We start from the raw sequence: 57,671 nt of genomic DNA on the forward strand, positions 1-57,671 counted from the left end.
ATGATTGAATTGCCAATTTCTGCATCAACAATTTTGAATTTTCCGTTTTTAAATTTCTTGCATTCAATCGTCTGTCCAAATGTGACAGTTGAAAAGCAAATCAAAACTAATGCGATTAGGTTTTTCATATTCTTCTTAATGGTTTACAACAATTGTATATAATGCATAGTGGTATATATTCCGTAAAATCAGGGGGTAAAAGCACCATGGTTGATATACGCACTGTGTCAAAAATTTCTTCAATCTAGTGTATTCGTAATTTTGTTCAAATTTTTTGTTGGCATATAGGTGTATACCTCACTCGTTTGACTTGAGTGATACTCCATTCGTGTTTAGCCAAATATATGACACGGTGTAAAAGCTTTTATTAGTTTGTCTTAATATAATAAGATAAGTGTTGTTACAGCTGTTCTACCTTAGTGTTTAGTCTCGTATAATATGTTTTCACACTTGACAAGATACAAAGCGTTCGAATACTAACCGTAGATTAAACGTATAGTCTACGGTTAGTTTTTTCATAATGCTTCCGCACAAGAAAGTTTTGCTTTGTAATTAGTTGGTTGTCTATTGATGTTTTGAAATGATTTTACTTTTGCGGTGTGAGTTTATCCAAAGGCAAGAAGTATTAGCCTATAGGGTGCAGCGTGGATTGTTATTAGGGAAATGTAAATGGGGAGGTGTACTTACTTTTGTTTATGGTAGTCTAAACCTCATCGGATATAGTCAAAGTAAATAATAGGAGTTGTGATAGCAGGTTATTTACATGATGTATTTGAAATCCTTTTCAGCTTATAAATGCTTTGAATGTTTATCCATCACTCGCGTTCAAGAGGAGCTGTAGGAATGACAGAACTAAATTTTGGTGTCAAATTTATTTTGCTAAAAGAATAAACGGCTCTCTCCCAACCGATTTCTAGAAATGCAACAGTGGTTTGGGTGAGCGTTATTGAGATGTTAAGTGGGAAGGAAGGAGGACTTATACTTGTTGATCGGTATTTTGTTTTGTCAGCGAATCCAGATTAACCTAGCATACAAAATAGTAATGGGCAGCAATGTAAGGAGTTCAATATGGTTGTCTTGACTTTGTAATTTCGCAGTATAGCATATGCTTCAGCCATTAGGTTGATTGCATAACTGCTTGTGCTTATAAAATACTCTTTTGTAAGTACTTTTTGGTGCGATGCACTGCTAGAAACACAGGGGCTTATTTTCTTTTAAAAGATAAATCTGTGGTGTGATCGTACAAAAGGTAGAGAAAAGGGGCTGTAATTATGTTTTACCAAACGGGGGCTGAAAATGCTGTAAACTCCGGATTGCCATCCGGAGCTAATACTTTTTGATTCATTTGGTAACAGTGTTTTTGCAAAAGAATATAAAGAAGCAGCACCTATTAATTTGTTCATAGAAAAACTGTTCGCAAAAGATAGAAGTGTATCATACTTCTGTTTTTAATTGTTCTTCTGCTTAAATGTGTGTTATGTACTCCACCATTATTTTTGCAGGTATTGAGCAGGTACATGGTCAGTTAGCCAAACACCATTTTCTGACAAATAAAACGCAAACCTTTCCTGATACATTTGTCCTGAAAGCACAGTTAATACGACAGGTTTGCCGTGTCTTTGTCCAACATTGGTCGCCGTTTCAGTATCAGGACTCAGGTGTACATGGTGCCTGTCTCTTCGCTCAATCCCTGATTTTATAATGCTATCCACATTTGTTTGGGCAGTACCATGGTATAGTTTTTCTGGTGGTTGCTGTGGTGTATAGCCAAGCTCTACCTGAACGGAATGACCTTGGTTGGCTCTTATAAGTGCCTGGCTTTCATTAAAGGCAAACCGTTTTTTGTTGTTGGTTTGTACAACTTCATTCAGTATTTCAAGATCTATCGGGTGACCACTTGCATTCATTTTTTGAATCAATAACTCAACAGAAGTCCATCCATTGTTGTCAAGTTCTACACCAATAACCTCTGGTTTATGCCTGAGTACTAGGCTCAGGAACTTGCTGATTTTCTTTAGCTCTTTTTCTTTTTCCATTCTATAAAATTTACTCTCTGATTGAGTATCAGAAAGATCTTAAAATTATCATGTCAACTGTAACAGTTTCTTTTTTGCAAGAGAGAATAGTCCAAAAGATGCGACTGATACAGATAGGAATATTTTAGATTTTAAAAAATCTCAATACTCATTTAAGTGATTGATAAATAGTGTTGTATGTGCTTTTGTCAAATGAGGTGACAACTTACAAATTGTATAATTGTAACCTTGCAATATTTTTATGCGTAAAATAATTCAATTTTAAGTTATTATAACAATTAAAAACTGAAACTTAATTTTTACATCTAACTACTGATTGACTATGACCATTATTGGAGTGATTCTTTTATTGCTTGGCATCATTGCGTTTCTCGCCAAACCTTATCTCAGTGAAGAGGATGTGATGGTGGATAACAGGCTGGTAAAGAAAAAATCATCACCGTTCCTTTTGATGCTTAACCGTAAAACTGCCGCTGCATTGGCTACAGCAGGTTTGGCTTTGGTGATGTTACCTTCCATGTTTTTTTGGGCAGAACCTGGGTATCAATACTTTATGGTTTACCCAACAGGTAATGTGGATGCGGTAATGTCACAAGGTATTAAGTGGAGAGGTTTTGCCAGCATCACAGCTTGGCAGAAATACATTGATGTAAAGGTGGTTGATGATGGTGACCCTGTAGATGATATTGAGGGAATTATGAAACCAATTCCAATCAGGTTTATTGATCAGGTAACAGCCAATGTCAAGTTATCAAGCCGTTTCCAGATGCCATCGGATGAGGAGTCATTCAAGAACCTGGCGATGAAGTTCAGAAGCATGGATAACCTGGTACAGAACACGCTGATTCCTACAGTGAGGGAGCAGACGTATAATACAGGTTATATGTTCAGTGCCCAGAACTATATCTCTGGTGAGGCACAAAGCTTCCGTCAAACATTGGACGAGCAACTTAAGAATGGTGCCTATGCGGTAGAGAAAATTGAGCACAAGGATACCCTGTTCACGGATATTCAGGAAGAGGAGAGGTCGATCAAGGAAGTTCGTACCCGTTATACGGTTGTAATGGTGGAAGAAAATGGTCTCCCAAAGCGTATTCCTCATGAGATCACAGAAAACAAGATCATTGTTTCGCAGGTGATTGTGGATGATGTAGAACTGGAGCCAATTTTCAAGACTAGACTGGAAGCGCAACGTGACGAATCTGCTAAAAGACAGATTGAGCAGCAGAAAGTGGAAACGGCAAAGGCTGCCCAAACAAGGATTATTGCAGAGGGTGAACGTGACAAAGCTGCTGAAAGGGTGGCTCAGGAAAAAGAGCAGGTAAAACAGCTGATTTCCATTGAGACCAAACTGAAGCAGGAGCGTACCAACAAGGAACTGGCTGCAATTGCTCTGGAAACTGAGAGACTGAAGTCGCAGCAACGTAAAGTAGCGGCTGATGCACAGGCTTATGAAAATGCCAAGCTCGTAACAGCAGGTCTGACTCCTCAGGAAAAGGCTGAGTGGGATTACAGAAAGGCTGTTGGTGTGGCTGCTGAGCTGTCTAAAATCAAGTATCCTGAAACCATGATTATTAGTGGTGAGGACAAGAAGTCTGGTGGTTCTCCATTAGAAACACTGATTGGGGCGGCTATGGCAAAGCAGTTGCTGAATGAGAAGAAGGACAAATAAGCAGACCAGTATATGTATTGGAATTGAACTTTAATAACTAAACTACAAACAAAGGCAGGCTACGGATTGTGGCCTGTTTTTTTTATGTCAAACTCTAGATTTTTATTTGGGGTAATGGTTATTGAATCCATTTGGGGTTGGTTTATATCTTATCATTGCTTGGGCCTAACGGTATTATCTCTCTTACAGTAAGCACAGTTTCCAAACATTTCCTGACTTCTTTAGGGTATCGCTCCTACGGAGCTTGTCTCACAAGAAAAGACGCTCTACAAAGATTTCGCTCCGATGGAGCGGAGCTGTCCCTTTTATACATTACCATAATTTTGTCATTATAGGACTGGATATCAGTGATGGATTTTAGTCCATCGTCACACAAATCTCATCGTTTAGTATACCATACTTCAAGTAAGAGTTTGCAGAGAAATTTTCCATTTTAATTCAAGACTTGCTGAACTATTTGACAGTAAAACTGATAAAATGAGCAATCGATTGCATTTAATTGTCAAAAATACAGCTAATGACTTGCATTATTTCATTATATCTTTTTACATTGACCAAAAGAAAAATAGGATATCGGTGATAAGCCGGTATTTTTTTATCATATAAAAAGCAATCGATTGCATTGCGTGAAAGCTTTAAAAACCAATAATATGAAATACGAAAGCAGGTATGCTGTACATCCAGAAGATGCAGCATTATATGGTACAGAAAAGCTAAGAAACCATTTTCTGATTGAGAACTTATTTACAGCAGATCAGATATGTCTAACTCACACTCATGAGGATCGCTATATAGCAGGTGGTGCAATGCCTGTGCAAAATACATTGGAGCTGGAACCAGTAGAAGAATTGCGTTGTGCGTACTTTCTGGAACGCAGGGAGCTTGGGATTATCAATGTTGGGGGCGAAGGTGTTGTGACAGCTGATGGGCAGACTTATTTTCTCAACTATAAGGAAGCGCTGTATGTAGGTAAAGAAACCAAAAGCGTCACCTTCAAAAGTGTTGACCCTGACAATCCTGCTAACTTTTACTTGAATTCGGCACCAGCTCATCAGACGTTTCCAACCAAAAAAGTGACAAAGGAAAATGCTGAGATCGTAGAGTTGGGGTCATTGGAATCGTCCAATCACCGTGTGATCAACAAGCTTTTGGTAGATGGCGTCATACAGACTTGCCAATTGCAGATGGGGATGACGGAGTTAAAGGCAGGTAGTGTTTGGAACACGATGCCAGGACACGTACATGACCGCAGAATGGAAGTGTACTTCTATTTTGATGTGCCAGAAGATCAGGCTGTTTGCCATTTTATGGGCAGACCAGATGAGACACGTCATATCTGGATGCAAAACAAGCAGGCTGTTATTTCTCCACCTTGGTCTATGCACGCCGGTTCCGGAACTTCCAGTTATACTTTTATCTGGGGAATGGCAGGCGAAAACCTTGATTACAATGACATGGACAAGTTTGCCATTACTGATCTGAAATAATTGAAGACTACAAAAAATTAAAATTGCTACTATGATACTGGATGCTTTTAAGCTGGAGGGCAAGCGTGCACTTGTCACAGGCGGAACCCATGGGTTGGGTATGGCGATATCTACGGCATTGGCCGAAGCAGGTGCCCAACTGATTATCAATGATATCAATCAGGATGTATTGGATAATGCTGTTGCTGAATACAAGGAGAAGGGAATTGATGCGAAAGGTTACCTTTTTGATGTAACCAATGAGGAAGAGGTAAGTGTATTTGTGCTTAAAATTGAGGAAGAAGTTGGACCAATTGATATATTGGTCAACAATGCAGGCATTATCAATAGGGTTCCTGCATTGGAAATGAAAGTGGATGCATTCCGAAAGGTCATTGATGTTGACTTGGTGGGACCGTTTATCATGAGCAAGTATGTTGGTCAGCAGATGGTGAAAAGAGGAGAAGGGAAGATCATCAATATGTGCTCAATGATGAGTGAGCTAGGTAGAAACAGCGTGAGTGCCTATGCTTCTGCAAAAGGTGGCTTGAAAATGCTGACACGTAACCTGGCAACAGAATGGGCAAAGTACAATATTCAGGTAAATGCGATCGGCCCTGGTTATTTTGCGACTTCACAGACAGAGCCGATCAGGGTCAACGGTCATCCATTTAACGACTTCATTATCAATAGGACACCTGCCGGCAGATGGGGAGATCCTGGAGATTTGGCAGGGACTGCCGTATTCTTGGCTTCGAGGGCTTCCAACTTTGTAAATGGACAAGTAGTGTATGTGGATGGAGGCATCTTGGCAACGATCGGCAAGCCTTACGGAGAAGAATAACCAATACCATAAGTACTGAAACCAATTAGATTTTGCATGGCAAAGGATTATATGGAGCATAGTCTTCATATATCTTTTGTCTGGTTTCTGTGACTTCAACATTGCTATACAATAACACACAGTAAACAACACAACAACCCAACTTAACCAATGGAAAAACTAACTGATCATCAGATAGAAATAGAGGAGAAAAAGGGTGTGGGCAAATATCGCTACCGAATCCTTGCCCTTCTTTTCATGGCGACAACCATTAACTACATGGACCGCAGTATCATGGGGGTGTTAGGTCCAACCCTGATTGATAAGGTCTTTTTCTGGTCCGATATGGACTATGCATATATTAACATGGGCTTCAAGATTGCTTACGCTATAGGCATGGTAAGTATGGGGGCCATTATTGACCGTTTGGGAACCAAAATCGGTTATACGGTAGCCATTGCCATATGGAGTGTTTCGGGTATGCTGCACGCAGCAGTGAGACCAGCCTTCAGTATGTTGGGCTTTACATTGGCGCGTGTCGGACTAGGTTTGGGAGAGTCTGGTAACTTTCCTGCATGTATCAAGACAGTAGCGGAGTGGTTTCCTAAGCGTGAAAGAGCTTGGGCAACAGGGCTTTTCAATGCAGGTGCCAATGTAGGTGCTGTAATGGCACCATTGGTAATTCCTTTTATCGTAGCTGAAAATGGAGACGGTTGGCAGTTTGCCTTTCTGATTACGGGCGCTTTCTCTTTGCTTTGGATTGTACTTTGGAACAAGGTTTACCGCAAGCCGGAAGAGCATCCTTCTTTATCGAAAGAAGAATTGGCGTATATCCAAAGTGATCAGGATATGACTGCCGAGAAGGAAGCGGAAGAAAGCAAGCTGGCTTGGAAAGACCTACTGCCACTGAAAGAAACTTGGGCAGTGGCATTTGGAAAGTTTATGACAGACCCTGTTTGGTGGTTCTTCCTTTTCTGGGGAGGTAAGTTCTTGGCAGACCGTTTTGGGTTGGAACTGAAAGGTTTGGCACTGCCGATGATTATCATCTTTGGTGTGGCTGACTTGGGTAGTATTGCAGGCGGCTGGTTGTCATCTTCCCTTATCCAAAAAGGATACAGTGTAAATGCAGGACGAAAAATCACCATGCTGATTTGTGGCTTGTGTGTGTTGCCAGTAGCAATGGCACCACATGTTGAAAGTCAGTGGACTGCGGTAGCCTTGATAGCATTGGCAGCGGCAGCACATCAGGCATGGTCGGCGAATATCTTTACGGTAGCTTCTGATGTTTTCCCTAAAAAGGCAACGGCATCTATCGTTGGTATTGCGGGTATGGCAGGAGCTGTTGGTGGTTTCCTAGCAGACTGGGGAGTTGGACACGTTCTGGAATCAGCACGTGATGCAGCTGGCAACCTTCCGCAAGATGCTTATACCATCCCATTTGTGGTGGCTGCATTTGGTTACCTAATAGCGTTAGGTGTAATACAATTATTTATACCGAAGCTGGAAACACTGAAGAAACTGTAACCAAAATCAATAATTCATACCATAGCCGGTCAGGAGCTGTCAACCATTTGTCTGGCATGCTGTTGACCGGTATTTTTATAATAAATGCTGAATTATTATGAACCGAAAATTATACCTGCTGGGAATACTGCTGATAGGAATATGGAGTACAGTATTGGGTAAAGATAGAGAGGTGTTATGGAATAGTGGGTGGGAATATCTGGAGAATAATCTTCAACAAGTCAATCAGGTTCAAGGTAAAGAAGGATGGCATGAAGTCACGTTGCCGCATACTTGGAACGCTTTTGATGTAATGGATGCTACTCCCGGATATAGGAGGGATACAGGATGGTACCGTAAGGGTTTTGATGTGCCTAAAGATCTGAATCAAGGACGTTGGATCCTTTATTTTGAGGGCGTTAATATGACAGCTGAAGTCTATGTCAATGGGGCAAAAGCTGGAGGACATATTGGAGGCTATCTTGGTTTCGAAATCGATATTACGGACTTGCTTGAAAAAGGAAAACGGAATACTGTATTGGTAAAAGCTGATAATAGTTATGACCGATCCATTGTACCCTCCCAAAAGGCAGACTTCTTTTTGTATGGGGGAATTGTAAGGGATGTGTGGTTGAAAAAAGTCAATCCCATTTCGATTAAAGGATGCAAGGTGACAACTTCCAATGTGTCTGAAAAAGCTGCGAATACTAGCCTGAATATTGAATTGTATAATCCAACAGCTTACTCAGGAGCTGTAACATTGGAAGTGAGCTTGTCTGACAAGGATGGGAATGCTGTAGCTTCACTAGGTAAGAGATTGAAAATCAGCAATGAGGGACATGTTGGTTTAGCACTTCCAAAACTGAAACAGCCTCACCTTTGGGAGGTCAATGATCCATACCTGTATACGCTTCAGGTTAAGGTAAAGCGTCAAGGGGAAATACTGGATGTGATCAGTGAAAAAATTGGATACAGGTGGTTTGAGTTTAAGGAACATGGCGCTTTTTATTTAAATGGAAAAAGGTTGTTGCTAAGAGGAACTCACCGTCATGAAGAACATGCAGGAGTAGGCATGGCCATGAGTGATGCACAACACCGTAAGGATATGGAGCAGATCAAAGAAATGGGAGCCAATTTTGTTCGGCTGGCACATTATCCGCAGGATCCGGAAATTTATAGGGCTTGTGATGAATTGGGTTTGCTGGTTTGGGATGAAGTACCTTGGTGTCGAGGTGGTATAGGAGATGAAGCTTGGCAAAAACAGACCATGACAATGCTCGAAGAAATGATTGACCAGAACTATAATCATCCATCCATTGTGATTTGGTCTTTGGGTAATGAAGTGTATTGGTTGCCAGATTATGAAAACGGAAATGACCCTGAGAAAATCAATGTATTTCTAAAGCAGCTGCATGGTCGGGCAAAGGCACTGGATCCTAATCGATTGACCGCCATTCGTAAATATCCGCACGGCAGTGAGATTGTCGATGTATATTCACCTTCCATTTGGGCTGGTTGGTATTCAGGGGTTTACAAGACATATGCCAAGGCAATCACTGAATCTCAGCAGAAGTATGCCCGATTTGTTCATGCAGAATATGGCGCAGCCAGTCATACAGGTAGACATGATGAATCTCCCATTACAGGAGAGGGTTTAATCAAGACGGATGGTTGGAATGAACATGAGAATCAGGCAATTGTTACCAATATTGCCAAGGTGGGAGACTGGAGTGAAAACTATGCAGTTGACTTGTTTGATTGGCATTTACACGTCAGTGAAAACCAGCCTGATTTTACAGGAAATATCCAATGGGCATTCAAGGATTTTGGTACACCTTTACGTCCGGAAAATGCGATTCCTTATGTCAATCAGAAGGGGATTGTAGACCGTGAAGGCAATCCAAAAGATGTTTATTATGTATTCAAAAGCTATTGGAATACAGATGATCCGTTTTGCTATATAGAGTCAAAAACATGGACGGAAAGGATAGGGGAGAAGGGTGAAAAGAAAATGGTTTGTGTCTACAGCAATGCATCAGAAGTGGAGCTATTGCTGAATGGAAAGTCAATGGGAAGAAAGAAGAGAGACAATACTCAATTTCCTGCTCAGGGACTATCATGGGAAGTGACTTTTTCTGAAGGTAAAAATAAACTGGAAGCGAAAGGTTTTAGTAAAGGAGATCAAGTAGCATCAGATAAGCATCAGCTTCAGTACTTTACCTCCAAGTTTGGTGGTGTAGAAAGGATCAAGTTGGAAAAAATGCCCATGGAAAATGGGCACATCCGTATGGTGGCTACGGCTGTAGACAAAGAGGGAAGACGTTGCCTTGATTATGAGAAGAAGGTGTATTTTTCATTGAATGGTGGTGGGAAACTGGTCAAGGATTTTGGAGTGGCAGGGAAGTCTCAGGTTATTGAAATGGCAAATGGCAGGGCATGGATTGAGCTAATTCCTGAAGCAGGAAAAACGGCTGTAATAGAAGTAAGAAACCAGGATTTCAAAGGGACTTTTTTAACCTTTAAGACAACAAGTGAAATCGTAAAATAAAGTATTTGAAAAATATGAACCTATTTGATATAACAGGAAAAGTAATCGTCATCACTGGTGGAGGTGGCGCATTAGGAGGGGGGATTGCCAAGAGCTTGCTTCAGGCTGGAGCACGTGTGGTGATCTTAAGCAGAAGGCAATCAACAGTAGATAACGCTCTTGCTGAAATGAGCAGTTTTGGAGAACATGTCTTGGGAATTGCTTGTGATGTTTTGGACGAATCATCTCTGAAAAATGCCCGTGATCAGGTGAAGGCAAAATGGGAAAAAATAGATGTACTGATCAATGCGGCAGGAGGAAATATGCCAGGCGCTACAATCGGATTAGACCAGACGATCTTTGATCTTAAGTTGGATGATTTCAGGGCAGTGACGGACCTGAACCTGACAGGAACAGTATTGCCATCCATGGTTTTTGGGAAAGAAATGGCAGATTCTGGAAAAGGTGTAATCATTAACTTTTCATCGATGGCGGCACAGCAGGCTATCACAAGGGTAGTGGGTTATTCGGCAGCAAAGGCAAGTATTGACAACTTTACCAAATGGATGGCGGTAGAAATGGCTACAAAATTTGGAGAAGGTATAAGGGTCAATGCCGTGGCGCCAGGTTTCTTTATCGGTGAGCAAAACCGCAGACTTTTGACCAACGAGGATGGAACACTGACTGACAGAGGAAAAACCATCATTGCAAATACACCCATGAAAAGGTTCGGTGAAGCAGAAGAACTCTGTGGTACAGTACATTGGCTCTGTTCGGAAGCATCCAAATTTGTAACGGGTATTGTAGTGCCAGTTGATGGAGGATTCAGTGCATTCAGTGGTGTTTAGGTTCTTTCACTTAAAGGAAAAGTTATGGCTCTTGAAAAAACATGGCGTTGGTATGGTCCCGCTGACTCGGTTTCTTTGGCAGATATCCGTCAGGTTGGTGCTACAGGAATAGTGACTGCTTTGCACCATATTGCAAATGGAGAAATATGGACTACATCGGAAATTGAAAAGCGGAAGGTAGAAATTGAGCAAGCAGGACTCAAATGGTCAGTGGTGGAAAGTATACCAGTACATGAGGATATCAAATTGGGTAATCCTGAAAGGGATAAATACATCCAGCATTATTGTCAATCCTTAAAAAACCTTGCCCAATCTGGTATACGGACAGTGTGTTATAATTTTATGCCGGTATTGGATTGGACCCGAACCAATTTAGCTTTTGAATTACCGAATGGTGTCAAGGCACTTCGTTTTGATATGACGGATTTGATCGTCTTCGATGTGTTGATCCTGAAACGTCCGAATGCAGAAAAGGATTACAAAGCAGAGCAAGTAGCAAAGGCAGTACTTCGGTTTGAAAAGATGTCGGCTTCGGAAACAGAAACTTTGATAAATGCAATTATAGCAGGACTTCCAGGTGCTGAAGAAGGATATACGTTAGCGGCATTTCAACAAAGGTTGGATGACTATCATAAAATAGGTATTCAACAAATGCGTGAAAACCTTCAGTATTTTCTCGAAAGAATATTGCCGACAGCAGAATCGTGTGGTCTTAAAATGGTAATTCATCCTGATGACCCGCCGTTTCAAATTTTTGGGTTGCCTAGAATTATTAGTACAGCTCAAGACTTGAGATGGTTATTTGATGTGGTGCCGTCGTCAAGTAATGGACTGACATTCTGTACAGGTTCCTTCGGGGTGAGAGAAGATAATGATTTGGTAAGCATGGTAAAGGAGTTTGCTGAGCGTATACATTTTACACATCTGCGAAGTACTCAAAGAGAATCGGATGGTAGTTTTTATGAGGCAAACCATTTGGAAGGAAATGTACCAATGACTGAAATAATGATGCTATTGTTGGAAGAGCAATATAGGCGTAAATCGGAAGGTTTAAATTTTTCAGAAATGCCTATGCGCCCAGATCATGGTCACCAAATGTTAGATGACTTAAATAGGAAGATGAATCCGGGATATTCGTGTATTGGTAGAATGAAAGGTTTAGCAGAGCTGACAGGATTGGAAATGGCTTTGGAGGCTATATTAAAAAGAGAGTTAGCACTTCTATAATGTTTTAAACGGAAAGCTGCAATTCTGTGCAGCTTTTTTTTTATCCTTTTGTGTAGAATTTTTTTTAAAATACATATTTAACAATACAGAAAACAAAATAATGAATTTTTAAAAGAAAATTCTTAAAAAAGTTGACATGTATTATACTGTTTTTATTTAACAACATTGAAAGGATAATTTCCTTTTGTGTTAAACTATAATAATAGGATATGACATATATAAATACTTGAAGATATATAAATGTAAAATACATTATTCCGTTTCTCATATTGTTAAATTACATTTTTGAATGAAAAAATCAACCAAATATTTTTATAAATGATCCATTTTTACTAAACAAAGTTTTAGAACTTAACCTAATCAGATAACCCACCAAAATATGATCATCGACCATGAAACCAATCTTGTCTATTTTTCTCAAATGCTAAAAACAAATCCTTACTATGGAGAAACTTGCTCACAGATTTTGAGAATTCTAAAAAAGCATGGAATTGCCTATCAATTTCTTCACAAGACTAAAGACATTTGGACCCGAGACTATATGCCTGTTCAAATTTCAGATAATAGGTTCGTTCAATTCCAGTATATACTTGATTACCTCAAAAATAATCCCGAATTGAGATCTGAACCACAAGTGGTATGCAATGCCAATAAGATCAAGCCTATATATTCGAATATTGTCTTGGATGGTGGGAATATTATAAAATGGAAAGATAAAGTAATCGTAACAGATAAGGTATATCTGGATAACCCACAATACAAAAGTGCTCATCAACTTATAGATGGACTTGAAACAATATTAGAAGCTGAAGTAATTATTATTCCTAGAATTAAAGCTGAGTTTACTGGACATGCTGACGGACTTGTCCGTTTTCTTGACAGCCAGACAATTACAGGGAATGACTTAAGTTTTGAGTACAAATATTGGAGAGAAGGCATGGAAAAGGTGTTGAAACAATATCATATTGAGTATATCAATATGCCTACTTTTGAATATAAAGACAAAAAATATCCTGACACAGCCATTGGTTGTTATACAAATTATCTTGAAGTAAAAAATGTCATTATCTTTCCTGTATTCGAGACTAAACACAATAAAGACCAACAGGCTATAGACTTGATTACTGACATCTATCCTAATAAAATTATTGAACCAATCAACATCAACCCAGTTGCCAATCAAGGAGGATTGATGAATTGTATTTCATGGAATATCAGCATATAAAAAAAGGTCAGTAAACTTGAATTAATTCAAGTTTACTGACCTTTTTTACTTCTCATTTTCTTATTAATAAACAACATGAACGGCAGGTTGCAGTTCCAATGTTTTTATATCCAACCTTAAGTAATAATAATCCATATCATTCCTATCATACTTGCCATCTCCATTCTGATCTCTCAGCATCTTGATCAATGCAAAACCCTGATCTTCAAATATATTAATCTTTACTGCATGTTCGTTTGAACTGGTCAATGCCTTCAAGTTTTTTCCTTTTCTATCCGACACATACAAGACTGATGGAACTTTAGTATGTGAAACTCTTCTATCATTTATATCAATGTCTTTTACAAAGTAAAAAAGCCATTGACTTGTTGAAAAAAGATGCTGATTGACTTCACTTCTCCTTGAGAAGTACTGATTATCATGTTTTTGTGGAAATTCATCAATAAAAACGTCTTTCTTAAACAGTGGTTCACTTACGTTTTCATTAAAGTCATAGAAAAGAATATTCGCATAGTAACCTGAAGCGAATAGTGGTACTTTCGTTGCATTTTCACTGTACCTAACAGTGATCATCACAGTCGATGTACTATCTGTAAGTATCGGATCATCTAAGGTGAATCCATCCTTCAGTTTATACTGACCAAAAAGAGAAGTTGAAAGTAGTATAAAAAGCGGCAGCAATAATTTCTCTTTCATTTGAATTAAAAAATAGGTTTAAATATTTGTTTTGTCTGAGCCAAGATACTTGAATAAGCTTTTTGTGTCTAATTATTTTTGTTAAAAAACAAAAAGCAGAATGTATACATTCTGCTTTCTATAAATTATTGAATCAGTACTTTTTGCTGAAAAACTTCGCTGCCATCATCCACCCACAACAAGTAAATTCCTTTAGTCAGTTCCTCAGTTGGAATACTTATACTTTCCGTTTCAGTCTCTATTTTTTTGCTGAATACCTGTTTACCTTCCAAAGTCAATAAAGCAACAGTTCTTCTCACGTCTGCTTTACTTAACATAACATTTATTTGACCTATTGAAGGGTTTGGATATACCTTGATCAATTTTTTTGTATTTTGAAAGGCTAACCTAGCTCCAGAAGATGGTTCTACTCCCCAAACTAATGCGCCATTTCTATAAAGTGTTACCTTATCAAAGGTTGTAAAAGATGTTTTAGAGGCATCGTAGGAATAGTCATCTGTTTCATCAAAATTGCTCCAATCTGTCTTGTGGACTCGTGCTTTGATAATATCAGTTTCACCTCCAGCACTGATGCTTCCAGCAGATGAAGAAAATGAAAGTTCCAAATAGTTGGTTGCCCCTGCCCTATTTACTGATGCAAAACTTCCACTGATATGGCTTTTTCCAATTTTTGCATAGTCACAAACAAAATTTAAAGGAGCTGGATTGTCGTTGGTAAACCAATAGCGAACCGTCAACTCACTCAGTGGAACAGAAGAAGTTCCATTATTGACAATATTCAGGTAGGGCTTGATAGAGTTATTGCTTGCACTCCCTCCATCCCCTTCCTCATATGCTACTTCCAGATCACCACCACTTCCTCCTGAACCGATGACAGATATATTAACTGATGCTGTCGCTGTCGCATTATCATCATCAGTTGCTGTTATAGAAAGTGCATATCCACCTTGCGATGCATTGCTGATCGTATAGGTATAGGGTGAAGTTGTATCGGTGCCCAACAGGTTTCCATTATTATAGAATGCAACTTGCTGTATACTCCCATCGCTGTCAGAAGCTGTGGCTGTGATGGTGATATTATCACCTTCTGTAAACGATACTCCACTCTGAGGAGCGGTAATCGATACTGTTGGCTGGCTGTTTCCCCCTGATCCGCCAGTGCCAGCATAAGTATCTCCGCCTTCACCACTCCATGTCATCTCTGTGAAAGATGAAAGTGGTGTAGGATCAGCTACAACTGAAGACTTGTAAAGCCCCCCTGCCACATTGGTCATAATATAATCCGGATATAATGGTATGTTCATGGATGACTTATGCAGGTGCAACAGGTAACCTGTCAGGTTATTCCCTTCAATGCCTTTCAGTTCCACATCATCCCCATAGGTATTCCCATCAGTGGCACTGGTTTCCTGATAGATCTTAAACCCTGCACTGGTACCATTGGTCAGGTCCTGCACTTTTCCGTTGATGATCTGTATGTTATTTCCCCTGAGGTAATAACCCGAATCCCCAACCGATGCTCCCAATGTAGGCTGCCTGTTCGGAAATCTGGCAATTGTATTGATCATCTTGACATGATGGGCTCCTTCCTTTACATCAAATCCATCATTACCTGTGTCCTCAGCGATACAGTTTAGCAGTGTTACATATCCTGAAGTATCAGGAGAAGTACTGCTCTCCCAGTTATTGTCTGCATCCCCAATGTAAAACCCTTCTCCATAATTGCCACTTAAACCAGTATTGCGTGCGATACAAGCTTCAAACAACCAGTAGTTGCTGTATCGCTTCACCTTATATGCCTCCTGCCCGATATCTTCTATGACAATGTTTTTGGCAATCCCGTGATCCGCATCAAAAATGTAGATCCCTTTCTTGAAATTCCTGATGGTGAAATTCTCAAATCGGTAATAGTTATGCGATACCTCAAGCCCATACCCTGACGAGGTAGTGCTTCCCAAAATGGTGGCTGTTCCTATCCCCCTGATTGTGATGGGTTGGGATGCTGTTCCATGTACCTTGGTCAGGATTGGTCCTGCATGAGTACCTGTAAACTCGATCACATCTCCGGGCTGTGCATTGTCCAAAGCAGCTTGAAGATCAGCGACCTGAGCATAGAGGTACTGAGTTCCTGCCATAAGCAGGATTAGAATGGTGATTGACCATGATCTCATTTGTTGATTGATTGTTATGATAAAGAACCGTGAAATCCATCGGGTAAAATTTCACCCGATGAATTCACCATTAAAAGCTTACTGCTTTAGAGAGGAAAGCCTGTTCAATGCCTCCAGGTAATAATAGTCAGCATATGCAAGTGGCACATCCACTTCGCTGTCATTAGGCTTATTGCCGGTGGAATGTTCCAGTACAAATACATGTGCTGCATGCTTGTCTGCCAGATACTTTTCCGAGGAAAGAGAGGTCAGGATATCAATGGCATATGCCAGATAAGTGGCACGCTTTTCAGGAACCAATTTAGCCAGTTCTACCAATGCTGAAGCATTGATAGCAGCCGCTGATGCATCACGAGGTTGCCCTTCCAGACTTTCCAGATTATAGTCCCAATAAGGTATCTTATCCGATGGCATTGCAGGGTTTTCCATAACAAACGTCGCAATCTTCTCAGCCTGAGACTTAAATGCCTCTTCTCCTGTCTCACGGTAACACATTGTGTAGCCATACAGCAACCATGCTTCTCCCCTAGCCCAAGTTGAGCTGTCATTCAATCCCTGATGGGTCACTTTTTCCAGTACTTCACCTGTTTCAGGATCATAATCCACGACATGAAAGCTTCCGTTGTCCTCCCTGAAATGGTTTTTCAATGTGGTCAACGCATGCGTTTTTGCAATGTTATAATAAAGGGAATCTCCTGTATATTCTGTTGCCCTGAAGAGCAACTCAAGGTTCATCATATTGTCTGCAATAACAGGGAATTTCCACTCATCAGACCAGTCCCATGACTTCAGACTGCCTACATTTTCGTTATACCTTGTCAGCAGTGACTTTGCTCCCTGTACCAGTATGTTCTTGTATTGTTCATTCCCAGTTGCCAGATAGGCATTTCCAAAGCTGCAATTCAGGATAAATCCTACATCGTGTGTACTGGTATTAAACTGTTCCTTTTCCAATGCCTCTGTCCATCGGATAGCCTGATCTTTTATCTGACCATCCTGCTTGTACTGATATAACTGCCACAAACTACCAGGAAAGAATCCACTTACCCAGTTGCCGCTGGAGACAGCCAACAATGCCCCATCTTCTGTCAACGAACGGGGAAAGGCGTTTGCTTCAGGTAGGCTGTCACAAGCCCTCAACAATTGGGCTTCAGCTCTTGTAAAACTTCTGGAAATTAGCTGATCATCTACTGACAATTCCGTTTTGGCACTGGCTTCCTGTACGGTTTGTCCTTGTTTATTCAGACACCCAGTACAAGCTGCCGCCACTGCGAGATAAAAAATAATTCTTTGCATTATGAAGGATTTTAACTGTACAAGTTAGATAGGTTTCAGGATTGTAAACTCCCTGACTGTTTTAAATTATCCCTACTGAAAAATCACTTCCAGTAGGGATAAGATATGGTTTAATATCCGCTGTTTTGTGGCAACAGGTTCGGGTTCCTTTGCAATTCATCCTGAGGCAATGGAAAGTGATAATCCCTGCTGGCACTTACATTCTCATGCGGCTCCAAAGCATCGGGGCCTGTAAAGACTTTCTCCAGCAAATTTCTTCGCTTGATGTCATACCATCTCTTGAATTCAAAAGCCAGCTCAAGCCTTCTCTCATCCAACACCAGTTCACGGAACTCATCCTGTGTAAAGGATCCAGAAATATCTACAGGGAAAGTATTCATAACCCCTGCCGCATTTCTTGCTCTTTCTCTCACCTGATTCACATATCCAATGGCTTCAGCAGTAGGACCATTTACCTCATTGATGGCTTCAGCTGCCATCAATAGCACTTCCGCATACCTGAAGGCCATATAGTTATTGTCTGATCTTCGGTTGTTGTTTTCCGCATTTCCAGAGAAACGGGTAAACTTTGCAATATGCGGGCGTTTCTCATTAGGAAAATCAGGGTAACTCGTCAGTACACCATTTACCATCACCTCATCAAAAAAGCTTACCTGCTTGCGGTAGTCATTATCGTCCCAAGTTTCATATACTTTCATGGAAGGCACACTAACACCCCAACCGTTTTGTTCAGAACCCCTGATACCTGTTACTGGTCCCATCAGGTCATCATTGGACGAACCTGCATATTGCTGGGCAAGGAAGTCGATCGTGAAGATCGGTTCCTTCAGCTGGTCTGCTATTTCAGCACGAAACAAGTCCTGAAAATCGTTTTCAAGTGAATAGCCGAATTTACCAGCATTACTGATCACCCACTTGGCTTCCTCAGCTGCCTTATCATATTCGCCCATGGTCAGGTAAACCGAAGCCAACATGGTAGCTGCACTACCTGCAGTAGCCCTTGAGCGCACCTCATTTTCATGCTTATCTACCCCATGTTCCTTTGCAAACAGTAGGTCATCCACAATATGCTGATATACTTCTGCCTCCTTGGTTTTGCTAATGGTGCTTAGCGCTTCAGGATCTTTCACAAATTCCGCTACATAAGGGATATCCCCAAACAGACGCACCAAATGATAGTAGGCAAATGCCTTGACAAATCTTGCCTCAGCCTCCAGCTCCAGCAGTTCCTTCTCATCCGCTTCCACCTGCTTTGTTCCCTCAATGGCTGCATTGGCAGCTCCAATTACACTGTAGAGTGCAGGCCAGAACGCCGTCACCATTCCATTATTCCCATCCAGATTGAAGTCATTGATCTGGATACGCCTTGCAGGAGTTCCCCTGTCCCCTATATCACTCATGTCACTTCTTACCTGCAATGTCAGGGTTAGTTTTCTACCATAAATATTTTCGTGTGCCAACAATCCATAGGCTCCAAAAATAGCCGACTCAATATCTCCTGTTGTATTGAAGACACTTTCAGGTGCCAATACACCTACCGGTTCTTCATCCAGATTGGTACAACTTCCCATGCTGAAAAGCAGAAGGGTTGCTATTGCTATATGTTTGATTTTCATTTTCATTGGGTTTAAAATTCAGAATTGGTTCACTGCCGATCAGAAATTGACATTCATGCCGAATGTGTAGGACTTTGCATTCGGATAACTTCCATAATCAAGTCCCTGATTGAGGTTGCCGTTGGCGCTTCCTGATGACATGTAGTTGACTTCAGGATCCACACCCGGATAGCTTGTGCTTGTCCAGATATTCTGTGCACTTACATAAAACCTCACCGATGAGATTTTCAGGTTCTGAAGCATATTCTGTGGAAGTGTATAACCCAATGAGATATTTTTCAATCTCACGTAACTACCATCATATACGAAACGAGTCGAGACTTTTCTTGCCCTGCCAGCCGAAGCTTTAGGGAAATCGGTATCCGTATTGGTTGGTGTCCAACGGTTGAGGGCATTCTTGGTTGAATTGGTCATACCTGATACACGCTCCAGTTCCAGCAGGGTATAGCTCAGGATATCATTGCCTTGTGAACCTTGGAAGAAGATATTCAGGTCAAAACCTTTGTACTTGAAAGAGTTGTTCAAGCCCCAGATAAAATCTGGATTCGGGTTACCGATCACAGTTCTGTCTGCATTGTTGAGCTGTCCGTCAGGTGTATTGGTTTGTTCTCCCTCATCATCCAGTCCGCTGATGTCACGGTATTTCTCACCTCCTGCTTCCTGCTCAAAACCTCCTCCTTCAATAAAGGTATCTCCCTCCTGATAGACACCGTCATAGATCCAGCCATAGAATGCTCCAACTGGCTGTCCTTCACGAAGTATCTGCGTATCCCCTAATCCTACCATAGAACCCGGAGCTGATTCGTACATGATATCCAGTCCATCTGGCAATGAAAGCACTTTATTTCGGTTAAATGAGATATTGAAACCTGTTTCCCATTCAAAGGCTCCTGTCATATTCACTGAATTAATTGCCAGTTCCAAACCTTTGTTTTCAATGGAGCCAATGTTTTTCAGCTGTGTGCCATATCCGGTGTATTCAGGCAACGGCACACTAAAAAGCAGGTCAGTGGTAACCTTGCGGTAATAGTCCGCTTCAAATGTCAGACGGTCATCCCAAAAACCTACATTGACACCCAAATCCATCTGTCCTGTAGTTTCCCAAGTCAGGTTATCATTGGCAACTGAACTTGGTACAAAGGCATTTACGGTACTGCCACCAATTACGGCAAACTGAGGTGAGAACCTCGCCAGCGACTGGTATGGTCCGATCGCTGTATTACCCGTCACCCCATAACTCGCTCTCAGCTTCAACTGACTCACCAACTCATTCCCTTTCAGGAATTCTTCTTCACCCACATTCCATGCGATAGCCCCAGATGGGAAAAAGCCCCACTTGTTGTTCTTACTGAAAGTAGATGAGCCATCATAGCGCGCATTGAATGTCAGCATATAGCGGCTTTTGTAATTGTAGTTGGCTCTTGCATAGAAAGATGCCAATGTCCACTCAGCCAGCTTTGACTCCGGGCGCTGCCAAACAGATGCGCCACCAAGATCCCAAAACTCCGTGCTATTGCTGATAAACGACTGTCCTTTGGATAACCAGCTTTCATTTCTGCTAGACTGGTAAGAGTAACCCGCCATCATGGATAGCTGATGATCTTCCATAAAGATATGGTTCCAGCTCAGGTAGTTCTCGTTTAGTACTGTAGCATTCTTTGCTGTTGAGATGGTTCCTTCACCACCTACATTTCGTCCTGCATTCAACGTAGTCGGAATAAAGATGCCGTTGCGGCTGTTATCAACACTCACGCCCAAGGAGCTTCTAAACTTCAGTCCTTCCATCAATGCTAACTCAGCAAATGCATTGCCCTGCAACCTGTCAGCCACCTTGTTGTTTAGCTTCTGTGTAGCAATGGCATAAGGGTTGTCTCTTGGGTCTCCAATCTCACTGGTAGTGAAGTTGCCGTTCTCATCATAGATGCCTTGAGCAGGTGAAAACACCATGGCTGATGTGATAACACCTGCATCATTGGTTCCACCCCCACTTTCCTGAGTATCCACACCATCCGTATTGGTTCTTCTGGCAAAAAGGTTGGTTCCAAAACTCAGATGATCTGTTGCCTTGATATTGATGTTACTTGTAATGGAATATCGTTTGGTGGCAGAGTTCAGGATAATACCTTTCTGATCGTAATACACTCCTGAGATATAGTAGTTCACATTCTCATTGCCTCCTGAAACCGAAAGCTGGTGGTTCTGGATAGACCCCTGCTGCAATACCTCCTCCTGCCAGTCTGTATCATATGGCAAACTGTTCAGGTCATAAGATTCCGGTGTGATTTCATTGATGTAGGCGGCAAACTCTTTGGCATTCAACAACTCCAACCTGTTGATCTCCTTCTGTACAGAATAAGAGGTATTGTAGCTGATTCTGAATTGTCCTGACTTGCCTTTCTTGGTTGTCACCAGAATGACACCATTTGCGCCCCTAGAACCATAAATTGCTGTAGCTGATGCATCTTTCAGCACTTCAATTGAGGCAATATCCTCAGGCGGTGGCAACGTACCCCCCACAAAACCATCCACCACAAAGATGGGATCACTGCTGGCATTGATGGATGAGCCTCCTCTAATCCTAACTTTGAAAGAACCTCCAGGCTCTCCATTGTTAGACTGTACCTGTACACCCGCCATTCTCCCCTGCAATGCCTGCGTAGCGCCAGCTACAGGATATGCTGACAGGTCTTCTGCCTTAACGGACGCTACGGAACCAGTCAAGTCGCTCTTTTTCTGTGTACCATACCCTACTACCACTACTTCTTCCAGCTGTTTCAGGTCTTCTTTCAGTTCAATGGAAATCTCAGTTCTTCCATTGACAGCTAATTCCTGTGAAATGTATCCTATAAATGAGAAAACCAGCTGTCCATCAGCAGGAACCTGCAAGCTGAACTTTCCCGAAATATCTGTAATTGTACCGGTCGAGGTATCTTTCAACTGAACGGATACACCAGGCAAAGGAGTGCCTTTGTCAGAGACAGTCCCTTTGACCGATATCATATTTTGTGCATGTGTCAATGCTGCTGTAAGCAAGAGCAACAGCAAGACCAAAAGAGGTTGTCGTTTCATCTTCATATTATTATTAGTAGTAGCATTCGTTTGGGTTATATTCTGAATGATATTTCATTCCATGGAATGCATATCATCAGATATAATTATTAAGTATAAGTGTTGATTAAGGCTTCAATATTTACTGTATTATAAATTAAAATGTAACTGTGTTTTAGATGTTGAATAGCTATTCAGTGTAAGCATATTTAATGTGTGTTTATTGGCAATGCTTACAGGTCAAACATAAAATGATTAAAATGAAACCAAACCTAATTTAATCCGAAGATAGGGGTAAAATAATACACAAGCGTATTTTTTACGCTATTTGAGTTCAATTTCGGCACTGTACAATTTCACTCCCCTTTTTGAACGATTTTACCCCATCAGCTTTACAGGCAATCTCTACTTTTAAACTGTTCGAATTCTTTCCATTTTTTAAAGGATACTATGAAACAAAACCTAAAGAATATTCTGATCAGTTTGGTGCTGTTTACCTTGATCATTTTCAGTTGTGAAAAGCAAAAGGAAAACACTGAAATTATTTTGAAAAACAATCTGGATATAGCCAGAGCAGATGAACCTGTAACTATCAAAAAATCAGCCCTATCACTTCCTTATGATCAATTTATCATCATAGACGAAGAAGGTCTTCTGGTACCTTTTCAAAAGGATGACCTCAATGGTGACCAGCAATGGGATGAGTTGGCGCTTGTCCTTGACTTTATGCCTCAACAGCAGCGAAAACTCTATATTAAAGCGCAGGATTCTTTACCTGTATTTAAAGCCACCACCAATGTAAGGCTAGGCAAGTCTCCAGAACGGAATGGCACCTTTACTGATGTTGTGTTTGAGAAAAGGGACAAGAAACATTTGCCTCAATCACAGCCTCCTCTCTACCAGATGGAAGGCGTTTCATGGGAAAATGACAAAGTCGGCTTCCGTACTTACTTTGACAGCCGGAATGGCAAGGATATCTGGGGGAAGAAAACACCAGAACTCGTATTGGACTGGGTTGGCACCAAAGGCAATTACCACGAGATGGACTGGTGGGGTATGGATATCCTGAAAGTAGGTAACTCTCTTGGGGCGGGTGCACTGGCCATGGAAAAAGAACAACAGCTGTATCGCTTGGGTGAAACAGAGGATGCCATCTATGAAATGGTTTCTGAAGGACCCGCCAGAACCAAATTCAGGTTACATTACAAGGGATGGCAAGTGGATGACCATACCTATAACCTGACGGAAGAAATAACCCTTTGGAAGGGCCAGTACTGTTATGAAAGTCAGGTTACGCTTACCGATACCGTGACTTCCAATCTGGTGACAGGTATCGTAAACATGGATGCCAAAGAACTTTACGTGGATACCTTGGATGAAAATTATGCAATGCTCTATACGCACGATATCCAATCCCTCAATAAAGACCATCTCGGTATGGGGCTGATCGTTCCGAAGACGTACTTCAATGGGTATGGTGAAACTGCTGCGGATGCGGCGTCCATCTCCTCAACCTATTTCTGTAAACTGAAACCCAATGGTCAGGAGCCTGTAAAGTTTTACTTCTTTGCAGGGTGGGAAGTTACCGACTCCCTTTTCAGCCATAAGGCAGGATTTGAAAAAATGCTGAAAGAAAACAGCCTTAAACTCAACAATCCTATCCAGATTGAGATTCACCAGTAAGCTCATAGATCCTTCGGCAATGCTGATTGCCGAAGGATCTATTAATCTGCAAACAGTGTGATATACTGTGTAGGAGAATGTCCGTACTGCTTTTGGAAACACTTGCTGAAATACTTGGGTGAGTTGAATCCAACCGCATAGCAAACCTCGGAAACACTTCTGCTCTTGTCTGCCATCAGCATCTCAGAAGCTTTCTCCAGCCTGTATTGCAAGATCAAATCATTTGGTGTCTGCCCTGTCAGGGACTTCAGTTTGGTAAAGAGCATCGTTCTGCCTACCCCCACTTCCTTTGCCAACAGGTTCACATTCAGGTCAGGGTCAGCCAAATGTTTGCTGATTACATTCCTGACATCCCTCACCAGCTTATCATCCAGCAGACTCATGCTGTTTTCCTGCTTCAGACCCGTCTTCTCAGCCTTCACCATCCTTTTCAATAAAACCTGATGCGACCTGATTAGGTTTTTGCACCTCACTCTCAACAAGTTGGCATCAAAAGGTTTGGTTACATAATCATCTGCTCCTGCTTCAAGTCCTACCAGTTTAGCATCCTTACCATGTTTGGCAGTCAGTAACAGTACAGGAATATGAGCCGTCTTGACATGCCTTTTGAGTTTTCGGCAAAGTTCAGTTCCTGAAATGCCCGGCATCATTACATCACTGATGATCAGGTTCGGTGTATGTTTCAGCGCCAATTCAAATCCCTGCTCACCATCCTCTGCTTCGAGTAATTTACAGCTCGCATCAAAGCAGCTACCTACAAGGCTTCGCATATCCTGATTGTCATCCACAATCAGGATGGACAGTCCATCCATTTCCTTGTTTTCCTCTTTCTCTATTTGTGCTTGCTTCAGTTCAATAGGAATATGGCTATCACTCAATCTCAGGCTAATACGGAAAACTGTTCCTTTCCCTTCTTCACTCTCCACCTGAATCTTGCCTCCATGCATCTCCACAATTCCCTTGGTCAATGCCAATCCAACACCAGAACCTAATGACTGTAGACGCTTGTCTCCTTCTACCTGATAGAACCTTTCAAAAATGCTGTCCAGATTTTCGGTTCTGATCCCCTTTCCTGTATCAGTGACAGAGATCTCCACACTTTTCCCATCTGCTGAAAGCGATGAAGCCAATCTAACCGCCCCTCCTTTTTCTGTAAACTTGAATGCATTGGACAGCAGGTTGACCATTACCTTTTCCATCTGATAGCTATCTATCCATACCGGAGCGCTTTCTGACAAGTTTAGTTGAAAATCAACTCCCAGATGTGTCGCATGGTCCTGAAATAACTGATGGATATGCTGAAGAAAATCAAGCAGGCTTTCTTCCTTCATCTGCAATTTCAGATGCCCTGTTTCCTGTTTCCGGAAATCCATCAGCTCATTGATTAGGTTATAAAGTCGCTGCGAATTTCGGTAAACCATATCCAGCTTGTGTCTGGTTTCCTTATCGGCCTTCCGATTTTCCAGTAGGCTCCTTATCGGGGTCATGATCAACGTCAGGGGTGTACGGAATTCATGTGAGATATTGGTAAAGAATTGCAGCTTCATCTGGCTCAGTTCCTCCAGCTTGTTCCGTTCCACCTCAGCCAGTTCCAAACTATGCTTCATCTTCTCAATTCGAATTGTATAGTTCCTGAAAAGCAGGATCAGTCCGAATGCGGCAAAGGCATACAGCAAATAAGCCCACCATGTAAAATATGGCGCAGGAAGTACCTCAATCTGCAAGGATACTTCCTGGTCTTTTGCGCCTTCCAACCTTAGCCTGAAGGTGTAATTTCCTGCTGCAAGGTTGGCGTACCCTACCGAGTAGTTGCTTTCTGAATTTATCCAATCCTTGTCCAGCCCTTCCAACCTATAGGCAAATCGTGTATCAGGACTATTCAGAAAATCAAGCGCTGTATAACCCAGTGAAAAATTGGTGTGCTCATAGGTCAACGTGATTTTCTTGCTCGCAGACAAAGGCTTTTCAAGGATGCCGCTCTCATCAGATGGATAAATTTTTTGATTGTTGACCTTTAGCCAAGTCAAGGTTACGGGCGGTTCATATGACTCCTGACTTACCTGTCCTGCATTGAAAGCCACCAGTCCCTGCATACTCCCCACAAAGAACTGACCGTTACCCGCCTGAACCAAAGCCCTTTCGTTTAGCTCTTCAACGGGAATCATTTCCCCACACCTGAATGTGGTAAAGGTTCCCTGATCTGGCTGATAGCGGCTGATTCCCTTCAAGGTAGAAATCCAGATTGCACCATCTTGGTCTTCAACCATGGCATTGATGCTGTTGCTAGGCAAACCATCCTCCGCTGTAAAATACGTGAACTTTCCTGTCTGCTTATCCAAGCAGTTTAACCCACCACTTTTGGTTCCAATCCATATGTGTCCATCTGATGACTCCATTAACGTACAAGTAAAATTACTCGTTAACCCATTTGTATTTTCTCCCAGAGTAGGGTAATGATGGATTATACCTGCCTGTTCGTTATAGCTGAATACACCTTTACTTTCTGTGGCAAACCAGATGTTTCCATCCTTGTCCACGATCACATCACGGACTTCCACTGTCTGCTCACCATGAAGCTTCACCCTATTGACTTTTCCATTCGCCTTATTGTAAATATCCAATCCCAGATGTGTTGCCAACAAAACCCTGTCTCCACTTTCCTTGATGCTCAATACTGCATTGTCCCTATAATTCCTGCCTTCAGGCGCAAACTCCTTATAGGATTTTCGACTAGGGTCATAGATAAAAATGCCTCCCCTATGAAGCCCAATCCAAAGCTTATTGTCAGAAGACCAGCAAAGGGATTTGACATTGACTTTCTCCACATCAAAGTGTCTTGTATCCAGATGTTCAAACTTTCCTGTTTTCAGGTCAAGCTTGTTGATTCCTTTTCCTTCTGTACCAATCCAGAGTTGCTGATTGTTGTCTACCGCCATTGGACCTACCACTCGAAAGCTTACCCCCTTTTCCTTGTACAGGTTATCAGTTCCATAAAAAGAAAACTGATTGAGGTAAGGGTCATAGATATTGACACCACCGAAATAAGTGCCAATCCAGATGGAGCCCCTTCTGTCCCTCATTAAGGCATGTACCGACTCGTGTGAAAGCCCTGAGATATATTCAGGGTGATAAGTGTGGCTTTCAAAACCATCGGCTCCTTTTTTCAGTATGCTGATCCCCTTAAAAGTGCCAAACCAAAGGTTCCCTTCCCTATCCTCCACTATATCCCTGACCGTATTATGGCAGAGCGAAAGCGGGCTAGTCGGGTCATACTGATACCGAATAAAACTGCCTTTGTCTTTCTGAAGCAGCGAAACCCCTTCACCTGTACAAAACCATAAGCGATTTTGGCTGTCCTCATAGATGCGGTACACAAAATTGTTACTGATGCTTTTCGGGTTATCCTGCTCATGCTGGAACTGCATGACACTCTCCGAATCAGGGTTGTAGAGTAAGACACCACTCCTAGAGGTACCAATCCAGAAGTGTCCTTCATGATCCTGAAAGATGCTCATCACGTCATAGGCTGAGAGTCTTTCCTCATGCATAAAAGTTTTCTGAAGAGAATCATAACGGTAGATACCATTGTCCATACCAACCCAAAGGTTGCCTTCCTGATCTGTTTCCAGCACATGGAGCAGACTGCCTTTCAAACCCGAAGTTCCCATGCCATATAACAGGAAATTTTGGAAGCCTCCTGTCAGTTCATCATAGAGACTGATCCCCATATTGGTTCCTACCCAGATGTTTCCAAACCTGTCCTGAGCGATATCCCTGATTACGTTTCCACTGAGCGAAGTCGAGTCATTTACCTCATGGCGGAAAACCTTCACCTCATGTCCATCATAGCGGTTCAACCCGTCACGGGTTCCAATCCAGACAAACCCCTGCCTGTCTTCCAGAAATGCCAATACGGATGTCTGCGAAAGTCCATCTTCCACCATCAGGTGCTTGAAGTTCAATTGCTGAGCAAATGAGAATGCAGAAAAAATCAATAGACCGCTTACAAGAAGCAAGTGCCTGAAGTGTTTTGGGGTTACAAACATAAATCACGGATTATAAAGGGTAACTTCAACAGTTAATATAATAATTCCGTGATTTTTTTATTTGTTTAAGGGAAGGAATCTTATCAGCAATAAACCATCAAGTCTCATAACTCTCCAACATAACACTGATAATCAAATCAATGGCATTACTCCATGCAGCCTCTACTTCCTGTGTAAAAAACACTCCTAACTCTTCCTTGATGGTTTCCAGTAATACTTCTTTCAATACAGGATAATGTGCTGCCTCAACACCATACTTGATATGCTGCTTGCCCAAGCTTTTAAGCCCTAGCTTCAGGTAATCGGGTCTACTTAAAGAGTAAATCACACCACTCAACATATGGGTCAGCATCCTTCCCTGCTCCAGCATATTCTTCTGAAACAGTTGTCTTACGGCAGGAGCCCTTTCAAAAAGTTTGGTGTAAAAATGTTCTGCAAATGCTTCCTCATTTTTAAGCAACATATCCAAAGTAGCTTGCACTTCAAGGTTGGTATCAAACTCTATAAAACCTTGTACCTCATAGAGTTCATACTTTTCCTCTTTCCCTTTCAGGTTTACTTCCGTTTTCACACCAAACTTGAGTGTTCCCTCAGGTAAGTTGTCCAGAAATGTCTTGGAAACTAGCAAGCTTGTGTTCAACTCCTTGTTTTGTCCCTGAATACGACTTGCTACATTAACAGGGTCTCCTAAAACTGAAAACTGCTTGTGCTTTGGATGACCAATATTTCCGACAAAGGCTCTACCGAAATGAATGCCAATCCCTACCTGAAACTCCGTTTCAAAGTCCTTCAACTCAACCCTGTTGAGCCGTTCTACAGCATAAAGCATTCCGAGTCCTGCCCTCATGGCATCCATACAAGTTTTTTCATTGTCTCCTCCTCCAGTACCAAAAAGCCCTACAATCTCATCCCCTACATACTGATAGATAATCCCATTGTTCATCAGGATCGGGTCTCCCAATATGGTAAAGAAACGATTAAGCATATGTGCCAAATCAAAGGTAGGGTGTTGTGCGGCAATGGTGGTAAAGTTTCGCATATCGCAGAAAAGGATTGCCAAGGGGCGCTCTTCTCCAATATCTTCAGGCAGGGTCTCGATTTGCAATTTACTGATCTCGGCACTTGTCCATACCAAACGTTGCAAGGAGACATCACCCTGTACCTTGCTTTGGCATGCCAGTCGGATAGACGGGTCCCAGTTCCGTTCCTGTGCGATGATCTTTTCCTTCATGGAAGGAGGAGACAAATGCTCAAGACCTTCAATTATCCGTACCCTGCAAGTGGTACAATAACCATTTCCACCGCATTCATGCAGGTGAGGAATCTTATTGGCAATTGAGACTTCAAGTATAGTTGAGAATGGCTTTTCAACATGTACCAAACGGTTGATACTGCAATACTTGATTTTCGGTGTAGTGTTTTCCATCAGCATTATGGCTGTTTTCTTATTAAACCGAAAGTGGATTTTTAAAATTCTATTTCAATTAGAATCTGGAAAACAATCAGCCATAGGTGCTTCTCGCTTTGGAGCAGAGATACCGTTTATTTAGTTTCGAACTTTGGTGAATGGAACAATGGTGTCGCTCCTAGCGGAGCTGAAAAACCGAGATGCTTTTTGGCTACAAAGATTCAACTCCTACGGAGGTAAAAGTCTATTTATAAAGTATGTTTAGGGGCCCTAATGTCTATAACAAAAATGCCATATTTGAGATGATTAAACATCCTATTCCGATTAAGGCACATATTCATCAAACCGCCTTTTGCAATGGAATAGTGTTCTTGAAGGATACCTCCACATTGCATATTTATGAGTTGGATGTAGACACCTTAATAAAGCAAAGTTGACCTTATATCAAGGTAAAAGTGTTTGTTGCAATATGGCAGCTTCCATTGGTGGAAGCTGCTTTTTCCATTATAGAATGACTAATATCAAAACGGTAAATGCTAATTCCCATTCTCTATCAGATACTTCTTTAAAATTTCTGCTGTCTTGGTTTTCTCAAACTTCCAATCTGAATATGGCAAAGGCATTACCTTAATCCCTGCCCTATTTAAAATCCTGTATCGCTCAATACCGAAAACATCCGCATATTCACCAGGGTAGCCCACCAAATCAATTCCCATATAATTTCCCTGATGCTTTACCAGCAAGTCAATCTTTAATGCTGCCACTGGAAAGCCTGACCAATACTGATGTATGTCCCAAGCTTTTAACTCATCAATCACTTCCTCCAAGAAATGGTCATGTTCAAGGTTCTCATGCACAGTCATTGTATTTCTATTCGCTGACTGCATATAAGCATGAAGCAATGAGCCTTTTTTCAACTCCTCTTCTTTTACAGATAAATAGACAAATTGCTGACGCCTTGCTCTAGTTATAGATACATTAAAAACGTCTTCCTTATTGATATGATGGAATGCTGAGTGGTGTGAATCTACATCTACAGCAAAAGAAATATGCATAATATCACGCTCCTCTCCCTGAAAACTATAAGCCGTACCAACTCTCAACTTATGCCTGTCTAGCTCTTCATTGCTGAAGCGATCCAACAGCTGAGCAGCCAAGTGATCTACCTGTGCACGGAAAGGTGACAGTACACCAACCGTCGTTACATATTCATCAGACAGTTCGGCTTCATCGTCAATCAGCTTGCGGATATTGTCCAACAACTGTTCAGCTTCCACTTCATTATGTCCTTTCTTATCACGAACCCCTTCACATGGAATAAAGTAAAGCCCCTTCTCTTCATGGTCAGGCCTTGATGTCATTACACGCAAACCATCATCATAAAAACGTTGGTTACTGAACGCAATGATCGGCTCCAAACTTCGGAAGTGCTCATCCAACATGGCAACCTGATCTCCTGATTGCAATGCATTGGTCACCAAATCCAACACACTCCAATCCCGATAATTCAGCACTGAACGGTCCATTTCGCTCAGACCATATTTCTGCTGAAATACGGTTTGAAGCCCTTTTGGTAAAAAGGAAACATGTCGCAACTGACTTGGATCTCCCGCAAATACGACCCGCTTGGCACGTTGCATCAACGGCAGGCAACTGGCAATATCACATTGTGTTGCTTCATCAATTATAACGACATCAAACATTTCCTTTTGCAGTGGCAATACTTCCTTGATATTGGACAGATTCGTCATCCAGATTGGAAATGCTTTCAGTACAGTTGCAAAATCAATCTCCTTAAACTTGTTGATCTTGTCCGTATCACTTGACAGCTTTAGTGCTTCATGGAAGTTCTTAAGGTCATTCCAATTGGTTTTCAAAACTTGGAGTACCTGAGAAATATACTTTAGCTGTATCAGCTGACTTACTTCGTCATTTTGGGTCTGGTCATACTCTGAAAGGGTATTGGTCAGTTCCCAAACCGGTGTTTGCCACTTGTTTCGGAAGCTCATCAGTTCGGTTTTCATTCTATGCCAAAACCCGCTCTCTTCCAAACTCAAGTGCTCTCCCCATTTCAGCTCCTTGTCAACCTCCTTCAGAAAAGTCTGCTCAATTTTATGGATTTGCTTCTTCCTAGTTTTAATCGCTTCCTCTAGCTGATAAATGGTTTGCTCCAACGCCGAATTCGTAATTCTTTTTGGAATACCAAACTCATTCAAAAGGTATTGCAATGAGTTTGCTCTGGTCAGTAATGCTTTTAGAAAACGTCTTAACGGAGTTGCGTATACACGCTTCTTACCACCCCTAACCACACATTTATCGATGCCTATCTGTGAAGAAATTTTTTCTTTAATCACATCTACCGCTTCATCCGTGCGAGAAGCAATCAACACAGATTCACCTCTGCTCATATGCTCAATGGCTATTGCTCCAATCGTATAGCTTTTACCAGTACCCGGAGGCCCAACTATTAAAGTCAATGGATTGACGGCACTTGAGCGCAAGATTGCCTGTTGTGCCTCACTCAATATGATCGGGATATTCCCTTTTTGATAAGTTGAACGTTTTACTTCAATAGTCTCATCAAACAGGGATCGCAATGGAATTGCATAATCATCGGTCTGAGAAATCTCAGTCAGTTCATTCAGTACTCCTCTTGTATTGGAGGACTTTGCCACAATTCCCAACATGCTGGCAGGATGCAGCACAAGCTTTTCCCCTTTATATTCTTTCAGGTCAGTGATGGACTTTCGAATATTCTTGACAGTTGTATGTTCAGGGTAGGTATAAATATTTTGCACTTCCACATGTGGGAAATGCTTCTGAAACACTTTTTCAATAGTACTGACATCCTCAAAATAGAGATAATCACTTGTCAGTTCACCAAACAAATCGTCCAGCGAAACATTGTCCTCTGTATTCTTGTTCAGCAGACCAATCAGCGGATAATTCAATCTCCTTTCTTCAGGTGAAATGGAGAGATAGTAAAACTCGTCCTTTTCTTCAACTTGGGCTGGATAGTAAAAAAGAGGTGCACAAAGCCTTTTTAGCTCACCTTTCGGATCCAAATAATGACCACAAACGAAAAAGGCAGCATACACCAGTTCTTTTTCTTTTTCAAACCACTTCAATTCTTTTTGAATGGCTGCAGCTTTTTCAATGTCAATCGGAACAACAGGATAACTCTCATTGATCAGTTCTTCCTTTCCTTCCATGTATATCTTTTGTTCTACCTTGCTGTCCAAAAAATCAAACAAGGCAAGCTCCTTATTGTCAGAGCGATAGCAATCATGAAAGTATCGGAGAATATTAGCCAGATCAGCAGTCATAAAAATGAATTTCGGTTGATATAAGGATTCAAAAAAATGGGTAACACCCTAGCGAATTGCCATGGTACAATTCTAAAAATATAAACTTAAAAAAAATATTGTTTTGTATATCACCATTAGGTATTTCATCGCCTACTTCCACAAAATCATAACCAATCCAAATCTCTCCCTATGATTTCGTAAATTCTGAAATTAGGATATCATCATAATCTTCCAATTCATACCTGCTATAATCTGCTTCAATAAAAGCATCAAACAATTCTGCTATTACAAACTCCCCTACCCAAAAGTGACTTTTCTCTTTTTTTCATATACCTAACATTATCCTATAAAAAAACCGTAGATCAAGACTTTATTAAATTGCCTAATCCACGGTTTAATATTTCTATTCCGAAACTGAGTAAGAAGTTGCTATCCTCTATTTAACATAAGAAAATTTATGTCACACTACCTACTTATTTGGAAGCTACTTGTCTATTTAATACATGTTTCCACCAACGCTCCTGTGGTTCCATTCCATTCAAAGAGAATCTTTCTCCAATAAAAGGACTTACCACTTCCACATTATGCTTGTCAGCTGCGGTTAGCAATCTTTCCACAGGATCTGTCCACGTATGCATTGCCAATTCAAAAGCGCCCCAATGTATCGGCATCATTTTCTTTCCTTTCACATCCAAGTGTGCCTGCAAAGTCTCCTCTGGCATCATATGGATTTGAGCCCATTTTTCATTGTACTGACCACATTCCATCAATGTAAAGTCAAATGGCCCGAACTTTTCTCCAATCTGTTTGAAATGTCCTGCATAACCACTGTCACCACTGAAATAAAGATTGGTATGACTTCCCTGAATCACCCAAGACGACCACAGTGTAGCGTTTCGGTCTGTCAAGCCTCGACCTGAAAAGTGTCTTGAAGGGGTACAAACCAACTTGATATGCTCCAGTGTAGTGTCTTGCCACCAATCCAGTTCTGTAATTTTATCTGCTTTTACTCCCCAACGTTGTAAGTGCGCCCCTACACCTAGTGGCACGTAAAAGTGATTTACGACTTTATCCAGCTTTACTATCGAAGAATGGTCTAAGTGATCATAGTGGTCATGGGAAATAATGACTGCATCAATATCCTCAATAGCATCAATGTCTATTTTTTCTTCATATGGAAAACGGTTGATCATAAATGGCACTGGAGAGGCAGCTTTGCCAAGCATTGGATCTAGAAGAATCCTTTGACCTTCCATCTCCAGCAAAAATGCTGAATGACCAAACCAAGTCAAGTAAGTAAGTGAGTCAACAGCGGACTGGTCCCCTTCTCCAAACTTTACAGGCAGTGGCTGAGATGGTGTTCCATTTACCTTTTGAAAGTATTCCTTCATTGTTTCCAACATACTTCCAACTCCCATGTCCATCGAGGTTTCTACCAGATTGACAAATTTACCGTCTTTGTAGTTTCTTGAATTTTTCATCTTATCTAAGGATATGCCTGTCGCCTTACCACCAAACTGAGGCGCACAGTTGACAAACAATACAACCGCTGCAGTAAGAAGCAATACAGCCGTTATCAATTTTTTAAGCATTTGTATCTCTATTTGTTTTAACCTTACCCAAATAAAAAGCTTCTCTCATTTCGGTAAGTAAGTAATCACTCACTAATAACGCATTCTATTTAAGAAAGGTTGTACTTAGACTTCAAAAAATTGATAAAACTTTCTTGCTCAATATGATCGGCTTCCAATAAGTAGGTGAAAACAGACCCTAGCATCATTAATATCAAGTTGGTCTCAGCTTTTGGGTTTTGGTAACCCAACTCTTTGTAGGCTTTTTCCAATAAGGTTCTTAAGTCATCAAACTTTCCTGCCGCATGGTATTTCGCTGCGATCAAGGGAGACTGGTACTTTAAAGTCATCTGTAATTTCCAGAAATCTGCATGCTCACGAACCATTAGCAACAAAAAATCAAACATCCCTTCAATAATGCTTTTAGGGTCCGTCATCCCTAAAATCGGTGTAATAAAGGCATTCATATGTTCATTGCCTTGTGCCACAATTGCATCCAACAGTCCTTCCTTATTTTTAAAGTGCTTAAAAATCAATGCTTCAGAAACACCTGCTTCCTTGGCAATCCGGCTGGTAGATGTATTGGCATAACCTTGAGTTGAAAACAGGTCAATAGCAGTATTCAATATACTTTCTTTCTTATCCGTCATAGCTTAATGTATAGTAAGTAATCACTTACTAAAATAATAGAAAAGAGAAAAAGGTTCAAAATTATTACAATTTGAGTCCTATTTAGCATTTGGGGGTTAACACTTTTCATGCTTATTTCGCCCATCCTTAATTCAAAGCTCAAACAACTTCGAAATGGAACTGATGAAAACAACAATTGGCAGGTTAAGACTTCTTGCCTTCTTTGAAGGAGTTTCTTTCCTGATAATTCTATTTATCACCATGCCACTTAAATATATGGCTGAAATGCCTGCTCCAAACAAAGTGGTAGGAATGGTACATGGTGTCTTATTTGTAGGGTATATAGCACTAGTTACGCTTGCTTATATGGAGTATAAATGGAATTTTAAAAAATATACATTGGCAGTACTGATGTCAGTTGTACCATTTGGGACATTCTGGGCAGACAAAAAGCTGTTTAGAGATAATGTCTAAAAAAAATTAAAAGCATATCATATTCTGCAAGTCCTGATGTTAACATCAGGACTTTTTTATTATCTAAGTTATTTAGCTAGAGTTTAATTATATTAATATAATACAATAAATGATTAAAATAATTCAACTCGATATAATGCAATTAATCTTCCTCGAATTGACTTTATGACTATGAAAACTGAGAGAGAAATTTAATAATTATTCGGATCATATTTTTTTTGAAAAAAATTATGATATCCTCGCAAATAAATCCCATAAACATAATAATCAGTCATTTAAAACAACATATTATCTATGTTACAAGATTGACTTTTATTTAAATTTTGATAATTGTTTTTTGATTTAATAAACGGCACTATATCTTTGCAGTGTTCAATTTTTTAATCAACATTTTTTAAATTAATTTTTTATCATCATGAAAAAAGTACTATTTTTTCTTCTGGTACTAACTGCAGGTTTTATCTCTGCAAATGACACTTTTGCTCAAGATACTTACAAGAAATTCAAAGTAGGTGTTGGTATGTTCTATGCTGGTTCTATGGACAAAGAATTGGCATCAGGAGGCATTGGTTTTTATGTTGAACCTAAGTACAACTTTACAGACAAAATTACTGCTGGTCTTTACTTGGGTACTGCGCTGATGGGTGGTGGTGAAATCGACTCTGAAGGCCTTGTTACAGAGCTTGATGCAGCTGCAGTTTCACCATACTTGGTAACTGGTGAGTACTACTTCACTACAAACAAAGTAAGACCTTACGCTGGTCTTGGTCTTGGTATCTACAAGAGAGCAGCTGTAAGCGTTAGCTTTGATGATGGTAGCGGTAACAATGGCTCAATCGAAGGTGAGAGTACTTCTAACTTCGGTGTAGCTCCTAAAGTAGGTCTATTGTTGGGGCACTTTGACCTTGCATTGACTTACAATGTAACAGGTGACGGCATTGCTGACTACCTTGCTTTCAATGTTGGTTTCAACATTGGTGGTGGCAAAAAATAAACCCATACCTGAAAGATATTATGAAAGCCTGTACCAATTGGTACAGGCTTTATTTTTTACAATCAATCAACTTCCTTAAACTGCTCATCTCCACACATCCTGACAATCTTCGGGTAAAATTTCCCCAACACTTCCACCAACTCCTGCTGACAATCCATTACCTGATGAATATCCTTGTATGCCATCGGTGCTTCATCCAGTCCTGAACCGATCACTTCTACTCCCAAGTCACTCAAATGTCTGGCAACTGCATTTTCTTGTAGTGTTTTCTTGGCAACAGTACGTGACATCGCTCTACCTGCACCATGCGAAGCAGAATTAACCGAAGCTACTTCACCCTTTCCCCTAACGATAAATCCAGGTGCAGACATGGAACCTGGAATCACGCCCAATACACCTTTTCCTGCTGGAGTTGCACCTTTTCGGTGAACAATCACTTCTTTTCCTTTTTCATCCAATTCTTTCCATGCAAAGTTGTGATGGTTTTCCACCATTGCAGCAGGCAATGTTCCCAATGCTTCTGCTATTCTATCATGAATTTGGTGATGACATGCTGAAGCGTAATCCCCTGCCAGGTTCATTGCTAACCAATACTCCTGCCCTGCCTCTGTTGACAAATCCAGCCAAGCCAAATTTTTTGCCTCCCTTGGCAGTGGACATTTTTCCATCGCCAGTTTAGTATAATGAGCAGCAATACTTGCTCCCATTCCTCTTGAACCTGAATGGGAAAGCAAGGATAGGTATTGCCCCGGCTCCAAACCCCAATCATTATCCACTTCTGTAATTTCAGCTATACCAAACTCCACAAAATGGTTTCCACCTCCTGAAGAACCAATTTGCGATGCAGCTCTATCCTTCAGTTTTCTCACAACATTCAATTCCTTGAAAAGTGGATTTTCTAAAACCTCATGATCTTTTGGATCATCAAATGTTGCTCTTCCAAATCTGGTGTTCTCTATCAGAATTTTTCTCAGGTTGTCTTTCCTTTCTTCCAGTAAAGACGTTGGCAACTCAAAGATCGACATACACATTCGGCAACCAATATCCACACCAACTGCATATGGAATTACTGCATTCTCAGTCGCCAACACGCCACCAATTGGCAGACCATAACCTTGATGCGCATCTGGCATCAGTGCGCCTGATTTTGCCACCGGTAACTTCATTGCCACTTCCATCTGTTTTAGTGCTCCCAACTCAATCCCATCTGCTCCATAAATTCTATAAGGCAATGGTTTTTCTCTGATCGGAATTTCTTTCTCTTCAGGTTTAAGTAGCTCTTCCGCCAAAGCAGCAAAAACCAAATGTTCCTTATAAGCTACCGGATTTGTGATCACGGACTTCAGCTCCGCCAAAACTTTTTCTACTTCTTTATCCAGATCAAAAGCATTCAGTGTCTCAAGTGCTAAGCCGATTGACTTTCCCTTAAAACCTAATGCCTTGATTTCATCTCCTTTTATTTTCATTGGTCCAGTTTTCTTTTTAAAATAATTATCCGAACAATTCTTTCAGCTGATCTACAATCTTTCCTCCTCCTGACACCGAAATGCTGTTGACCTTGTCTGCAATCTTCTCGATGTATTCCAGTTCTTTCAGCTTGTAAAGCATCTTGTTGTCTTCCATCAGTTTGGCAGTGTTCAACAAGCTTCTCGTCGAAGCAGTTTCTTCCCTTCTTGTGATGGTATTGGCTTCTGCTTGTTTTTGTGCCACCAAAACCTGCTTCATAATATCTTTCACCTCTCCAGGTAAAATAATATCCTTGATGCCCGCATCCAGTACTTCCACTCCCAACTGTTCTTCTTTTTCTTTCAGCACCTTCAAGGCATATTCTGTTACGGATTCCTTGTTTTCCAACAACTCATCCAAGGTAAGTGTACCGATGTATGCCCGCAAGGCAAGTTGTGTATTGACATACAGTTGACGCTCGTACTCTTTATTGTTCAGCAATGCCTGCTGAATATCCAATACCCTATAAGTTGTATTAAAATTAATTCGCAACGCGGCTTTATCCTTGGTCAATATTTCCTGACCTGAAACTTCCTGCTGCAACTTTCGCATATCTGCTTTTAAAATGGAGACAGACATGCTATTCATCCAGAAATGGTAAACGCCCGTCTCCAATTCCTGCTGAAATTTTCCATCAACAAACAGCAACGCCTTTTCATAAGCCTGCACGTGAAATGTCCTTATAAAAGGAGTTACTTCCCTGCGTTGCAACAAATTTTTATCAATCGGTTCTGTAATTTCCAGTTTGCTCAAGTCTGCTTTTACAAAACGGTATTCGTTCACACCTTTCCAGAAAGCATATCGACCTGCGGTCAACACTTTCTTGAAGTTTCCATTCTCAAAATAAAATACGACTTCATGGTCTGCCACTTCCACTACTTCAAGCAAAGCAGCCAAACCTTCATCCTTCAGCAGGATATTCAAGTTAATGGAAGGCAGAAACTGTTCAGTCATTTCATAAAGCGTCACTTCATCGTAAAAAGAAATCCAGTATTTTCCTTCTGTCAATACCTTTTTATAATCTCCTTTACCGAACACCAGCCCAGCTTTTCCTTTATTGATTGTTACTCGTTTCATCTTTATCTATCAGTTTTTGGGATAATTTTTTTGAATTAGAAATACTTCCCTGTGCCTTTCATCTCTTACAGGCGGAACCCAGATTAAGTAAGGTCAAATTTTCCCAGTTCACCTTCCATCCGAAAAGTCTCCGAATAGTCGAAACTTTTTGAAGCTTTCCTTCCGGAAGGCAAAGTGAGAAAACATTCCTTTCGGTATCCTCTTGGTTTCGAAGCCTGCTCAAGATTGTTCGCCTCTTCATCGCTGAAAATTTGAACCGAAAGACACAGGTCCGCATCTCTGGTTAAGGAATGGATTATCAGTCCATAAGGATCAGCTCTCTAACCACTCGAGACATTGCACGAAGCAAGTCGGATTCGAACCGACGTACACTGACGAAATCTACTGTTCTAACCACTGAACTACCATCTTACGATGGGAAGGAATCGAACCTCCGACCTGTAGAGCCAAGCAAGCACAGCAAAAAGAAAGTATATGCGTCGCAACTGCTGGCATACTGTGCGGCTATTCAGAAACCGTCACGCTATTCTTTTGCTTAATGCTTGAAACAAAGGTGAAGGGCTATTACGCAGTCTTTTTGCGTAGTGATTTTTTTTTCTCATTTTCATAAAAAATTTTTTCATATGCCTGTCAATAGAAACGCACTGATCCGCTACAAGACCATTGATAAATGTCTTCAGAACCGTTACAGAAAATGGACGCTGGAAGATTTGATTGATGCCTGCTCCGAAGCTTTGTATGAATATGAAGGAATAGATAAAGGAATAAGTACACGCACCATTCAAGCAGATATTCAAATGATGCGCAGCGACAAGTTGGGTTATAATGCGCCAATCATTGTTGAAAGCAGAAAGTACTACACGTATGAGGATCCCAATTACAGTATCATCAATACGCCGATCTCCGAACAGGATTTAGGCAGACTTTCAGAAGCAGTTGAAATGATGAAACAGTTTCAGGGCTTTTCGCATTTCCGTGAACTCGAAGGGATGGTGCAAAAACTGGAAGACCACATCCATGCACAGAAAACCGATTCCAAAAAAGTGATCGACTTTGAAAAAAATGACAACCTGAAAGGACTGGATTGGCTTGACCCTTTATATAAGGCGATCATTAATCAGAAAGCCATTGCCATTACTTACAAGTCATTTAAGGCGCAACAGGAAAATACGTTTACCTTTCATCCTTATCTACTGAAAGAATTCCGTAACCGTTGGTTTGTGATCGGTAGTAAAAATCAGGAAAAAACCATCATGAACCTTGCCCTTGACAGAATCCAGAAGATGGAAATCAGTCAGGCAGATTTTAGGGAAAACCCAGACTTTGATCCAGAAACCTATTTCAAAGATGCTATAGGTGTATCCGTTAGCTCCAATGTAGAAACTATACGTGTTATACTTGCTGTTTCAAACTTGCATGCACCTTATATCATGACCAAGCCATTGCACTCGTCTCAAAAACAGATTGGCAAAGACCGCTTCGGAATAATAATTTCGCTGGATGTGCAACACAACTTTGAGCTGGAAAAGGAAATACTCAGTTTCGGAGACGGCATCAATGTGATGGCACCCGAAAAACTGAAAAGAAGAATTATTAGAAGACTCAATAATGCCGTCAACTGGTATCAGACAGATTTAAAGGACAAAGCCATGAATTCAGCAAAAAGAAAATTGGAACATAAAGGTTTCAGTATTTTACCCACGGTTTACACTAAACAGGAAATCGAAAAAATTGGGATGGTGTTGGCAAAGGGGCTGCCTTCTGACAAAACATACGCTCAAAGACAACTGCTAATGACTATTCCTGAACTAAAGCCACTCCTTTTAAATCGGAACTTGACCAAATTGATTGAAACTATTTCACCCAATGCCTTTCTGATTAAGTCAATTTATTTTGATAAGGTACCGGAAGCCAATTGGTATGTCAGCTGGCATCAGGATATCCCGATCAATGTGAAAGAAAAGATTGAAGTAGAGGGCTTTTCAAAATGGACATTTAAGGAAAATGTAATCAGTGTTTGTCCTCCAGAAGATATTTTGAAACGAATTTTCACAATCCGTATCCATCTGGACGATACAGATGAGGCTAACGGTGCATTAAACGTCATCCCTTCATCACATAATATGATTCATACACCTGAGTCTATTCAAGAAATTACGGATGATAGACCTACGATATGCTGTGAAGTTCCTGCCGGAGGAGTGCAGTTGATGAAACCATTGACATTACATGCTTCTTCAAAAAGTCGTAGCCAGAAAAGAAGACGTGTGATTCACCTAGAATTTACTGATATACAACTACCTAAGGGGATGGAATGGAGTGAAAATCTCACATTATCATAAAAGACTCAGGTTTCGATCAACTTTATACGTATAAAATTCTTTGAAGATTTAAATAAACACTCAATAATTTACCTTTCAATCAATTTTGTAACAAAACGAATACATGTAAATATAACAATAAATCAATTTTTAGTATTAAACATAACATACAACACTAATAATCAACATGTAGAACCACTTATATTTCCATTTTTTATAACAAAGCCTCTTCTTTTTATGCTGAAAAAAATATTTATTGCAAAGAAGTTGATACAAATAATCAGCGAACCCAACAAGACGAATACTGATGAATTACTGAACATCACATTGTGTAACCAACTAAACCCAAACAATATAAGTCAAATATCTACCTATGAGTTTAAAAAATCGTTTAACCTACGAACTTAAAGATGAGAGTGGTACTGTATACTATAGAGCTGAATACAAACATAATAGCGAAGTGCTTATTGTAACTTGGCTAGAAAGATTACTATCAGATGAATTACTCTTATCCGGAAGTAAGCAGTCGCTAGAAATTATTGACACGCTTAAAATTAAATACCTTATTAATGACACTAGCCGATATCCCATTGGCTGGTTCGGTATCCTTGAATGGTATGAAAAAGAATGGCTCCCCACAGCTGAAGTCTTAGGATTAAAATTGGGTGCCATTATCATGTCATTCAATTTTTTTGGACAACTATCTGCCGAAGAGGTAAAGAACATTTGCCTAAAGCACAACTCCCCCATTCAGTTAAGACTTTTTCTTTCAAAAAGAGAAGCTGAAACATGGATTGACTCCATGAGAAACAAGACAAACTAATGGGTAACAAGCTAAACATTGATGATGAAAATTAGACGTGAACTAAGAAACAGGAAGGGAGAAGTATGGTGCCAATGCTTATTTTATCCTGATGAAAAAATTTTGAAATTCAAATGGGTTGGGTCTATCCAACTGCTTCCTATAGAAATATCAATAGCCCGAGAATTCACACTTAGACTTTTAAAAGAGTTCCAACCTTCCTACGTATTGAATGATGCATCTCTATTCAATTCCGGTTGGTATTACGATAGAGAACGATCTGAACAAGTATGGTTGCCAACATTGAATTCTATTGGTATCAAAAAGATTGCTTATGTTTTTTCTTCCCATCCTTTTGGTACAAAAGAAGCCAAAGAAATGCAGGAAGTTGCACGCAAAAGATTCCAGCACCCTGACATTCAATTATTTCCAAACATACAACAAGCCAAAGATTGGCTACTGACTCATATTAATTTATAGAAACCTCAAATATTCACGCTGATAATGAGTATTCAGCATCAATCTTGTTTCTATATCTCAAAACATGTTTTAATTTTTCAATGTTAATGGTAAAGATTATTACAGTTTAAATTTTTGACTAAATAAAAACACAACACAAATGACAAAGAGAATTGCTTTGCTGATGTTTTTGCTCGTGGGAGCAATGGGCTTCTCCAATGACCTTTTTGCACAAAAATTTGGTAGCATCGACAAGAGTCCAATGGACATGGTATACCTGCGTGAAGGAGGCAGACAAGGTGAGCCTATCGCAAGGGTAATCTACAGCAGACCGATGAAGAAAGACAGAGAGGTATTTGGTAAGTTGGTTCCTTACGGTAAAGTATGGAGAACTGGTGCCAATGAAGCTACTGAAGTTACTTTCTATAAAGATGTGAAGCTAGGTGACCAAGATGTAAAAGCGGGTACATACTCTCTTTTTACAATACCTAACGAAAAAGAGTGGACGATCATCTTGAACAAGGATGTGAATCAATGGGGAGCTTACAGCTATAAAGAAGCAAATGATGTAACACGCGTTTCGGTTCCTGTAACTGAAGGTGATGAGTCGCTAGAAGCATTTTCTATTGCTTTCGATCAAAAGAAAGAAGGTGACGTAATGGTAATGGGCTGGGACAAAACAAGAGTTGCAGTTCCTATTACAAAATAAGGTCATCGCATATACCTATCACACACATACAAGAAAGTGGTCAGCAGGTTTAACTGTTGACCACTTTTTTTGTCTATAACTTTGCGAATCATCCAATAGGTAAGCATTTTGCGGGAGCAAACAGGCTGATTACTTTTATACCAGTAAATAACAATATAATCATAGAGATGAGATATATTTTTTCCTTGCTGATGTGCTATACATTGGCTTGCTTTCCGCTTCAGGCACAGCAGTATATTTTTGAATACTATCCGGTCAAACAGGTAAAAATGCCTCGCTTTCTTGACCCAAGGACAGTGGAATTTTCATTTGAAAAAAATGTAGTTCCTGACAGTACAGGCATCCTTGAAGAACAATTGGCTTTTGGTGTCTTAACTTGTAATATCTACCTCGATAACGGACAGGTTATCCAAAAGCGAATTGCTTCAGAAGTGACAGACATATCTACAGAAGCAACGTACCGCCTTTCAAGCTCAGAAGCGGGACTTTCATATCAGAACTTCCGTTCGGCTCCTTGGAACCATATTGAATACAGGATTGACTACACAGTTTTGGGAGAAAAACAGGAGACACAGCTGTTTACGCTATACAACCATTATAAAGTTAGCATCAGTGAGTATAAGCTCAGTATAGACAAACTGTACATGTATCATGAAGAGCCTAACAAGGTCTTTGTCACAGTCAAGTCAGATCATGATGGGGTAATCATCAAAAAAAGTAAGTCTGGTGTAAAGGAGTTTGCTGACAACGTAAGCTTCTTTGCCAAATTAAGTCATGACCAACGCATCAACAGTGATGGCTTCACTACCTTGGAGTTTCACACCAATGCCGAAAGTGGCGGACAGTTTATCAAGGAACGGGATTATACATTTGTCATTTCTGCTGAAAAAGATGGAGAACCCTATAAGCAACTGACCCTTACTGAAAAACTTTCGGGCAGACACCGCTTCGAAATCGATGGCAGAATTGAAAACAACTCCGTTATTGGACATACAGATGGTAAAGTAATCGTCAGAACGACGACCAAAGCCAAAAACATGCAGATGATTTTCAAGGACTCCCCTTATGAGAATGGCAAGCCATTTCAGGTTGAAGGAGAGGTCAATGGCAATATGGTCACATTCGAAGTGCCTTCCGCTCAACACAATTTTATGTTTGGAAGCCACAGGGTTGGCTTTTCTGGTAAAAGCATTTCCAACGACCACCTTTTTAGCGCTGTTCAGTATTATTACAGCAAAAAAGGGAACAGGGTAAAAGCACAGCGTATCAAGCAGGAAGAAGGCAATATATTTATAGATATAGAACTGGAACACGCCTCAGCGAGTCAGGTAGAAGTACTCCTAAATGAACGAAGCTTTGACATTCTGGAAAAAGGAGAAGGAGGTAAATATTCCGGCAAGCTCAATTCAGGTGACAAAGCATTGGAACCGATCTTCAAGAGTAAACCTGAAGTAGTACAGCTTTCACTTAGCGTAGACGGCGTAAAGATGTATCGATATGATAATATCCCTGTCAAATACTTTGATACCGAGCAAGCTGTCAAAGACCTTGAAGAAGTCAAAGGAGGGTTATTTGGGTCTAAATTGAAAAAAATCAAGGAATACCTGAAAGAGAAAAACTTTGAAGGAGACATAGAACAAATGTCAGTACTCTTAGCAGATGAATTAAACAAAGATAAAGCAGAACGGGATTGGTCTAATGTCTGGAGTGGAGCTGCCAAATTGCTTCCAAAACTAATTGGATCGCTTATAATTTTGATTTAAAGCAAAGCCCTCTAAAATATTTATTATTTTAGGGGGCTAATTTTTTATGCTTAATAAAACCTTCATTTTTTTAATCAATAAATTATGAAACTCGTAACACTCAAAACATTCAATACACCAATTGAAGCGAACATTCTGAAATCCAAACTGGAAGAGGAAGGAATCCACTGCTTTATCCATGACGAAAACCTTGGTTCTATCGGCTCATTTGGAATGGCTACAGGAGGCATCAAAATAAAAGTCTCAGAAGCTGACCTCGCTAAAGCTCTGGAGATTCTAAACGAAATCTCTGAATAATCACGACCAACTTATTTACCTTTAAAATAAAAAGTCCAAGAACCACACAGGTACTTGGACTTTTATATTTAAATATCAAGTAAGATAAATTCTACTCAAATCTTATTGACTGACTGTTGTGACACTGCCAGAAAGAGTGACCGTTCCCACCTTAGTTCCTGCACTGTAACTCCCACCTTCAAATACACCGTCTGTGACTGTTCCTGTAGAACTTCCCCCAATGTAGACATCATATGATTCGCCATCTTCAAGCAGTGATGATGAGAATACAACTGACTGATACCTTTTGGCCGGTGCGAAAGTAAATACCTCTGTCCCATCACTTTTCTGAATATGGAAAAGTGTATTTGCCGATTGCTGTGACTGTAAGTTCAGTAACACAGAGGATTGTGTAGAAGTTGAACCTGGAGTTTGTACCATACCCGAGCTTCCAGCGGCCACCAACACCCCACCAGTCAACTTAAATGACCTGTCATAATCCAATGAGCCATTCATTCTTTCAGTCGGACCATTCACTAACACAGTACCTCCTGACATTTCAAAAGAGCCATTGACATCAATTCCATCTCCTGATGCATCCACTACGATATAACCGCCATTGATATAAAGGTAGCTATTTCCTGAAGCTTCAAAGCCTCCATGTCCTGTACCTGTCTCTTCTGAATCACCCGCTCCATTGATGCCATCATCACTGGCCGTAACATGAATTTCGCCATCATTGATATAGATTACATCACTTTCAAGACCTTCATAAGATTCCGTGATATTGATATTCCCTGTATGGATTGCCAACTCTACATCAGCATGGATACCATCATCTCCTGTAGCAATAGTGAATGTACCATCATGTATCACAATAGTCCCATCAGAGTGAACGCCATCATCAGCTGAATTAATTACGAAATCCCCTTTTTCAATAACAGTGAGTACACGTGACTTCATCCCTTTTGCCGAGATATCCTCATCATAATTATCACTTCCACCTCCAGTCACTAACTCAAATGTTCCTTCTGCAACAAGGAAATCTGACTCTGCCGCAAAACCATCTCCTGCAGCTGTAATATCAAAATTACCTCCTTCAATCAGGATATAGCCTTTATCTTCGTCATCATCCTCATCAGATTTGAAAGCATCTCCCTCAGAGTGAACAGTAAAATTACCACCCTTGATTATAAGATAGTCTTTCCCCCTGATGCCATCATCCGCCGAACTGATTTCAAAGGTTCCTGCATCTATCAGCAATCCATCCTTACTCGTAATTGCATCATTGTAATTGGCATCTACAGACAATGTACCCGTTCCATAAAAAGACAAATCTGCCTTGCTAAAGAAAGTGGCATTTGGTTCATCTTCCTCCTCATCTTCAAAAATGTAATTGGCTGTATCTTCAAAATGGTTTTCCGTTCCTTCTGGAAGAATCACGACTACCTTTTCAGCACTAATTACATTGAATGGCGCATTAGTTGAATTGGCTGCCTCAACATTGTTAAGCACTATTTTAACCGTTTCTTCATCCTCTGTATCAACAATTATTTGCCCGTCATTCAATACACCCTGAAGTAAATATGTACCTGCCGCACTAATGGTCACATAGCTACCATCAGCTATTGCTCCTGAGCCAGATACCTCTATACTGTTACCGTTCAGTGTGATTGTGGTGGCAGATTCAGCATCCCATGAAGCATCTTCAGCTTCTTCATGATCAGTCTTATTGCTTTCCATTGCCTCTGCTATCGTCTCTGTGGAATACTCTCCGCTTGCAGAATTGGTATCATCAGTATTGTCGTCAATAACCTCTACGACATCTTCATCATTTGTACCATTGTCACATGCTGTGAAAAATAGCAGTGTAAATATACTGATCAACAGCACCATACCTCTTTTAGTCATAATCCTAAGTTTATATTTCAATTAATTTCACTGGATCTAGTCATCAGTAATGCAATCAATTGCATCAGGACTTATCCAAAGAAAAAGAGGATAGAAACTAATGGCAATCTTCAATTCCTAAATTGCGACAAAGGGGCACGAAGCTGCGATAAAAGGTAATTCGATGCTTAAAATCATATAACTTTAGAAATAGGATAACGTTTGCATAAATACGTCGAATATATGTACACATACCATGAAAGTATTCCTAAGTGGAAATTTAATAGCATCAGAAATCCTAACTGTAAATGATGGCTTGAATTACGGTAGATTTTTTAATGCTGATATAGAGAAATATGAAGTCCGATTGACCCAAAAAGAATTTGTTAACTTGATCGAAAGAGAGTACAATCAAGTAAGGGATGAAATCAGAGTTGATGATGCAACCTATCATGATACTTCAGATTTTTCTGCATCCAATTATTGTACGTTAGAAGAACTATTCTCATTCAGTATTGAATTTGAACTGATTTTCAAGAACTATCTGGACCGAATCATTTTTAGTAAACTTTTTCCTGTTTCATCTGAAAACAGGTTTGTAATCAATAGCACTGAAAAGGTTGCTATAATTGAGGGTGACATAGTTATTACTGGAGGTGCTTATCACGTAAAAAGTCATTCATAAATGATGCCTTCTGCTAATTACAGAGGATCAAAACCAATACACATCAAGCTTGACTAAGCATTAGATGAACATTCACCTAACCAATATTATTTACAAACAACACTAATAGACTAAATCATGAAAAACAATTCATCCCTTCTCGGTAAAATCAAATTGATAATAGCATTGGTACTCGTTCTTGGGTTGGTTATCGGTACCAATGTTATGGACAATACCAGTTTTGATATTATCAACAAATCCGTTACAACCATATATGAAGACCGACTGATTGCTCATGACCTGCTTTACAAGATTTCAAAGGAAATCCATGAGAAGCAACTGCTTTTAGTAACTGAAGATACTGAGTCTCATCAGAAAAAAAATCAGCAGATGAACGGTACCATAAAATCGCTGATCACACAATATGAAGAGACAACACTGACAAATAAAGAAGTTGAATATTTTGATGACCTGAAGAAGAATATTGAGGAGTTGATGAATCTTGAAACGCAGTTTTATCAAGGAAAAGTAACCTCAGAAAAAGAAGGGTTGGAAGAGCAACAACAAGCGGTTTTCAAAAAGCTATCAGGCACTTTGGATAATTTGACTTCTCTCCAACTTGACGAAGGTCAGAAACAGGTAGTATACGCCATGCGAGCATACCAAAACAGTGACCTGCTTGCCAAGATGGAAATAGGGGCTTTGATTCTTATTGGATTGATTATTCAGGTTTTTATTTTTTATACACCTTTCAGAAAATAAAGTTTTGGTAAAATCTACTTCTATAACAATAACTTAAAGTAGCTACTCAGATCAGCAGCCATTGCACTGCTTCCTTTCGGGTGGCAAACCATTCAAATTTGATGGGTAACCAATCTGTAAGTAGGCTGATCTTGGTTTTCATATCATCTGCAAAATGTTGAGACCTTTGGTAAGTCCCCACCACATAGGCTACTTTCTGCAGTTCTGACTGATGGAAGACTGGTAACCATGCATTGGCTGCTGTTGTCATAAAACTTTCTGAGGTATTTTTTGGATACTCACTCAAGTCAATAAGCCAAAGGTATGGATTGTAGTCCTGAAGACACATCATGGAAAGCGTTCTCTCATTGTAATGGATATAAGATTCAGGTTTGAGTGAAGCTTTAATTACTTCTGTAATCATTAATTGATGTTCAGGGTTATACTTATGAACAAAGTAGTTTGAAAGTGTTTTCATTTCTTGTTTGTGCAGTTTTTAGCTATTTCATTGAAAGCAATCTAAATATATTTATAAAGATGTCAATCACTGAAAATAAGGGTATTACATGTTTACTAGCGATAAAACAACATAGCAAACATACTGCCCTAAATGCCATTCACTGTATTTTGTATATACAAACCAACTTTTCTGCCAGCTCCGATTTCTTCTTCGTAATGCCAAAATACACGATTAAACAAATCAAGAATATCCTGCCGCATTGCTTCTGAGGTATTTAGTTTTTAGTGAAAGATGCTCTATTTTTTTAACTTTAGTGATTGTTGTGTTTAATCGAAATATATCTGTCTCAATGATAAAGCCTGAGTTGGTTGTTAAGGAGTTAAGAAACAGGTTGGGAGACCTTTATTTCACAGGGAGTATTGAAGTTTGCAAACATATGCTAGAAGTAAAATGCTCTGGTATGGGGCTTACAACAGAAGAAAAAATTGATGCAGGCATGTTGATTCTGGATATGATCAAAGAATATAAAGTGCAATGTTTACTCTTTGATGCAAGCGACTACCTTAATGGCTGGGAAGGGATCTATAATTGGCTAGAGGAAGTTTGGGTACTGTCAATCAACTCATTAGGACTGAAAAAAAATGCCATTGTAATGTCTAGCAATCTCTTTGGGCAAATTTCGGCTGAAAAAACTATTTCAATGAATGGAATGCAATCAGACCAACTGGAAAGTCGTCTTTTTGTATGCAGTGAAGAGGCAGTGAAATGGCTAACAAGTGGTAGTTGCTGTGAATAACAAAGGCATACACCTCAGGTGGGCTTGTCTTTCTCTTTTCGAATTTCTATAGTCTTACCTATCTCAAAAACCATCTCAGCAGGGATATGAAAGTACGCAATATCGTTTTGGCTATTTTTCTGTAACCAGTTGAAAAGTGAGATCTTGATTTGATCAAGAAACCCTGGTGCCTCTTCTAACATATATTCTTTGGACAGAAAAACAGATAGCGTCTGTAGATTCTTTTTTGTCAAAACACCTTCTGATTTCCAGTAAGCAATCATTTCTCTCATATGCGCCTTTTCCATATAGCCGTATGCCATACTCATTTTTATAAATCCCTGCCCTAAATTCTTTACTTTCATTCTACCCTCTTTTGGAATTCTAGGTCTGTTTGTAAAACATATATCTAACAATATCACTGTTTCATGGGCTGCCTTGTTATGTTCCATATTTTGCAACAAGGCTGTTGGAATTTGAGTTTTATCTTCATTAAGGTAAATAGCGGTTCGGGGAATTGAAAAGTATTTCTGGCGGTCAAAACGAGAAATAAAGGTACTTAGTGGCAACTGAAATGGTTTCAATTTTTGATTAAGCTGCTCATTGCCTTTTATCCATGTCCAGAATATGGTAAAAATGATCAAAGCTATAGTAAGAGGAAACCACCCTCCATTATAAATTTTCAATGAGTTGGCGCCAAGATACCCTAAGTCTGTAATCAGGAACACCAATATCAAACTGATACAAATTATCAGTGACCAATACCATTTATGCCGCATTACAAAATAGAGCAAAAGGTCAGTGATAATCATGGTTACCGAGATTGCAATACCATACGCTACCGCAAGATTGGCTGATGTTCTGAATAGCATCACAACCATTACAGTAAGGAAAAGTAGTATCCAATTGACCTTTGGTATATAGACTTGCCCTCTCTCCGTTTCAGATGTATGAACCACCTTGAGCCTAGGCAAGTATTTGAGCTGAATAGCCTGATAAGTAAGGGAAAACACTCCCGAAATGATGGCTTGAGAAGCTATTATGGTTGCAAGCGTTGAGATAATCACCAAAGGGTAACGCCAGCTCTGTTCTACCAAATGAAAAAATGGGTTGATGGCAGTTTGTGGGGCTCTGATAAGTAATGCCCCTTGTCCAAAATAGTTAAGTACAAGTCCAGGCAAGACCACAAAAAACCATGCTTGACGAATAGCCTTTTTTCCAAAATGCCCTAAATCAGCATAGAGTGCCTCCCCTCCTGTAACTACTAGAAATACGGCACCCAGCACATATAAACTTTCAAAGCCTTCCACAGAAAGAAACTTTATAGCCAATACAGGGTTTAAGGCAACCAAAATGTCTGGATACTTGAGGATATGGACAACACCCAACACACCTAGTATTGAAAACCAAAGCAACATAACAGGTCCAAACAACATCCCTACTTTGGCTGTCCCAAATTGCTGCCCTAAAAAAAGTACCACAAGAATCAGGGTTGTAAGTGGCGGAGCTAGGTTCTCAAATGCAGGATTGATCACTTTGAGACCTTCTACTGCACTCAAGACAGAGATCGCAGGCGTTAACAACCCATCTCCATATAAAAGGGCTGCACCAAAAAGTCCTATCAACAAGATAAATGTTTTCCCTAACCTTTTATCACCAAGACTGGTAAGAGCCGATTGCATCAACGCCAATACCCCTCCTTCCCCATGGTGGTCAGCTTTTAAAACAACAAACAGGTATTTAACACTTACAATCAATATCAATAACCAGAAAATCAAGGATAATATTCCCATCACATTATCCGGATTCAGTGTTGTAGCATGTTTACCATTGAAACACTCCCGAAAGGCATAAAGTGGTGATGTACCAATATCCCCGTAGACGATACCGAGGGCTGCTAAAGCCAGAACTGATTGCTTGGATGGTGTTTTCGACATCGTACCCTAGTATAAGTTGTGTTGTTTGAGGTTTACATAAAGCTAACCTTGATTTAGTGATTGGCAAAATGCCTTTTCAAACTAATGGTACGCCCTTTCAGTTTATAAAATCTTAGATTAGTACTACCTTGAGTAAATCCTAGCTAGCACTTACAATAGCAGGAACTTACCAGAGAAAATAACAATACATTGAAATAATAACATGACAGAGTTTTGGGAATCGAGTTTTAAGGATAAACAAACAATGTGGGGATTTGAACCTGCTGATGCTGCAATTTCAACTCTTGACTTATTTAAAAATAAGAAATTAAAGGAAATATTAATCCCTGGGTTTGGATACGGCAGGAATGCACAAATTTTCACTGAAAATGGCTTCAACGTTACAGGAATTGAAATTTCAGAAACGGCAATTGATTTAGCAAAAAAACACTATGGCAATATCGTAAATGTGTATCATGGAAGTGTCAGCGAGATGCCATTTGACCAAAAGTTATATGATGGCATTTTTTGTTATGCATTAATTCATTTACTAAATGAAGAAGAAAGAGCTAAACTGATTGCGGATTGTTATAACCAACTTCGAATTGGTGGATACATGGTATTTGTTGCAATTTCAAAGAATACCGCCACATATGGAGAAGGTATAGAACTAAGTAAAGACAGATTCAAGACCAAGCATGGAGTTAATCTATTCTATTATGATCTAGCAGCAATAGAGAATGAGTTTGGCCAATATGGATTGAGTGAAACTGAAGAAATTAGTGAACCTGCAAAAAATATAGGCAACAAGCCTTCACAAAAATTTTGGCAAATTACCTGTACTAAAAAGGAACAGTAAAACGCTTCAGATTGATTTTTAAACTAAAACCAACAGTCCAAACTTGTGTCATAACAGCTTGATACTGCTTGTACTTAACCTAACAAATGAATAAGCTAATTGCAATAATTCTAATATTGGTCATTGGGCCAATTCTTGGAGGGGTTTATGGGATTCTTCATGACCAAATCACCTATTCCATCTCAGAGGAGTATTATACAAAGTTTAAGTTTATACAATTTGGACTTGAAAACTGGGGATTAGGACAAAATATCGGATCAGGTAAAAATCCGGAGATACAGTTAGAGAACCCTAGATTTGGAGTTACCATCATAGGAATATTGGCTACATGGTGGGTAGGACTTATTATAGGGGTGTTTCTTGGTCTTGTAGGGTTCATCCATAAAAATGGAAATGAGATGTTCAAGGTTACCCTAAAAGCAATTATGGTAACTATGGGAGTCGCATTAATAACTGGCTTTATTGGGCTTTTATATGGACAATTTTTTCTGGATGAAGTTCCTCCGTATTGGTTTTTACCTGACCATACAAATGACAGGAAAAGCTTTATAGCCATTGGCTCAATGCATAATTTCAGCTACTTGGGAGGACTAATTGGATTAATTGCAGGTGTGATATTTAGTATCCTCCAAAAAAGAAAAAATAAACGCATGATAACTCAAAATTCCTGATGCATAAAACGTCAGCAGATACTCCAATTAACAATAACCAATTGATGATTAAAGCATTATATCAAATAGAAAACACGCTCTTAAATTATAATGGGCTGAAAATAAAAAACGTTGTTCAAGACCATGAATGTCAAGAATATTTTGGGTTTAACTTCCAAATAAACAAGCTCAACATAAAATTTAGAAAAGCGAAAGTCACTCCTAAAAAAACGGGGCTGTTTGTCTCCTTATGGAAAAGAAACGCAACAGGACAAACAGCGCCTTTTAGCATAAATGACAATTTCGATTATTATATCATCGCAACGGAACAAGATCACCAATTCGGGTTTTTCCTTTTCCCAAAACAAGTTTTAAGCGACAATCAAATATTAACCAAGCACAATAAAGAAGGTAAACGGGGTTTCAGGGTCTATGCAGATTGGAATACACCCAACAACAAACAAGCTCAAAAAAGCAAAAATTGGCAAGAAAAGTATTTTATAGATTTGACCAATACCGAAAATAAGTGTGTTGAAAAACTTAATTCAATTCTGCCCATCACTTGTCTGTAATATGAATGGGATACACTAATTGTTCATCACATTTAATCAGCATTCAAACAAAAGGTATAGCCCATTCCTACTCAAATAGTAATGGCTATACCTTTATAATATTCAGCATCATAATGTCCTGCTATTGACTACAAACATTTGTATGCTTAACCTATCTACTTAAGTCTAATCGGATATTGGTTAGGTTACCCTTAAAATGAAAAGGAGTATCGTAGTTATCATCAATCGGGGTGCCGCCATCCATACCGATATCTTGCGTTTCATCCAAAGAGTACTTGATAGGTGTCGTCTGATCAATCTTACCTTCACCTACTACCTTGCCATCCACAAGGAGCTTCACTGTACCACTCTTACCAAACTCCTTTTCACCACCATTATAGGTAAAGTCTGCCTTGACCTCATGCTTTCCGGCAGGTACTTTTGAAGTAGAATTGATGGTATAGCGCTTCAGGTCAATGTAATTGTGGGAGAAATAAAGTTGACCATCTTTCAGGTAAAATGCCCAACCTGCTGTATTGCCGCCTTGCGTGAAGATCATCCCATTACTATTTTCATCCACCTCCACATCTGCCGTAATCGAGAAGGATTTGTTCTTCAGGTCAGGGGCAGTTGCTTCCGGCAACCCGCTGATAGGAGAAGGATAAACAAAGTGAGTTCTACCTGCACTTGGGTTGGGCTTACCTGTCATCTCTGCCGAAAAGCGTTCCGCTCCTCGCCAGTCCAGCGGCAGTACATTGTACTTGCTCGCCTGTGCCCACCACAAAGCTTTTAGCTCTTCCAACTTTGCAGGTTCGGACTTTGCCAAATCAGTAGCCTGAGAAAAATCCTTGTCAATATTGTAAAGTTCCCACTTGGCTTCAAATGGGTCATAGTTATCCCTTACCGGATTCCATGGTTCAAACGAAAGGCTGGCAGCCCACCAACCATCCTTGTAGATGCCCCGGTTGGCAAACATTTCAAAGTATTGCATGGTATGGCTTTCCTTGGCTTTGCCATCGGTCAAACTTTCCATAAAGCTACGTCCTTCCATGGGCTTCTGTGGTACCCCATTGACCATATTAGGCTCTTCTAGTCCCACTACCTCCAAAATAGTTGGCGCTATATCCACCACATGGGTAAACTGATTCCTGATCGCTTTGCTTTCCTTGATCTTCTTGGGCCATGAGATTATCATCGGGTTTCTTACTCCTCCTAAATGACTGGCTACCTGCTTGGTCCATTGGAATGGTGTATTCATCGCCCAAGCCCACTCAGCAGGGAAATGGTTGAAGTGTTTTTCCGTTCCCAACTCATCAATATGAGGCAGCACTTCCTCATAAGTAGTCTCATGGGCATTGAAGAATGCAATCTCATTCATACAGCCTTCCAATCCTCCCTCTGCCGAAGAACCATTATCACCCACGATATAAATGATCATGGTATTTTCAGCATCCGGCAAGGTCTTGACATAGTCCATCACCCGCCCTACCTGAGCATCGGCATGTGCCCCATAGGCAGCAAAAATTTCCATCATATGGCTGTACAGCTTTTTCTGGTCGGCATTCAGGCTCTCCCATGCCGGCAGACTTTTGGGACGGGTTGTCAGCTTGGCATCGGCAGGGATTACCCCCATCTCTTTTTGACGCTTGAAGGTCTCTTCCCGATACTTATCCCAGCCCATATCAAACTTGCCTTTAAACTTGTCAATCCATTCTTTCGGTGCCTGATGTGGACTGTGTGTTGCAGCCAAAGCCAAATAAACAAACCAAGGCTTTTCAGGCTCAAATGCCTCTGCCTTTTGCAAGTACGCAATGGTCTTGTCTGCAAGGTCTGCACTCAGGTGATAGTTCGGGTCATCTGGACGCTCTATTGGGTTCAGGTTTTCGATCAGGTCCGCCTTGAACTGGTTGATATCTCCCGCATTAAAGCCATAGAAGTAATTAAATCCCAATCCTGTGGGCCAGTGGTCAAAAGGTCCCAATGGACCTGTCTCATATACGGGTGTATTGTGGTTTTTTCCAATCCAAGCGGTGGCATAGCCATTTTGTCTCAGTATTTCGGCAATGGTAGCCGTACTTTTCGGGATTACACCAGTATAGCCGTCATATCCGGTAGCCAGCTCTGTAATAATACCTGTACCGGAAGACTGGTGGTTTCGCCCAGTCAGTAAGGCAGCTCGGGTAGGTGAGCAAAGCGCTGTCGTATGGAAACGATTATAGATCACGCCCTTCTCTGCCAGCTTTTCCATATTGGGTGAAGGTACCCCTCCACCGCTTACAGCAAACTGGCCAAACCCGGCATCGTCTATCAGGACAAGCAAAATGTTGGGAGCGCCTTCCGGTGGTTTGGCAGGCTGTGGAAACTTGGCAGGGTCACTGTCCTTGAAGGTCGTCCCCACGACACCCTTGAATCGGTATTCCGGTCGAGGTAAGACTTCCTGTGCAAAGGCACGTGGTACGTACACTAGCAACAGCAACATAAAAATAGTAGGTTTCATATTCGTTATCAGTTAGATCTAAAGAGGCAAAACAGAAAGGAGTGAATACCTAACAGGTAGCTAATAAGATACTTTTAGAGTTGACTTCAATAGCTAAATCAAGTGCATCAACAAAATGTAAAATGAAGTAAAAAAGAAGGGTATTTATCTATACTAAAGAAGTAGCCTTTTATGCTATATTATAAGTTTTCAAATTGAGCATTTATTTTAATAAATATATTTTCAGTACAAAACCCCATTCAATAACATTATATACAATCACAGAGTTCAAACTTTATTGCAATAAAAACTGCCCAACATACTTATATAAAAATATTCATATGTATTAAAGTCAATTTACGATGAATATCAGACTCAACTAAGTATTCTAATTGAAGTAATCACAATCCACCTTCCCCACTGTTTACGCTGTTTATCAGATAAAGTCATCCTGAAAAGTAACCATCACTTCTTGATTCCCTCATTATGAAATTTGTAACACAACGATAATTAAACACTAATAACCAAACACTTACCACTACAACTGACGCTTGTAAAACCTCCTTCTCTTCTTAAAAAGGGATCGTATAACCAACTTTCCTTATTGAAATGGTAACTAAAAAGTTTCATCACAACAGGCTCAGGACAATACCTGTTTAAGTCCTAAGATCTTTATACCTACATTCCATTCATCGCAATTCTTGTTCTTCCTATCGCACTATTTTCTTTTGAAAAATCTATACGCTCTACTTTGACACTCAATAGAAATTATGATCACTGGTTTTTAAGCGAACCTGATCGTCACGTGCTTTCTACTTTAAAAATTGTGCTAATGAAGACACCTGATTTTTATTACAGTGGATTTAAATCACAAACAGCATAGAAAAAGTAGAATTACAACAAACTATTAATAAACTAAATACTAGGTAATTATGACCAAATTGCGGAACACAAAACTCCAAATCACCCACCGGGTAATTTTTCAAGCAGTGACAGCCCTTATTATTTCATCATTAGTTATACTTTCAGGTTGCAATGATGACGATGAAAACGTAGTAGATGAAGCCTCCATTACATCCATAGATTGTAGCGGCGTCACTTTTGACTTGACTATAGACGGCCCAGATATTTCAGGTACAGCTACCGTTCCTTATTCCGGCGGAAATGGCGTGGCTTATGACACTGCAATGGTGATCTCTTCAACTGGTGTAATAGGCTATACTGCTACATTGGAAAGCGGTACGTTGGCGAGTGGCGAAGGTAACTTGGTCTTTGATATCACGGGTACATCCACAAATCAGATGGGCGGCGGCATCGCTTTCTTCAGTGTAGCTTTTGGAGGTCAGGCCTGCGTACTTGAGATGACACTTGATGGTGGATTCGATGGCGGCATGGAACCTGGCGCTGGTGGTCCTGGCGGAGACATGGGCGACATTGTGGACAACGGCTTCTCAGATGTTGAAGCGGTAGAAGTTACGGCTTGTTCTTCTGCTTCAGGAATTGAGAAG

The 57,671-nt window shown here is 40.3% G+C and carries 42 protein-coding genes (2 of these 42 cut by a window edge); 24 read left to right on the plus strand and 18 right to left on the minus strand.

Going from position 1 to position 57,671, the window contains the following annotated elements; translation table 11 throughout:
* Nucleotides 1-128, minus strand: partial view of a hypothetical protein gene (locus V6R21_RS03505; RefSeq protein ID WP_334240947.1) — the 5' end (the start) only. Its footprint begins 259 nt before the window's first position; 128 of the gene's 387 nt are visible here — the first part of the coding sequence; the start codon lies at nucleotides 126-128; its stop codon lies off the left edge, out of view.
* A gap of 1,362 nt (nucleotides 129-1,490) precedes the next feature.
* Nucleotides 1,491-2,036, minus strand: a complete 546-nt coding sequence (locus V6R21_RS03510) for an RNA 2'-phosphotransferase (RefSeq protein ID WP_334240948.1) — start codon at nucleotides 2,034-2,036, stop codon at nucleotides 1,491-1,493.
* Between the two features lie 322 nt (nucleotides 2,037-2,358).
* Between V6R21_RS03510 and V6R21_RS03515 the strand changes: the two genes are divergently transcribed.
* From V6R21_RS03515 to V6R21_RS03550, 8 genes are all read left to right on the plus strand, one after another.
* Entirely contained in the window at nucleotides 2,359-3,708 is a 1,350-nt protein-coding gene (locus V6R21_RS03515; RefSeq protein WP_334240950.1) for a cell envelope integrity protein TolA, read from the plus strand.
* Nucleotides 3,709-4,358: 650 nt separating this feature from the next.
* Nucleotides 4,359-5,195, plus strand: a complete 837-nt coding sequence (kduI, locus tag V6R21_RS03520) for a 5-dehydro-4-deoxy-D-glucuronate isomerase (RefSeq protein WP_334240952.1) — start codon at nucleotides 4,359-4,361, stop codon at nucleotides 5,193-5,195.
* Between the two features lie 34 nt (nucleotides 5,196-5,229).
* Nucleotides 5,230-6,018 (plus strand): gluconate 5-dehydrogenase, encoded by a 789-nt coding sequence (locus tag V6R21_RS03525; RefSeq protein ID WP_334241025.1) that lies wholly within the window; start codon nucleotides 5,230-5,232, stop codon nucleotides 6,016-6,018.
* A 150-nt stretch (nucleotides 6,019-6,168) separates the two neighbouring features.
* Nucleotides 6,169-7,521, plus strand: a complete 1,353-nt coding sequence (locus V6R21_RS03530) for an MFS transporter (protein WP_334240954.1) — start codon at nucleotides 6,169-6,171, stop codon at nucleotides 7,519-7,521.
* Nucleotides 7,522-7,618: 97 nt separating this feature from the next.
* Nucleotides 7,619-10,048: a glycoside hydrolase family 2 protein gene (locus V6R21_RS03535; protein ID WP_334240956.1), complete on the plus strand. Its 2,430-nt coding sequence runs from the start codon at nucleotides 7,619-7,621 to the stop codon at nucleotides 10,046-10,048.
* Nucleotides 10,049-10,062: 14 nt separating this feature from the next.
* The gene (locus tag V6R21_RS03540; RefSeq protein WP_334240958.1) at nucleotides 10,063-10,875 is read left to right on the plus strand and encodes an SDR family oxidoreductase; all 813 of its coding nucleotides are present in this window, start codon (nucleotides 10,063-10,065) and stop codon (nucleotides 10,873-10,875) included.
* Nucleotides 10,876-10,899: 24 nt separating this feature from the next.
* Nucleotides 10,900-12,102, plus strand: coding sequence for a mannonate dehydratase (gene uxuA, locus V6R21_RS03545; protein WP_334240960.1), 1,203 nt, complete (start codon nucleotides 10,900-10,902; stop codon nucleotides 12,100-12,102).
* Nucleotides 12,103-12,481: 379 nt separating this feature from the next.
* Entirely contained in the window at nucleotides 12,482-13,327 is an 846-nt protein-coding gene (locus tag V6R21_RS03550) for an agmatine deiminase family protein (RefSeq protein ID WP_334240962.1), read from the plus strand.
* Nucleotides 13,328-13,390: 63 nt separating this feature from the next.
* Here the strand turns inward: V6R21_RS03550 and V6R21_RS03555 are convergent, their stop codons facing one another.
* From V6R21_RS03555 to V6R21_RS03575, 5 genes are all read right to left on the minus strand, one after another.
* On the minus strand, nucleotides 13,391-14,023 hold the full coding sequence (locus V6R21_RS03555) for a hypothetical protein (protein WP_334240963.1): 633 nt from the start codon (nucleotides 14,021-14,023) through the stop codon (nucleotides 13,391-13,393).
* A gap of 125 nt (nucleotides 14,024-14,148) precedes the next feature.
* The gene (locus V6R21_RS03560; protein WP_334240966.1) at nucleotides 14,149-16,194 is read right to left on the minus strand and encodes a cellulose binding domain-containing protein; all 2,046 of its coding nucleotides are present in this window, start codon (nucleotides 16,192-16,194) and stop codon (nucleotides 14,149-14,151) included.
* Between the two features lie 78 nt (nucleotides 16,195-16,272).
* Entirely contained in the window at nucleotides 16,273-17,490 is a 1,218-nt protein-coding gene (locus V6R21_RS03565; protein WP_334240969.1) for a glycoside hydrolase family 88 protein, read from the minus strand.
* A gap of 110 nt (nucleotides 17,491-17,600) precedes the next feature.
* A complete protein-coding gene (locus V6R21_RS03570) occupies nucleotides 17,601-19,106 on the minus strand; it encodes a RagB/SusD family nutrient uptake outer membrane protein (RefSeq protein WP_334240971.1) in 1,506 nt (501 codons plus the stop codon).
* A gap of 39 nt (nucleotides 19,107-19,145) precedes the next feature.
* On the minus strand, nucleotides 19,146-22,175 hold the full coding sequence (locus tag V6R21_RS03575) for a SusC/RagA family TonB-linked outer membrane protein (protein ID WP_334240973.1): 3,030 nt from the start codon (nucleotides 22,173-22,175) through the stop codon (nucleotides 19,146-19,148).
* A gap of 429 nt (nucleotides 22,176-22,604) precedes the next feature.
* Between V6R21_RS03575 and V6R21_RS03580 the strand changes: the two genes are divergently transcribed.
* On the plus strand, nucleotides 22,605-23,837 hold the full coding sequence (locus V6R21_RS03580) for a DUF4861 domain-containing protein (protein ID WP_334240974.1): 1,233 nt from the start codon (nucleotides 22,605-22,607) through the stop codon (nucleotides 23,835-23,837).
* 41 nt (nucleotides 23,838-23,878) lie between these two features.
* Here the strand turns inward: V6R21_RS03580 and V6R21_RS03585 are convergent, their stop codons facing one another.
* From V6R21_RS03585 to V6R21_RS03605, 5 genes are all read right to left on the minus strand, one after another.
* Entirely contained in the window at nucleotides 23,879-27,883 is a 4,005-nt protein-coding gene (locus tag V6R21_RS03585) for a hybrid sensor histidine kinase/response regulator transcription factor (protein ID WP_334240976.1), read from the minus strand.
* Nucleotides 27,884-27,980: 97 nt separating this feature from the next.
* Entirely contained in the window at nucleotides 27,981-29,309 is a 1,329-nt protein-coding gene (locus V6R21_RS03590; protein WP_334240978.1) for an adenylate/guanylate cyclase domain-containing protein, read from the minus strand.
* A gap of 518 nt (nucleotides 29,310-29,827) precedes the next feature.
* Nucleotides 29,828-32,617, minus strand: a complete 2,790-nt coding sequence (locus tag V6R21_RS03595) for a DEAD/DEAH box helicase (RefSeq protein WP_334240980.1) — start codon at nucleotides 32,615-32,617, stop codon at nucleotides 29,828-29,830.
* Nucleotides 32,618-33,072: 455 nt separating this feature from the next.
* Nucleotides 33,073-34,191 (minus strand): MBL fold metallo-hydrolase, encoded by a 1,119-nt coding sequence (locus tag V6R21_RS03600; protein WP_334240982.1) that lies wholly within the window; start codon nucleotides 34,189-34,191, stop codon nucleotides 33,073-33,075.
* A gap of 89 nt (nucleotides 34,192-34,280) precedes the next feature.
* Nucleotides 34,281-34,820, minus strand: a complete 540-nt coding sequence (locus V6R21_RS03605; RefSeq protein ID WP_334240984.1) for a TetR/AcrR family transcriptional regulator — start codon at nucleotides 34,818-34,820, stop codon at nucleotides 34,281-34,283.
* Nucleotides 34,821-34,974: 154 nt separating this feature from the next.
* Here V6R21_RS03605 and V6R21_RS03610 point away from each other — a divergent pair, with 154 nt between their 5' ends.
* Both V6R21_RS03610 and V6R21_RS03615 read left to right on the plus strand, forming a co-directional pair.
* Nucleotides 34,975-35,274 carry a DUF3817 domain-containing protein gene (locus V6R21_RS03610; RefSeq protein ID WP_334240986.1) on the plus strand — a complete coding sequence of 100 codons (300 nt, stop codon included), beginning with the start codon at nucleotides 34,975-34,977 and terminating at the stop codon, nucleotides 35,272-35,274.
* Nucleotides 35,275-35,689: 415 nt separating this feature from the next.
* A complete protein-coding gene (locus tag V6R21_RS03615; protein ID WP_334240988.1) occupies nucleotides 35,690-36,268 on the plus strand; it encodes a hypothetical protein in 579 nt (192 codons plus the stop codon).
* Nucleotides 36,269-36,330: 62 nt separating this feature from the next.
* Here V6R21_RS03615 and V6R21_RS03620 read toward each other — a convergent pair whose 3' ends face one another.
* Both V6R21_RS03620 and V6R21_RS03625 read right to left on the minus strand, forming a co-directional pair.
* Entirely contained in the window at nucleotides 36,331-37,734 is a 1,404-nt protein-coding gene (locus tag V6R21_RS03620; protein WP_334240990.1) for an RtcB family protein, read from the minus strand.
* A gap of 25 nt (nucleotides 37,735-37,759) precedes the next feature.
* Nucleotides 37,760-38,851: a slipin family protein gene (locus V6R21_RS03625; RefSeq protein WP_334240993.1), complete on the minus strand. Its 1,092-nt coding sequence runs from the start codon at nucleotides 38,849-38,851 to the stop codon at nucleotides 37,760-37,762.
* Between the two features lie 623 nt (nucleotides 38,852-39,474).
* On the opposite strand from V6R21_RS03625, the gene V6R21_RS03630 reads away from it, so the two are divergent.
* The 6 genes from V6R21_RS03630 (at nucleotide 39,475) to V6R21_RS03655 (ending at nucleotide 45,202) form a co-directional block, all read left to right on the plus strand.
* Entirely contained in the window at nucleotides 39,475-41,193 is a 1,719-nt protein-coding gene (locus V6R21_RS03630) for a WYL domain-containing protein (protein WP_334240995.1), read from the plus strand.
* 352 nt (nucleotides 41,194-41,545) lie between these two features.
* Nucleotides 41,546-41,995, plus strand: coding sequence for a hypothetical protein (locus tag V6R21_RS03635; protein ID WP_334240997.1), 450 nt, complete (start codon nucleotides 41,546-41,548; stop codon nucleotides 41,993-41,995).
* Between the two features lie 21 nt (nucleotides 41,996-42,016).
* Entirely contained in the window at nucleotides 42,017-42,454 is a 438-nt protein-coding gene (locus V6R21_RS03640; RefSeq protein WP_334240999.1) for a hypothetical protein, read from the plus strand.
* 139 nt (nucleotides 42,455-42,593) lie between these two features.
* Complete coding sequence (locus V6R21_RS03645) at nucleotides 42,594-43,142, plus strand: DUF2911 domain-containing protein (protein ID WP_334241000.1); 549 nt, start codon at nucleotides 42,594-42,596, stop codon at nucleotides 43,140-43,142.
* Nucleotides 43,143-43,309: 167 nt separating this feature from the next.
* Nucleotides 43,310-44,905 (plus strand): hypothetical protein, encoded by a 1,596-nt coding sequence (locus V6R21_RS03650; RefSeq protein ID WP_334241001.1) that lies wholly within the window; start codon nucleotides 43,310-43,312, stop codon nucleotides 44,903-44,905.
* Between the two features lie 84 nt (nucleotides 44,906-44,989).
* Nucleotides 44,990-45,202: a putative signal transducing protein gene (locus V6R21_RS03655; protein WP_334241003.1), complete on the plus strand. Its 213-nt coding sequence runs from the start codon at nucleotides 44,990-44,992 to the stop codon at nucleotides 45,200-45,202.
* 102 nt (nucleotides 45,203-45,304) lie between these two features.
* Here the strand turns inward: V6R21_RS03655 and V6R21_RS03660 are convergent, their stop codons facing one another.
* Nucleotides 45,305-47,092: a carbohydrate-binding domain-containing protein gene (locus V6R21_RS03660; RefSeq protein ID WP_334241005.1), complete on the minus strand. Its 1,788-nt coding sequence runs from the start codon at nucleotides 47,090-47,092 to the stop codon at nucleotides 45,305-45,307.
* Between the two features lie 235 nt (nucleotides 47,093-47,327).
* Here V6R21_RS03660 and V6R21_RS03665 point away from each other — a divergent pair, with 235 nt between their 5' ends.
* Together V6R21_RS03665 and V6R21_RS03670 are read left to right on the plus strand one after the other, a co-directional pair.
* Nucleotides 47,328-47,756 carry a hypothetical protein gene (locus tag V6R21_RS03665; protein WP_334241007.1) on the plus strand — a complete coding sequence of 143 codons (429 nt, stop codon included), beginning with the start codon at nucleotides 47,328-47,330 and terminating at the stop codon, nucleotides 47,754-47,756.
* Nucleotides 47,757-47,873: 117 nt separating this feature from the next.
* On the plus strand, nucleotides 47,874-48,497 hold the full coding sequence (locus V6R21_RS03670) for an MCP four helix bundle domain-containing protein (protein ID WP_334241009.1): 624 nt from the start codon (nucleotides 47,874-47,876) through the stop codon (nucleotides 48,495-48,497).
* A gap of 46 nt (nucleotides 48,498-48,543) precedes the next feature.
* On the opposite strand, the gene V6R21_RS03675 is transcribed toward V6R21_RS03670, so the two are convergent.
* Entirely contained in the window at nucleotides 48,544-48,954 is a 411-nt protein-coding gene (locus V6R21_RS03675; protein WP_334241011.1) for a hypothetical protein, read from the minus strand.
* 331 nt (nucleotides 48,955-49,285) lie between these two features.
* On the opposite strand from V6R21_RS03675, the gene V6R21_RS03680 reads away from it, so the two are divergent.
* On the plus strand, nucleotides 49,286-49,732 hold the full coding sequence (locus V6R21_RS03680) for a hypothetical protein (protein ID WP_334241012.1): 447 nt from the start codon (nucleotides 49,286-49,288) through the stop codon (nucleotides 49,730-49,732).
* A gap of 14 nt (nucleotides 49,733-49,746) precedes the next feature.
* Here the strand turns inward: V6R21_RS03680 and V6R21_RS03685 are convergent, their stop codons facing one another.
* Nucleotides 49,747-51,648, minus strand: coding sequence for a potassium transporter Kup (locus V6R21_RS03685; protein ID WP_334241015.1), 1,902 nt, complete (start codon nucleotides 51,646-51,648; stop codon nucleotides 49,747-49,749).
* A 202-nt stretch (nucleotides 51,649-51,850) separates the two neighbouring features.
* On the opposite strand from V6R21_RS03685, the gene V6R21_RS03690 reads away from it, so the two are divergent.
* The 3 genes from V6R21_RS03690 to V6R21_RS03700 all read left to right on the plus strand — a co-directional run bounded on the left by V6R21_RS03690 (nucleotide 51,851) and on the right by V6R21_RS03700 (nucleotide 53,708).
* Nucleotides 51,851-52,486, plus strand: coding sequence for a class I SAM-dependent methyltransferase (locus V6R21_RS03690; RefSeq protein WP_334240522.1), 636 nt, complete (start codon nucleotides 51,851-51,853; stop codon nucleotides 52,484-52,486).
* 86 nt (nucleotides 52,487-52,572) lie between these two features.
* Nucleotides 52,573-53,157, plus strand: coding sequence for a hypothetical protein (locus V6R21_RS03695; protein WP_334240524.1), 585 nt, complete (start codon nucleotides 52,573-52,575; stop codon nucleotides 53,155-53,157).
* Nucleotides 53,157-53,708 carry a MepB family protein gene (locus V6R21_RS03700; RefSeq protein WP_334240525.1) on the plus strand — a complete coding sequence of 184 codons (552 nt, stop codon included), beginning with the start codon at nucleotides 53,157-53,159 and terminating at the stop codon, nucleotides 53,706-53,708. Before V6R21_RS03695 ends, V6R21_RS03700 begins: the two co-directional genes overlap by 1 nt.
* A gap of 151 nt (nucleotides 53,709-53,859) precedes the next feature.
* On the opposite strand, the gene V6R21_RS03705 is transcribed toward V6R21_RS03700, so the two are convergent.
* The gene (locus V6R21_RS03705; RefSeq protein WP_334240529.1) at nucleotides 53,860-56,184 is read right to left on the minus strand and encodes an arylsulfatase; all 2,325 of its coding nucleotides are present in this window, start codon (nucleotides 56,182-56,184) and stop codon (nucleotides 53,860-53,862) included.
* 911 nt (nucleotides 56,185-57,095) lie between these two features.
* Here V6R21_RS03705 and V6R21_RS03710 point away from each other — a divergent pair.
* A protein-coding gene (locus tag V6R21_RS03710; RefSeq protein WP_334240531.1) for a DUF3500 domain-containing protein crosses the window boundary here: on the plus strand, nucleotides 57,096-57,671 show its beginning. 927 nt of this gene lie beyond the right edge of the window; only the first 576 of its 1,503 coding nucleotides appear in the window; the start codon lies at nucleotides 57,096-57,098; the stop codon falls past the right edge of the window.

It is taken from the genome of Limibacter armeniacum (assembly GCF_036880985.1).
GTDB lineage: Bacteria > Bacteroidota > Bacteroidia > Cytophagales > Flammeovirgaceae > Limibacter > Limibacter armeniacum.

Bases quoted from the DNA above. Each gene is read 5' to 3' on its own strand.
- V6R21_RS03655 (WP_334241003.1), top strand. From the start codon at position 44,990: ATGAAACTCGTAACACTCAAAACATTCAATACACCAATTGAAGCGAAC.
- V6R21_RS03590 (WP_334240978.1), bottom strand. From the start codon at position 29,309: ATGGAAAACACTACACCGAAAATCAAGTATTGCAGTATCAACCGTTTG.
- V6R21_RS03685 (WP_334241015.1), bottom strand. From the start codon at position 51,648: ATGTCGAAAACACCATCCAAGCAATCAGTTCTGGCTTTAGCAGCCCTC.
- V6R21_RS03675 (WP_334241011.1), bottom strand. From the start codon at position 48,954: ATGAAAACACTTTCAAACTACTTTGTTCATAAGTATAACCCTGAACAT.
- V6R21_RS03585 (WP_334240976.1), bottom strand. From the start codon at position 27,883: ATGTTTGTAACCCCAAAACACTTCAGGCACTTGCTTCTTGTAAGCGGT.
- V6R21_RS03700 (WP_334240525.1), top strand. From the start codon at position 53,157: ATGCATAAAACGTCAGCAGATACTCCAATTAACAATAACCAATTGATG.
- V6R21_RS03580 (WP_334240974.1), top strand. From the start codon at position 22,605: ATGAAACAAAACCTAAAGAATATTCTGATCAGTTTGGTGCTGTTTACC.
- V6R21_RS03660 (WP_334241005.1), bottom strand. From the start codon at position 47,092: ATGACTAAAAGAGGTATGGTGCTGTTGATCAGTATATTTACACTGCTA.
- V6R21_RS03680 (WP_334241012.1), top strand. From the start codon at position 49,286: ATGATAAAGCCTGAGTTGGTTGTTAAGGAGTTAAGAAACAGGTTGGGA.
- V6R21_RS03550 (WP_334240962.1), top strand. From the start codon at position 12,482: ATGATCATCGACCATGAAACCAATCTTGTCTATTTTTCTCAAATGCTA.
- V6R21_RS03595 (WP_334240980.1), bottom strand. From the start codon at position 32,617: ATGACTGCTGATCTGGCTAATATTCTCCGATACTTTCATGATTGCTAT.
- V6R21_RS03515 (WP_334240950.1), top strand. From the start codon at position 2,359: ATGACCATTATTGGAGTGATTCTTTTATTGCTTGGCATCATTGCGTTT.
- V6R21_RS03645 (WP_334241000.1), top strand. From the start codon at position 42,594: ATGACAAAGAGAATTGCTTTGCTGATGTTTTTGCTCGTGGGAGCAATG.
- V6R21_RS03670 (WP_334241009.1), top strand. From the start codon at position 47,874: ATGAAAAACAATTCATCCCTTCTCGGTAAAATCAAATTGATAATAGCA.
- V6R21_RS03610 (WP_334240986.1), top strand. From the start codon at position 34,975: ATGGAACTGATGAAAACAACAATTGGCAGGTTAAGACTTCTTGCCTTC.
- V6R21_RS03665 (WP_334241007.1), top strand. From the start codon at position 47,328: ATGAAAGTATTCCTAAGTGGAAATTTAATAGCATCAGAAATCCTAACT.
- V6R21_RS03510 (WP_334240948.1), bottom strand. From the start codon at position 2,036: ATGGAAAAAGAAAAAGAGCTAAAGAAAATCAGCAAGTTCCTGAGCCTA.
- kduI (WP_334240952.1), top strand. From the start codon at position 4,359: ATGAAATACGAAAGCAGGTATGCTGTACATCCAGAAGATGCAGCATTA.
- uxuA (WP_334240960.1), top strand. From the start codon at position 10,900: ATGGCTCTTGAAAAAACATGGCGTTGGTATGGTCCCGCTGACTCGGTT.
- V6R21_RS03650 (WP_334241001.1), top strand. From the start codon at position 43,310: ATGAGATATATTTTTTCCTTGCTGATGTGCTATACATTGGCTTGCTTT.
- V6R21_RS03570 (WP_334240971.1), bottom strand. From the start codon at position 19,106: ATGAAAATCAAACATATAGCAATAGCAACCCTTCTGCTTTTCAGCATG.
- V6R21_RS03600 (WP_334240982.1), bottom strand. From the start codon at position 34,191: ATGCTTAAAAAATTGATAACGGCTGTATTGCTTCTTACTGCAGCGGTT.
- V6R21_RS03615 (WP_334240988.1), top strand. From the start codon at position 35,690: ATGAAAAAAGTACTATTTTTTCTTCTGGTACTAACTGCAGGTTTTATC.
- V6R21_RS03705 (WP_334240529.1), bottom strand. From the start codon at position 56,184: ATGAAACCTACTATTTTTATGTTGCTGTTGCTAGTGTACGTACCACGT.
- V6R21_RS03620 (WP_334240990.1), bottom strand. From the start codon at position 37,734: ATGAAAATAAAAGGAGATGAAATCAAGGCATTAGGTTTTAAGGGAAAG.
- V6R21_RS03530 (WP_334240954.1), top strand. From the start codon at position 6,169: ATGGAAAAACTAACTGATCATCAGATAGAAATAGAGGAGAAAAAGGGT.
- V6R21_RS03625 (WP_334240993.1), bottom strand. From the start codon at position 38,851: ATGAAACGAGTAACAATCAATAAAGGAAAAGCTGGGCTGGTGTTCGGT.
- V6R21_RS03640 (WP_334240999.1), top strand. From the start codon at position 42,017: ATGATGAAAATTAGACGTGAACTAAGAAACAGGAAGGGAGAAGTATGG.
- V6R21_RS03690 (WP_334240522.1), top strand. From the start codon at position 51,851: ATGACAGAGTTTTGGGAATCGAGTTTTAAGGATAAACAAACAATGTGG.
- V6R21_RS03535 (WP_334240956.1), top strand. From the start codon at position 7,619: ATGAACCGAAAATTATACCTGCTGGGAATACTGCTGATAGGAATATGG.
- V6R21_RS03635 (WP_334240997.1), top strand. From the start codon at position 41,546: ATGAGTTTAAAAAATCGTTTAACCTACGAACTTAAAGATGAGAGTGGT.
- V6R21_RS03605 (WP_334240984.1), bottom strand. From the start codon at position 34,820: ATGACGGATAAGAAAGAAAGTATATTGAATACTGCTATTGACCTGTTT.
- V6R21_RS03555 (WP_334240963.1), bottom strand. From the start codon at position 14,023: ATGAAAGAGAAATTATTGCTGCCGCTTTTTATACTACTTTCAACTTCT.
- V6R21_RS03565 (WP_334240969.1), bottom strand. From the start codon at position 17,490: ATGCAAAGAATTATTTTTTATCTCGCAGTGGCGGCAGCTTGTACTGGG.
- V6R21_RS03560 (WP_334240966.1), bottom strand. From the start codon at position 16,194: ATGAGATCATGGTCAATCACCATTCTAATCCTGCTTATGGCAGGAACT.
- V6R21_RS03575 (WP_334240973.1), bottom strand. From the start codon at position 22,175: ATGAAACGACAACCTCTTTTGGTCTTGCTGTTGCTCTTGCTTACAGCA.
- V6R21_RS03695 (WP_334240524.1), top strand. From the start codon at position 52,573: ATGAATAAGCTAATTGCAATAATTCTAATATTGGTCATTGGGCCAATT.
- V6R21_RS03630 (WP_334240995.1), top strand. From the start codon at position 39,475: ATGCCTGTCAATAGAAACGCACTGATCCGCTACAAGACCATTGATAAA.
- V6R21_RS03540 (WP_334240958.1), top strand. From the start codon at position 10,063: ATGAACCTATTTGATATAACAGGAAAAGTAATCGTCATCACTGGTGGA.